The 57,671-nt window shown below is 46.1% G+C and carries 53 protein-coding genes (2 of these 53 cut by a window edge); 4 read left to right on the forward strand and 49 right to left on the reverse strand.

Annotation, left to right across the window (positions count from 1 at the left end; all coding sequences use genetic code 11):
• From ACI3E1_RS05510 to ACI3E1_RS05535, 6 genes are all read right to left on the reverse strand, one after another.
• On the reverse strand, nucleotides 1-605 hold the beginning of the coding sequence (locus ACI3E1_RS05510; protein WP_405024659.1) for an AAA family ATPase. 2,464 nt of this gene lie to the left of the window's left edge; 605 of the gene's 3,069 nt are visible here — the first part of the coding sequence; the start codon lies at nucleotides 603-605; its stop codon lies beyond the left edge, outside the window.
• The gene (locus tag ACI3E1_RS05515) at nucleotides 595-1,713 is read right to left on the reverse strand and encodes an exonuclease SbcCD subunit D (protein ID WP_405024660.1); all 1,119 of its coding nucleotides are present in this window, start codon (nucleotides 1,711-1,713) and stop codon (nucleotides 595-597) included. Before ACI3E1_RS05515 ends, ACI3E1_RS05510 begins: the two co-directional genes overlap by 11 nt.
• Before the next feature lie 95 nt (nucleotides 1,714-1,808).
• Entirely contained in the window at nucleotides 1,809-2,495 is a 687-nt protein-coding gene (locus tag ACI3E1_RS05520) for a 2,3-diphosphoglycerate-dependent phosphoglycerate mutase (protein WP_405024661.1), read from the reverse strand.
• Between the two features lie 79 nt (nucleotides 2,496-2,574).
• A complete protein-coding gene (locus ACI3E1_RS05525) occupies nucleotides 2,575-3,759 on the reverse strand; it encodes a MalY/PatB family protein (protein ID WP_405024662.1) in 1,185 nt (394 codons plus the stop codon).
• Between the two features lie 9 nt (nucleotides 3,760-3,768).
• The gene (locus tag ACI3E1_RS05530) at nucleotides 3,769-4,833 is read right to left on the reverse strand and encodes an AI-2E family transporter (protein WP_405024663.1); all 1,065 of its coding nucleotides are present in this window, start codon (nucleotides 4,831-4,833) and stop codon (nucleotides 3,769-3,771) included.
• Nucleotides 4,834-5,015: 182 nt separating this feature from the next.
• A complete protein-coding gene (locus ACI3E1_RS05535) occupies nucleotides 5,016-6,059 on the reverse strand; it encodes an aldose epimerase family protein (protein ID WP_405024664.1) in 1,044 nt (347 codons plus the stop codon).
• Nucleotides 6,060-6,337: 278 nt separating this feature from the next.
• Here ACI3E1_RS05535 and ACI3E1_RS05540 point away from each other — a divergent pair, with 278 nt between their 5' ends.
• Entirely contained in the window at nucleotides 6,338-6,643 is a 306-nt protein-coding gene (locus ACI3E1_RS05540) for a hypothetical protein (protein ID WP_405024665.1), read from the forward strand.
• A gap of 163 nt (nucleotides 6,644-6,806) precedes the next feature.
• Here ACI3E1_RS05540 and ACI3E1_RS05545 read toward each other — a convergent pair whose 3' ends face one another.
• The 37 genes from ACI3E1_RS05545 to ACI3E1_RS05725 all read right to left on the reverse strand — a co-directional run bounded on the left by ACI3E1_RS05545 (nucleotide 6,807) and on the right by ACI3E1_RS05725 (nucleotide 48,522).
• Complete coding sequence (locus ACI3E1_RS05545) at nucleotides 6,807-7,298, reverse strand: nucleoside 2-deoxyribosyltransferase (protein WP_405024666.1); 492 nt, start codon at nucleotides 7,296-7,298, stop codon at nucleotides 6,807-6,809.
• 80 nt (nucleotides 7,299-7,378) lie between these two features.
• Nucleotides 7,379-7,954 (reverse strand): TIGR01440 family protein, encoded by a 576-nt coding sequence (locus tag ACI3E1_RS05550; protein WP_405024667.1) that lies wholly within the window; start codon nucleotides 7,952-7,954, stop codon nucleotides 7,379-7,381.
• 17 nt (nucleotides 7,955-7,971) lie between these two features.
• On the reverse strand, nucleotides 7,972-9,297 hold the full coding sequence (locus tag ACI3E1_RS05555) for an APC family permease (RefSeq protein WP_405024668.1): 1,326 nt from the start codon (nucleotides 9,295-9,297) through the stop codon (nucleotides 7,972-7,974).
• Nucleotides 9,298-9,368: 71 nt separating this feature from the next.
• Nucleotides 9,369-10,490, reverse strand: coding sequence for a hypothetical protein (locus ACI3E1_RS05560; RefSeq protein WP_405024669.1), 1,122 nt, complete (start codon nucleotides 10,488-10,490; stop codon nucleotides 9,369-9,371).
• On the reverse strand, nucleotides 10,490-11,503 hold the full coding sequence (locus ACI3E1_RS05565) for a lipoate--protein ligase (RefSeq protein ID WP_405024751.1): 1,014 nt from the start codon (nucleotides 11,501-11,503) through the stop codon (nucleotides 10,490-10,492). Before ACI3E1_RS05565 ends, ACI3E1_RS05560 begins: the two co-directional genes overlap by 1 nt.
• Before the next feature lie 119 nt (nucleotides 11,504-11,622).
• Nucleotides 11,623-13,026 carry a dihydrolipoyl dehydrogenase gene (gene lpdA / locus ACI3E1_RS05570; protein WP_405024670.1) on the reverse strand — a complete coding sequence of 468 codons (1,404 nt, stop codon included), beginning with the start codon at nucleotides 13,024-13,026 and terminating at the stop codon, nucleotides 11,623-11,625.
• A gap of 3 nt (nucleotides 13,027-13,029) precedes the next feature.
• Entirely contained in the window at nucleotides 13,030-14,352 is a 1,323-nt protein-coding gene (locus ACI3E1_RS05575) for a dihydrolipoamide acetyltransferase family protein (RefSeq protein WP_405024671.1), read from the reverse strand.
• A gap of 17 nt (nucleotides 14,353-14,369) precedes the next feature.
• Nucleotides 14,370-15,347, reverse strand: coding sequence for an alpha-ketoacid dehydrogenase subunit beta (locus ACI3E1_RS05580; protein WP_405024672.1), 978 nt, complete (start codon nucleotides 15,345-15,347; stop codon nucleotides 14,370-14,372).
• A gap of 2 nt (nucleotides 15,348-15,349) precedes the next feature.
• Nucleotides 15,350-16,441 (reverse strand): pyruvate dehydrogenase (acetyl-transferring) E1 component subunit alpha, encoded by a 1,092-nt coding sequence (pdhA, locus tag ACI3E1_RS05585; protein ID WP_405024673.1) that lies wholly within the window; start codon nucleotides 16,439-16,441, stop codon nucleotides 15,350-15,352.
• A 280-nt stretch (nucleotides 16,442-16,721) separates the two neighbouring features.
• Nucleotides 16,722-17,258: a universal stress protein gene (locus ACI3E1_RS05590; protein WP_405024674.1), complete on the reverse strand. Its 537-nt coding sequence runs from the start codon at nucleotides 17,256-17,258 to the stop codon at nucleotides 16,722-16,724.
• Nucleotides 17,259-17,361: 103 nt separating this feature from the next.
• Nucleotides 17,362-18,291, reverse strand: a complete 930-nt coding sequence (locus ACI3E1_RS05595; RefSeq protein ID WP_405024675.1) for a CPBP family intramembrane glutamic endopeptidase — start codon at nucleotides 18,289-18,291, stop codon at nucleotides 17,362-17,364.
• Between the two features lie 137 nt (nucleotides 18,292-18,428).
• Nucleotides 18,429-19,163 carry a deoxynucleoside kinase gene (locus tag ACI3E1_RS05600; protein WP_405024676.1) on the reverse strand — a complete coding sequence of 245 codons (735 nt, stop codon included), beginning with the start codon at nucleotides 19,161-19,163 and terminating at the stop codon, nucleotides 18,429-18,431.
• Between the two features lie 90 nt (nucleotides 19,164-19,253).
• Nucleotides 19,254-19,757, reverse strand: coding sequence for an ECF transporter S component (locus ACI3E1_RS05605; RefSeq protein WP_405024677.1), 504 nt, complete (start codon nucleotides 19,755-19,757; stop codon nucleotides 19,254-19,256).
• A 41-nt stretch (nucleotides 19,758-19,798) separates the two neighbouring features.
• Nucleotides 19,799-21,127: an APC family permease gene (locus ACI3E1_RS05610; RefSeq protein ID WP_405024752.1), complete on the reverse strand. Its 1,329-nt coding sequence runs from the start codon at nucleotides 21,125-21,127 to the stop codon at nucleotides 19,799-19,801.
• A gap of 85 nt (nucleotides 21,128-21,212) precedes the next feature.
• Entirely contained in the window at nucleotides 21,213-22,241 is a 1,029-nt protein-coding gene (gene tdcB, locus ACI3E1_RS05615) for a bifunctional threonine ammonia-lyase/L-serine ammonia-lyase TdcB (RefSeq protein ID WP_405024678.1), read from the reverse strand.
• Between the two features lie 24 nt (nucleotides 22,242-22,265).
• Entirely contained in the window at nucleotides 22,266-23,375 is a 1,110-nt protein-coding gene (locus ACI3E1_RS05620; protein ID WP_405024753.1) for an alanine dehydrogenase, read from the reverse strand.
• A gap of 369 nt (nucleotides 23,376-23,744) precedes the next feature.
• Nucleotides 23,745-24,122: a PTS glucitol/sorbitol transporter subunit IIA gene (locus ACI3E1_RS05625; protein ID WP_405024679.1), complete on the reverse strand. Its 378-nt coding sequence runs from the start codon at nucleotides 24,120-24,122 to the stop codon at nucleotides 23,745-23,747.
• Nucleotide 24,123: 1 nt separating this feature from the next.
• A complete protein-coding gene (locus ACI3E1_RS05630; protein WP_405024680.1) occupies nucleotides 24,124-25,134 on the reverse strand; it encodes a PTS glucitol/sorbitol transporter subunit IIB in 1,011 nt (336 codons plus the stop codon).
• Nucleotides 25,135-25,145: 11 nt separating this feature from the next.
• Nucleotides 25,146-25,697, reverse strand: a complete 552-nt coding sequence (locus ACI3E1_RS05635; RefSeq protein WP_405024681.1) for a PTS glucitol/sorbitol transporter subunit IIC — start codon at nucleotides 25,695-25,697, stop codon at nucleotides 25,146-25,148.
• A gap of 15 nt (nucleotides 25,698-25,712) precedes the next feature.
• Nucleotides 25,713-26,231, reverse strand: a complete 519-nt coding sequence (locus ACI3E1_RS05640; RefSeq protein ID WP_405024682.1) for a transcriptional regulator GutM — start codon at nucleotides 26,229-26,231, stop codon at nucleotides 25,713-25,715.
• Nucleotides 26,232-28,004, reverse strand: a complete 1,773-nt coding sequence (locus ACI3E1_RS05645; RefSeq protein ID WP_405024683.1) for a PRD domain-containing protein — start codon at nucleotides 28,002-28,004, stop codon at nucleotides 26,232-26,234.
• Between the two features lie 71 nt (nucleotides 28,005-28,075).
• Complete coding sequence (locus ACI3E1_RS05650) at nucleotides 28,076-28,879, reverse strand: SDR family oxidoreductase (protein ID WP_405024684.1); 804 nt, start codon at nucleotides 28,877-28,879, stop codon at nucleotides 28,076-28,078.
• Between the two features lie 359 nt (nucleotides 28,880-29,238).
• Nucleotides 29,239-29,643 carry a hypothetical protein gene (locus ACI3E1_RS05655; protein WP_405024685.1) on the reverse strand — a complete coding sequence of 135 codons (405 nt, stop codon included), beginning with the start codon at nucleotides 29,641-29,643 and terminating at the stop codon, nucleotides 29,239-29,241.
• A 25-nt stretch (nucleotides 29,644-29,668) separates the two neighbouring features.
• A complete protein-coding gene (locus tag ACI3E1_RS05660; protein WP_405024686.1) occupies nucleotides 29,669-30,358 on the reverse strand; it encodes a hypothetical protein in 690 nt (229 codons plus the stop codon).
• Between the two features lie 165 nt (nucleotides 30,359-30,523).
• Nucleotides 30,524-31,522: a UDP-glucose 4-epimerase GalE gene (gene galE / locus ACI3E1_RS05665; protein WP_405024687.1), complete on the reverse strand. Its 999-nt coding sequence runs from the start codon at nucleotides 31,520-31,522 to the stop codon at nucleotides 30,524-30,526.
• Nucleotides 31,523-31,624: 102 nt separating this feature from the next.
• A complete protein-coding gene (locus ACI3E1_RS05670) occupies nucleotides 31,625-33,631 on the reverse strand; it encodes a KUP/HAK/KT family potassium transporter (protein WP_405024688.1) in 2,007 nt (668 codons plus the stop codon).
• A gap of 154 nt (nucleotides 33,632-33,785) precedes the next feature.
• Entirely contained in the window at nucleotides 33,786-35,102 is a 1,317-nt protein-coding gene (locus tag ACI3E1_RS05675) for an aminopeptidase C (RefSeq protein WP_405024689.1), read from the reverse strand.
• 284 nt (nucleotides 35,103-35,386) lie between these two features.
• Entirely contained in the window at nucleotides 35,387-36,055 is a 669-nt protein-coding gene (gene pgmB / locus ACI3E1_RS05680; protein WP_405024754.1) for a beta-phosphoglucomutase, read from the reverse strand.
• 27 nt (nucleotides 36,056-36,082) lie between these two features.
• A complete protein-coding gene (locus tag ACI3E1_RS05685) occupies nucleotides 36,083-38,356 on the reverse strand; it encodes a glycoside hydrolase family 65 protein (RefSeq protein WP_405024690.1) in 2,274 nt (757 codons plus the stop codon).
• Between the two features lie 91 nt (nucleotides 38,357-38,447).
• Complete coding sequence (locus ACI3E1_RS05690) at nucleotides 38,448-39,443, reverse strand: aldose epimerase family protein (RefSeq protein WP_405024691.1); 996 nt, start codon at nucleotides 39,441-39,443, stop codon at nucleotides 38,448-38,450.
• 92 nt (nucleotides 39,444-39,535) lie between these two features.
• Complete coding sequence (locus ACI3E1_RS05695; RefSeq protein ID WP_405024692.1) at nucleotides 39,536-40,894, reverse strand: SLC45 family MFS transporter; 1,359 nt, start codon at nucleotides 40,892-40,894, stop codon at nucleotides 39,536-39,538.
• A gap of 228 nt (nucleotides 40,895-41,122) precedes the next feature.
• Complete coding sequence (locus tag ACI3E1_RS05700) at nucleotides 41,123-42,139, reverse strand: LacI family DNA-binding transcriptional regulator (protein WP_405024693.1); 1,017 nt, start codon at nucleotides 42,137-42,139, stop codon at nucleotides 41,123-41,125.
• Between the two features lie 29 nt (nucleotides 42,140-42,168).
• Nucleotides 42,169-44,835 carry a YfhO family protein gene (locus ACI3E1_RS05705; protein ID WP_405024694.1) on the reverse strand — a complete coding sequence of 889 codons (2,667 nt, stop codon included), beginning with the start codon at nucleotides 44,833-44,835 and terminating at the stop codon, nucleotides 42,169-42,171.
• 171 nt (nucleotides 44,836-45,006) lie between these two features.
• Nucleotides 45,007-45,498 carry a hypothetical protein gene (locus ACI3E1_RS05710; protein ID WP_405024695.1) on the reverse strand — a complete coding sequence of 164 codons (492 nt, stop codon included), beginning with the start codon at nucleotides 45,496-45,498 and terminating at the stop codon, nucleotides 45,007-45,009.
• A 78-nt stretch (nucleotides 45,499-45,576) separates the two neighbouring features.
• A complete protein-coding gene (rlmH, locus tag ACI3E1_RS05715; protein ID WP_405024696.1) occupies nucleotides 45,577-46,056 on the reverse strand; it encodes a 23S rRNA (pseudouridine(1915)-N(3))-methyltransferase RlmH in 480 nt (159 codons plus the stop codon).
• A gap of 312 nt (nucleotides 46,057-46,368) precedes the next feature.
• Complete coding sequence (locus tag ACI3E1_RS05720) at nucleotides 46,369-47,580, reverse strand: S1C family serine protease (RefSeq protein ID WP_405024697.1); 1,212 nt, start codon at nucleotides 47,578-47,580, stop codon at nucleotides 46,369-46,371.
• Between the two features lie 144 nt (nucleotides 47,581-47,724).
• The gene (locus ACI3E1_RS05725) at nucleotides 47,725-48,522 is read right to left on the reverse strand and encodes an MBL fold metallo-hydrolase (RefSeq protein ID WP_405024755.1); all 798 of its coding nucleotides are present in this window, start codon (nucleotides 48,520-48,522) and stop codon (nucleotides 47,725-47,727) included.
• Nucleotides 48,523-49,022: 500 nt separating this feature from the next.
• Between ACI3E1_RS05725 and ACI3E1_RS05730 the strand changes: the two genes are divergently transcribed.
• The gene (locus tag ACI3E1_RS05730) at nucleotides 49,023-49,406 is read left to right on the forward strand and encodes a hypothetical protein (protein ID WP_405024698.1); all 384 of its coding nucleotides are present in this window, start codon (nucleotides 49,023-49,025) and stop codon (nucleotides 49,404-49,406) included.
• A 97-nt stretch (nucleotides 49,407-49,503) separates the two neighbouring features.
• On the opposite strand, the gene ACI3E1_RS05735 is transcribed toward ACI3E1_RS05730, so the two are convergent.
• The 3 genes from ACI3E1_RS05735 to glpK are packed head-to-tail and all read right to left on the reverse strand — an operon-like array spanning nucleotide 49,504 to nucleotide 53,626.
• Nucleotides 49,504-51,318 (reverse strand): FAD-dependent oxidoreductase, encoded by a 1,815-nt coding sequence (locus ACI3E1_RS05735; protein WP_405024699.1) that lies wholly within the window; start codon nucleotides 51,316-51,318, stop codon nucleotides 49,504-49,506.
• 56 nt (nucleotides 51,319-51,374) lie between these two features.
• Entirely contained in the window at nucleotides 51,375-52,100 is a 726-nt protein-coding gene (locus tag ACI3E1_RS05740; protein WP_405024700.1) for an MIP/aquaporin family protein, read from the reverse strand.
• A 2-nt stretch (nucleotides 52,101-52,102) separates the two neighbouring features.
• Entirely contained in the window at nucleotides 52,103-53,626 is a 1,524-nt protein-coding gene (gene glpK / locus ACI3E1_RS05745; protein WP_405024701.1) for a glycerol kinase GlpK, read from the reverse strand.
• 343 nt (nucleotides 53,627-53,969) lie between these two features.
• Between glpK and ACI3E1_RS05750 the strand changes: the two genes are divergently transcribed.
• Both ACI3E1_RS05750 and ACI3E1_RS05755 read left to right on the forward strand, forming a co-directional pair.
• Entirely contained in the window at nucleotides 53,970-54,761 is a 792-nt protein-coding gene (locus ACI3E1_RS05750; protein ID WP_405024702.1) for a glycerophosphodiester phosphodiesterase family protein, read from the forward strand.
• Entirely contained in the window at nucleotides 54,733-56,046 is a 1,314-nt protein-coding gene (locus tag ACI3E1_RS05755; protein WP_405024703.1) for an MFS transporter, read from the forward strand. The genes ACI3E1_RS05750 and ACI3E1_RS05755 overlap by 29 nt, the downstream gene beginning before the upstream one ends.
• Before the next feature lie 73 nt (nucleotides 56,047-56,119).
• On the opposite strand, the gene ACI3E1_RS05760 is transcribed toward ACI3E1_RS05755, so the two are convergent.
• The 3 genes in view from ACI3E1_RS05760 to jag are tightly spaced (at most 12 nt apart) and all read right to left on the reverse strand, a layout consistent with a single transcriptional unit that may run on beyond the window.
• Nucleotides 56,120-56,704 (reverse strand): uracil-DNA glycosylase family protein, encoded by a 585-nt coding sequence (locus ACI3E1_RS05760; protein ID WP_405024704.1) that lies wholly within the window; start codon nucleotides 56,702-56,704, stop codon nucleotides 56,120-56,122.
• Between the two features lies 1 nt (nucleotide 56,705).
• Nucleotides 56,706-57,083, reverse strand: coding sequence for a DUF302 domain-containing protein (locus ACI3E1_RS05765; RefSeq protein WP_405024705.1), 378 nt, complete (start codon nucleotides 57,081-57,083; stop codon nucleotides 56,706-56,708).
• A 12-nt stretch (nucleotides 57,084-57,095) separates the two neighbouring features.
• Nucleotides 57,096-57,671, reverse strand: the 3' portion of a protein-coding gene (gene jag, locus ACI3E1_RS05770; RefSeq protein ID WP_405024706.1) for an RNA-binding cell elongation regulator Jag/EloR. The gene runs 195 nt beyond the window's last position; the window shows 576 of its 771 coding nt (coding positions 196-771); the start codon falls outside the window, past its right edge; it ends in the stop codon at nucleotides 57,096-57,098.

Below are 57,671 nucleotides of genomic sequence, written 5' to 3' on the forward strand. Positions count from 1 at the left end.
CGTTCCCGTTCTTCTTGCAGCTGCTGGTTAGCAAGCCGCTCCTGCCGGTACTGGTCGTTGATTGCCGTACTCCACTGGGCGTACATCTCCGTTTGAAACAACGACTGCAGGATCTGACCCTTTTCATCGCTCGAGGCAAGTAAAAAACGCCGAAACTCTCCCTGTGGAAGCAACACAATCTGGGTAAACTGGACCGCAGTGAGGTGCAGTAACTCCTGAATAAACTGTTTAATCGTGGTAATTTTTTCTAGGGTTTGCTTGACCCCGTTTTGATCGTGGTAACAAAGTAACTGTTTACCACTCCAGTTCCCCGATTTCGTACGGTGAATTTCCCGGGAAATATTGTACTGCGTCCCCTTTTCACTAAAGGTGAACCGAACCTTCATCGGACCATCCGGGGCAAACGCCGCCATCATTTGCTTGGGCGTACGTTCTCCCGGGAGTTCCCCATACAACGCATACACAAGTGCATCGAAGAGGGTCGTTTTCCCGCTCCCCGTCTTTCCGGTAATTAAAAAGAGTTCCTGCCCACTAAACGCCGTAAAGTCAATTTTCTCGTGAGAGTACGGGCCAAAATTATCAAGGACAAGCCGCTCAGGGCGCATCGTGCATCGCCTCCACCTTACCAAGAATTTCTGTCGCAATTTCCTGCTGAAGAGTACTTAACGGTTCGCCAGCGACGTCCTCATAATAGGCGGTCAAAACGTCCAGGGGCGCCATCCGTTTAACTCCTTTAATTTCTCGGGATGCTGACGTCACTCCGTTTACCCTGGTCATTTCAATAATTCGGGGATAAAACTGCCGGAGCTGATTCATTGCATCCGGAATAATTCCCTTATCTGTCAGCTGTACTGCCACAAACGTATTTGGATCAAGGTGCGGGTGCGCCGGCCCAACCAACGTAGTAAATTTATCCCGTAACACTATCACGTCGTGCAACGGAGTCAGCGGGAGAAATTCCTGCGTCCCTGCGGTAGTGTCCACCAACCAGCACCCCTTTTGGTCGTGAACCTCACTTACCGAAAACTTTAATGGTGTCCCGCTATATTTAATCCGGGAATGTTGCAGAGCAGTGTGTGTGTGTAAGTGGCCGAGCGCTACGTAATCAAAACACTCCAATCGCGACAGGCTAACCGGGCCTAAGCCGCCAACTTCTAAGGGAGTTTCTGATTCAGTGCGCATACTCCCCCCTGCAAAAAGATGGGCAACTAATACGTGGCGCATGGCTGAGTTAAAGTTATCCTGCATCCGCATCACTAGCTGACCAACCGCTTCGTCCATGGTTCTCACCGGTTGGTCTAAAAAGTTGCGGGCGGCCTGCAGGCCAAAGAACGGCAGTAAAAAGAACTGGGTGTCCCCTAAAGTAACGGGCGTCAGGCACTCATCAAGCGTCGTGCGTAAAACAAACCCCTGATCGGCGTACCATGGTGCCCCCGTAGCAAGGCGAGGGGCCGAATCATGGTTCCCACTTATCACTAATAGTGGCAGGTGATCTTCCCGGTTTAACCGCGCAAACATTTGGTTGCCAAGTTGCACGCTTTTTTCACTCGCAATGCCACGGTCATAAATATCACCCGCAACGACTACTGCATCAACGTGGTGGTAAAGCGCAAGCTGTTCAATTTGATTAAAGGCATCCGCCTGTTCCGCGGCAAGTGAATAGCCATGAAGTTGTTTTCCAATATGCCAATCAGCCGTATGCAAAAACCGCACCGTACTTCTCCCCCATCATGATTGATCATCCATATCGTACCATAAAAAAGAAGCCGGCTTACATGCCGACTTCCCGTTTCTTAATCACCTAATAATTAAAGCTTTTCCTTAGAAACAATGTTCAGCTTCTTGTCCATTTCGTAAACAATCGGCTGACCCGTAGCAATTTCCAGGTTAATGATGTCTTCGTCAGAAATTCCTTCGATGTACTTTGTTAAAGCCCGAAGGGAGTTCCCGTGAGCAGCAACAATCACGTTCTTGCCGGCAATCAGATCCGGAGCAATGTGATCTTCCCAGAATGGCATAACCCGCTCAAGGGTAACCTTTAAGTTTTCCCCACCAGGAATGATGTGCGGATCAAGGTTAGCGTACCGCCGATCCTGTGCCGCCGACCGTTCATCATTTTCGTCCAAAAGCGGTGGCAGAACATCGTATGACCGCCGCCAAATGTGAACCTGTTCAGCACCAAACTTTTCAGCAGCCTCTGCCTTATTCTGACCTTGCAGGTCGCCGTAATGACGTTCGTTTAGGCGCCATGACTTCATTTCTGGAACCCAGAGCTGGTTTGATTCTTCCAGGGCGTAATGTAACGTCTTGATGGCCCGCGTCAGAACTGATGTGTAGGCCTGATCAAATTCAATACCCGCCTTTTTAATCTTCCGGCCGGCTTCCTTGGCCTCTTCAACACCCTTATCACTTAACTGAACATCCGTCCAGCCGGTGAACAGGTTCTTTAAGTTCCATTCACTCTGCCCGTGACGAATAAAGACTAACTTTGCCATTAATAATGACCTCTTTCTTAATGAAATTACGGTTTCATTTTACACTGAAAAAAAACATTCTTGCAAGTCAATCAGTCAATCATTCTTCGTAAGTATCTAATGCGGCCGTCAACTGCTTCATGGCCCGCTTAACATTTGCCGGCGTAGTCGCCAAATTCATCCGGATGAAGCCGTCACCGCCTACGCCAAACCATTTTCCAAAATCAACGGCAATCTGTGCTTGCCGAATCATAAAGCGCTCAAGATTTACGGGATCCACTGTTGGGCGCATATCAATCCATAGAAGGTACGTCCCTTCAAGTTCGCCAACCCTTACCCGGTAATCCGCAAGTTCATCCTTCACAGTAGCGTAGTTTTCCCGAATCGTATTTAATAGTCCGTCCAGCCAATCGGCGCCGTCTTCGTACGCTGCCTGAGCTGCGACCTGGCCAAGAAGACTTCCCTTACTTGCGTGGAGCTGATCAACGTAAGCATCGTACCGCTCCCGAAGTTGCGGGTTCGGAATAACCACGTGGCTGTTCTGCAAAGCCGCCATGTTAAACGTTTTAGACGGCGAGTCTAGCATGACAACGTTGTCCCGGTAAAAACCATCCTGAACGCTTAAAACAGACGTAAACTTATCCGCTTCTACCAGTAAATCATGGTGAATTTCATCGGCCACCACAATAACGTTCTGCATCCGGCAAATATCAAGGAGCTGCGTAAGCTCTTCTTCACGCCAAACCCGACCAACGGGGTTGTGCGGACTGCATAGTAAAAGCAACTTAACGTTTCGAATGTTCATTTCATGCTGCATCGCAATCGGGTCCATCGTGTAGTGCATCCCGTTTCGCTGAAGCTCACTTACTACCAGTTGCCGGTTATTCTTTTCAACCACGTTCATGAACGGATAGTAGACCGGTTCCATCACCATTACGGCATCACCCGGCATCGTGAGCGTTTGGACAAGGGTACTAATGGATTCCACTACGCTTCCCCCGAAACGAAACCATTCCGGGTGCAATTCCGTTCCGTACCGTTTCCGTTGCCAGTTAGCATATGCCTCAAAGTAGCCATCACTCGGGATGGAATAACCATACGCCCCGTGCTGAATTCGTTGCTCAAGGGCGGTCGTGGCTGCAGGTGGAACCTTAAATTCAGTATCAGCAACCCACATTGGTAGTAAATCATTATTACCAAACTTTTCTACCATTCCGTCCCATTTAACGGCATGCGTATTTTTGCGTTCAACTGCAAACCGTTCAACAAAATCCTTTGCTTTCATTTTACTCACCTAACCTTCATGACCATTCTGCCGCCGGGCGCGCCGTCGTTTATACGCCTCGTGCTTTTTACTAATTGGCTTAACTTCAAGAATGTCGAGAATAAACGTAAAGACGGGGATCCCGACAATCAACCCCCAAATACCAAAGAGGTGTTCCGCAACAAACAATACCATAAACGTAAAGAAAATTGGTAATTCGGTCTTGCTGGCCATTAAGTGTGGGTTTAATACATACGACTCCAAGGCGTGCACACAAATCAGCATAATGATAATGTAGAAGACGTAGTTAATCCCGCCAACCGAAAAACCGATCAAACACAATGGAAACGCAGAAATAATGACTCCCGCAACCGGAATCATACTCAGGATAAAAATCATTAGGGACAGGCTTAGCAGCTGGGGCATCCGCATGATTCCCAAACAAATCGTCGTAATCATCGTATTGCAGACTGCAATCATCAGTTGAGCCTCCAAAACTACCCCAAACGTATTAACAAACTTTGCTCCAAAATAATATATATCCCGGAAAATCCACGAGTAGTATCCACCATGCAAAAAACTCTTTGCAAAGACCGCAAGCTCATCCCGCTCAATCGAAAAGAAGAAGCTTAACAGGAGTGCCATCACAAACATGAAACCAAACGTTCCAATTCCTTCAAGGTATTTCATGATAATCCCAAAGCTCCCCTGAATTTGATGAAGGATGCTTGCATTCCCCAAATAATGATTGATCATATGGATTAGCTGCACCGTTTCGTCCGTTGGGGGATTTTTATAAAAGTGGATTAGATGCCGAACAAGGTGTTCAACCTGTCGGATAACTTTGGGCAGATAAACTGTAACGGCGAAGTATAACCCGGCAATGATTCCCCCGTACAGGGTCACCACGATAATCTTATCTGAAATTCGAGCATACCGCTGAACAAAGCCAATTAACCGTGAAATCATGTACGTAAAGATGAACGTTAATAAAATAACATTAATTAATTTATGCGCCATAAATAGTCCAGCAATCAATGCCATCAAGACGACAAACCGTCGCAACCGGACGTTTCGGACAAACTTCTCCCACATAGCCGTTTCCTTTCATCAACGTTTTACCCCTATTCTACAATTTATCGGGCTAAATGTCTGCCGTGATTCCATTAAATGCTAGCGGTACGCCAAAATAAAGAAACGAGTGCAATATAAATAACAAGGAGGCTGCGCCTTGTACCGCACCCTCCTGGCCTTATCCTGTTACCTTAAACCAACCATTACGCCTCTTTGTAACTAAACTTAATCCGGTATGTCTTCTTAGCTCCTCGCGGAAGCACAATATCACCAAAGTTTTCCTGGTTAATGGCATCCGGTAACGTCTGGGCTTCCAGGGCAACTCCTTCCCCTGGAACCGCTGGCTTACCATTGTCCCGGGGGTACCGGTTGCCTTCTTGTGATCCACCCATCGTGTACATAATCAGAGCATTCCGGTCAGAATCAATCGTGATTTGCCGCCCACTTTCTGTATCCCGAAGGACAGCAACCGGTTGACTTCCCTTTCCCGGCTCATTCACAACAAACGCATCATCGAACCCTTCTTGATTTAGCGTTTTGGTGATTGCCTCTTTAATGTTTGTTGGCGCCCGGAAATCACGGGGCGTTCCGGCTACTTCCCGAACGCGACCAGTTGGTAAGTTATGTTCATCTAAATCAAGGTAACTCGAGCTATTAATTTGCAACTCATGCGTTTCAAGATCCTGATGATCACTCAAGTTAAAGTACACGTGACATGTTGGGTTAAAGAGCGTATCAACCTTCCCGTTCAGGGCACTGTACGCAATCGTTACTTGATTATTATTATTCAACGTAAAGATAATCGTTGCTAACATGTTTCCCGGAAATCCGTCCATTTCGCTGCTAATCGTCCGCTGAAAAATTATACTGACTTCGTTCTTCCGGGTAGTTGTCGTGTAGTTCCAATTAAGGGTATTAAATCCATGTCCCCCGCCATGGAGTGTATTTCCATTTTCATTAGCCGGGAGGGTTACCTCTTGACCATTGATCGTACACCGGGCATGGGCAATCCGGCCAGCAACTCGTCCAATTGATTGACAAGTACACAGGCCATTAAGGTAGTCGGTAACATTATCGTAACTCAATAATAGGTTCTGGGTCCCCCCACCAACCGTTGGAACGGTAAAACTATGCCAGGTTGCCCCCAATGTAAGGCACGAAATCGCCACTCCGTTATCGTTAACTGCCGTAATTTTCATAACGTCTTCACCATTATAGGTGTCAAACTTGTACGTACTAATTTTCATACGGAACCCTCCAATTAATGTAATCGTTCTCATAATCATTTTACAGCGACTCAAAAATGAAATAAAGACTATAATCAATAAAATAAATATCCTTACAATTAAGGGTTAATAAGGATTAGTTACCTTATTTTATACAATTATCATTATATCCGCGTGACAAATGCGCTTTTAATAATGATTTATTCTGATTTAATTATTATTTTCCAAAAAACACTTGACGATGATCTGAAACCGTTTTATGGTATAAGCGTTCACTACTTAATAGGGGGATTTTTTAAATGAACGACATTCTCATTGAACAGACCGAAGCACGCGTTGATCATAGTAAACAGTGGCGGCTGACCGACCGAACAACCAGCCGTTCGATTACCGTAACTTTTGACCGCAATCTGGAGACAACGATGAAAGTGCACCGGACATTTTCGTTCAACCGGTTTGAATCCGAACAGCTTAATCGCCTATGCCCGCTTGTAGCCGAGCTTGACACTAACTACGCCCTTAACCTTGACTGCGAAACAGTCGGCGTGGCATTCATGCCGCTTTCAAGCAAACAGGCCAAGCAATTAATGACCCCGACTGAATAAGCCACGCCATTACTCCTTGTGAAATAATAAAAAGATACCAACATCAAAGACGGGGATAACGAATACAAAAGACCAATGCTAAAGCTTTCAATCATCCCCTTCGCCCAGTTGTTCTATATAAAAAAGAAGGGGGGACCCTGTGTCCCGCCTTCTTTTTTAAGGATTAAATTACCGTTCCGTGGTACGTTCCACTTACCACGTGCCGAAAATCAAACGTTGCCAGTTCAGATAATGGGATAATCCGGCTCACCCCGTAAGCAATCATCAGGTTTAACGTTGTCTTCTGGTCCTCATCCGGGATAACCAATACGGTTTGCTTATGGCATGCCCGCAGGTACCCCATCTCAAATGCCATCCCATCGTCCGGACACTGAGGGGTAAACAGCATAATGCCCAAATCAGCCCCCATAATTCCCTCAATGTCAGCGGTATAAGTTCGCGCTTGCCACTCAACCTCCTTCATTGCTTCGGGATGCTTAGTAACGTCAATCCCGTTATACGCAAAGTCAAGCGGATAATGCGATAACTCTCGTGAAACGGTTGGATTTGCCTCAATCGCAGCGAGTCCCGCTTTCATGTGGGCCTGCTGCTGTTCGTTAAACCAACAACACCCGATATATGCCCGGACGGGTGCACCCGGTAATTCATTTGCCAATTATTTATCCTCCAACTAAATTATGTTGTTATTGTACATGAGCACATGAACAATAACAACATAATCATCATAATTAATACCTATTTCCAAGTATCAACCTTATTCTGAGCGGTAAAAGTATACCGTGCCCGCTGACCACCGATCAACTTTGGGCGGGAGTATAATCCAGTAACCGTTGCTGCACCGACCGTGTGATGAGACAAGCGAACTGGCACCTGAACAAACCGGATGTGCATCCCAATCGCCGTTCCGCCAATGTCAATGCCACCATCCGCAATGATGTGCTCCACCTCAACCGGATCATTCATTCGCTCGTAAGCAGCGACCTGGGTCCCCCCACCGGCATGCATCGTCGGACACACCGAAACAATTTCAAAACCATGCCGCACCGCTGCGTCTCGCTCCATTAGTAATGCCCGGTTAATGTGCTCACATCCCTGAATAGCCAAGTCAATGTGACGGGGACGCAAGTACGCCATTACCGTTTCGTAAACGGTTACCCCAACCGCCAACGCGGAATCGGTTCCCATCCACTCACCACGAATCATACTCGTACTACATCCCACGACAAATAAGGAGCCTGCCTGGAGGGTAAACTTCTCGTTGTTAAAATAATCGTCCAGCACCCGCTGCAAATCAGCCCGAACATCCATCATTTTTCCCCCTTTGATACTCACTGCTTTACTCGCCGGGACCACCAATAAACTGGAATTCCAACAGACGTTGCTAAAATCCCCAATACCGTTATCTGTGTTTGAGTAAAGAGCGTCATCCCAAGAATGAAACAGCCCCCTGCAATCGCAACCAATGGAATCATCGGGTATCCGGGAACACGGTATGGTCGAGCCAACATTGGTTGGGTCCGGCGTAACCTAATTACGCTACAAAACGCTAACAGATAAAAGATCCAAATGACAAATATCAACATATTTGTCACCGCGTTAAATGAGCCAGATAGGGCAAGCAGCGCAGCAATCACCAGCTGAATCACTCCAGCAAACCACGGCACTCCTCCACGGTTAAGCCGGGCAAACCAACTGCTTCCAGGCAACCGCCGTTCCTGACCTAAAACATAGGGAACCCGCATCCCCGTCATAACATACCCATTCAACGCACCATACACCGAAATCAGAATACCTACCGTCACAATTCGACCACCCAAAGAGCCAAATAATCGTTCCGCTGTCAAGGCCGCAACATTCAGGTTCCCCGTTACTAGACTAAATGGAAGAACCAGCAGAAAAACCAAATTAACCATAACATACACTGCCGTAACGAGGGTTAATCCCCAACCAATCGCCCGCGGGAGATCCCGCCCCGGCCGCTTCATCTCACCGGCGATGTTGCCGACGTTGATCCATCCATCATAGGCAAACATTGTCGCTAATAAACCGTTCGCCAACGCAGTGGCCAATGAATGATGACCGGCGTGGGCCGGCGTCCCAAGCTGGGCAAAGGATAAATCCCGCCCGTGTGTCAAACCAACCACTACGATTAATGCCAGGGGGACTAATTTAACAATTAACGTGACCGTTTGAACAATCCCACCGGCCCTCACGCTAACCAAGTTAATCGCCAGAACAATCACTGCAGTTACTATCGCCCCGGGAACAATCCACCGTGACGACCATCCCATTAAATTATCAAGTTGGGTGCTAAAAACAATAGCTATCGCCGCAATGTTTGCCGGAAAATAGATGAATGATTGGGCCCAGCCCGCTAAAAATCCCCAGAAACGACCATACGCATGCTCAATATACTTCATCAGACCGCCCGTTTCCGGGAATGCAGCAGCCAACTCAGCACAGGTTAACCCCGCGCAGACAGTAATAATTCCCGCCAAGAGCCAAACCCCGAGGGCTAAGAGGGGGGAGTGCGTAGCTGCCGTCACAGCGCCAGCCTTAAAAAAGACCCCGGCACCAATAACCGTTCCCGCAACGGTTGCGAGGGCGGCCATTCCACCAATTGATTGTTGCATGTCACGTTTAATTTCTGGCATTCTCTTTCTCCGTTCACTAATTCTTTCCCGTAGTTTACCCCTTTATTTGCTACAAAACAACTAATTTTTCATCATGAAAGGTATTGGTCAAGAACAAACTGCACTGCAGCTGCCACCCGTTCGCCTGCTTCCTTATTTGGATGCAAACGATCGCCTAGATCATATTCCCGGCGTAACCGCCCCGTCTGCGGATCAGCAAGAAGCGTAAAAACATCCACGGTATGCGGCTGGTTACGTAACCATTCATTAACCCGGGACTGAATGTGCCATAACTGCCGTTGCTCGGCCAGTGAGACCCGCCGTCGGTCAATTACAAACGGTGGTAGTGTGCTCATTATTAGCCACGTGGCGTGCTGTTGGGCGAGTATTTGAATCCGCTTTAATCCCGCAATTAACGCTTGGCTAGTTGGCACTTGATTTCCAGCAATCGCCTGTAGCATTAGGTCATTCGCTCCAATTGAACACCACATTACCGGTGGCCAAGCGGTTAACCGGCGAAGCTGATGCAATAGGCTCTCTCCGAATGTTCGGGGCACTTTCCCAAGAGGAAGAGCGTCAGCAAGTAACTGCCGTCCCGCAGTCGCAGCGTTAGTCACCACGACTGGACGATGCATGTAGTGGGTAATTAATGCATCCGTAATTGTCCCCACTTCAATCACAGAATCGCCAACCCCCATCACGGTTGTTGCCCGGAAAGCCCCCTTAACCGCCAGTCCCGTAAGACAATACCAGTTTTTTCGTCCTGTTCGGGATGAGAGCGATGGGATCACCTTCCTTCGCGCTATTGCGGCATTCACTAAGCCAGGCAAAATCGTGAAATTATAATCAACGTACGTTTGCGCTCGGGTTGCAACCAGCTGAACGTATATTGGTTCACCGGCCGTGACCGGATAAGTCATGTCGTCCAACCAACTAACCGTGTGCGGGGGAAGAACAATTTGCTGGTTCCCACATTGGGTAACGGCAATGCACTCATGTTGAAACCGTGCATCCCGCGCAACCCACACGTGATTAAAAACAACCGCCTGCGAACCAAACCGGTTACTCAACTCCAAGCTAAACGCCGTTCCCGTTAATTGCGGGGTTACCTTAATCACCTGAACGAGTTGGTCACTTTGAAATGGTAACGCAGTAAAATCACTGCTTGTTTTCTGCCAAGCAACCTGCCACCCGTCTGTTTGCTTCGCCCCCATTAGCCAACCAATAGCCGGACAATTTCTTGGGGGTCAATCCCCACAAAATACTTGGTGAGATCAAATTTACCCAGGACGGTCCGCATCGCCTCCATTGTGTACGGCTGATTACGAAGTGCATCTTCAATTTCAGTTACTTCCGCCGTCCCAAAGAAGTCCCCGTATATCTTTACGTCCTTAATTTGGCCCGCCTTTACAAAGAACCGCGCATCAATCGTTCCTCCGGTAAAATGGCGCCGTTTTTTATCCGTAAACTCAGGTGATTTCCCGTAAACCCAATCCCAGTTATAATACAAGTCATCACCAATCTTTTGAATTGCCTTGCGGTCTTCATCCGTAAGGTGATATTCATTTTTTTGCGCTTCCGCTAACGTATCCACGCCCCAAATTTGCTTAATTAACTCATCACGGAACTGCTCCATTGTGAGGTTCTGGTACTCCGGCTTCAGATATGGTTTAATGTTCGTTACCCGACTACGAACCGACTTAATTCCCTTGGATTTAATTTTATCCTCCGGTACATGAAGGGCGTCGGCTACCGCTGATGTATCAACATCATACATTAACGTTCCGTGACAAAACGTCCGGCCGTCCCGGGTATACATCGCATTACCAGAAAACTTCTTACCATCAACCACAATATCATTCCGCCCCGTAACAGTTGCGCCCGTTACGCCCATCCGGTGAAGCGCATCAACGACCGGTTGAACCAGCTTCTTAAAATCACCAAACTGCGCATCATTGGCGGGAACAATAAAACTGAAACACATATTCCCGCGATCTTGATACATGGCTCCCCCACCAGATAATCGCCGGGTTACGGTAATATTATGTTCCTCACAATATTGCTTATTAATTTCTTCAAGGGTATTTTGATTGCGGCCTACAATAATACACGGGTCCTCAATATAAAACAGCATAAACGGAGGGGTCATCCGATCACTGTTCATCAAGTACTGTTCAGTTGCAAGGTTGGTTCGAATATCGTTGGTATCCATTGCTAAGTATTGCATCATTGTTAGTTCCTCCATTCCTAAAGGGGAGCCCAGGATCATCCTGAGCTCCCCGGTTACTGTTCTAATGCTTCGGTGCGGTGCGCCCTTAATCAGGTTTTTTTATGGTTCGCACCTTCTTAAATATTTGTCGGGTAACCCGTTGCTACGTCCGCTGCATCCTGCACGGATTCGCTAACACTTGGATGTGGGTGAATCGTCAGGGCAATGTCATCCACCGTGGCCCCAGACTCAATCGCCAGTGTCATTTCACTAATGATTTCACTGACATGAACCCCAACCATTTGGGCACCGACAATTATGCCGCTTCCCTTGATGTAGACGAGCCGCATGAACCCATTTTGAGCGTCCATTGCAACTGCCCGACCATTGGCAGCTAACGGGAACTTCGCTTGCTTAACGTCTAAGCCCTGTTCCCGGGCCTGATCGGCCGTCAATCCAGTGGTTGCAATCGACGTATCCGTGTAACAAACCGCCGGCATTGCATGATAATCAACCGTCGTTTTCTTCCCGGCGATTGCTTCAGCCGCAACTTTGCCTTCATAGCTAGCTTTGTGAGCAAGCGCAAAGCCCTTAACAACGTCCCCAATCGCATAAATGTTTGGAATCGTTGTCCGCCCCTGGTTATCAACAGGGATTAGGCCCCGGTCATCTAACTGAATACCAACCTGTTCAATTCCCATATCAGCCGTATTTGGCTTCCGCCCAACACATACAATGCAGTAGTCCGCCTTCAATTCCCGTTCCTCACCGTCGATTTCGGCTGTCACGGTAACGCTGGCGTCATCTTGATCAGCATCTTTTGCCAGAGCGTTCGTATAAATGTCAACTCCCTGCTTGCTGAAATGGTGCTCAACCACCTTAACAAGGTCCTTTTCATAGTTTGCAAGAATACTATCCGAACCCTCAAGAATCGTTACGTGAGCCCCTAAGTTAGCGTATGCGGAGGCTAGTTCACTTCCAATGTAACCCCCACCAACAACAACCAATTCCTTCGGCACTTCTGGAAGACTCAGGGCGCCAGTTGAATCAATAACCCGTCCCTCAAACTTAAAGTGCGGGATTTCAATTGGATGACTTCCGGTTGCGATAATCAAGTTATTAAACGTGTACGTTTGCGCCTTGTCATCCGTAATTACCCGGAGACTGTGGTTATCTTTCAAGTAAGCATTGCCCCAAATTACGTCGATGTTGTGCTTCTTAAAAAGCATTCCAACACCACCGGTCATTTTATCAACCACAGACTGCTTCCATTCTTGGGTTTTTGAAAAATCCAATTCAGCAGCCGTCACCCGTAATCCCATATCCTGTGAGTGCATGGCACTTTGATAACGGTGAGCAGCTTCAATAAGTGCCTTAGATGGAATACACCCAACGTTTAAGCAAACACCACCTAAAAATTCACGTTCAATAACCGTGACTTTTTGGCCCATTTCGGCGGCCCGAATAGCAGCGACATAGCCGCCGGGGCCCGCTCCGATAACAACTGTATCTAAGTCAATTGCAAAATCACCAACAACCATTATCTATCCCTCCATTAACAGCAGTGCCGGGTCACTCAGTAACTCCTTCAGCCGGTTCATTGCTCGTTGACCCGTTCCACCATCAATAATCCGGTGATCAAAGGCCATCGAGAGTTTCAGTACCCGGGCAATTTGGATCTGATCATCCACTACAACCGGTTCCTTAACAATCTTTCCCATCCCAAGGATTGCAACGTTCGGCGGTGCAATCAGTGGTGAGAAGAAGCCACCACCAAGAGAGCCAATATTTGTAATTGACATTCCTGTGTGGGCCATGTCACCTGACGTCAGTTTGCCATCCCGGGCCTTCGTGGCATTATCGGCAATGTCCCGTGCAAGGGCAAACAAACTCTTCTTATCCGCATCCTTAACGTTTGGTACGAATAACCCCTTGTCAGTATCCGTTGCGATTCCAACGTTAACGTAGTCGTGATAAACAATTTCGTTAGTTGTCAGATCAAGGGACGCATTTAATACCGGGAATTCCTTCATTACAATTGCCAACGCCTTCGTAATGTAGGCCATAAATGTCAGGTGAATTCCTCGGTCAGCGGCCATCTCCTTGTATTTCTTCCGGTGATCCCACAGTTTATCAACCACTACATCATCGTACAAGTGGAAATGTGGAATCTGGGACCAGCTGGCTGCCATTGTCTTAGCGGTTGCTTTCCGAACACCGGACATCTTTTCCCGGTGATCAGGCCAGTCAGCATCAGTTGCAATCGGCTGTGGTGCAGGTGATGCCGAAACTGTAGCTACCGGAGCACTTTCAGCAGCTTTAGCAGCTCCCGGTTGTGGAACCCCACCATTCTGCAAGAAGTTTTCCACGTCGCTCTTTAGAACCTGACCATGATTTCCGGTTCCCTTAATCTGGGCAATATCAACGTCATGCTCGCGTGCAAAGGCCCGAACAGCGGGCATTGCCAAAACCGGTAAACTGTGGTCCTGGGCTACAAATGCCGCCGGCTTCACTGCTGGTTGTTCGGCAGCCGGTGCCGCAGGTGCGGACGATGCTGACTCTTCTACGGCCGGTGCCGCGGATGACGCATCGTCTTCTTCTGGAGCGGCATCTTCTGGAACATCCCCATCAATTTCAATTTCAACCAACGGGTCACCAACACTGGCAGTATCTCCTTCAGGAACCAAAATCTTACTAATAATCCCACTCACTGGTGACGGAATTTCCTCAACAGATTTATCGTTTTCGATTTGAACTAGGTCACCATCTTCTTCGACCTTGTCGCCTGGCTGAACATGCCACTCGCCGATTGTTCCTTCGGCGATTCCCTCCCCAATATCAGGGAGCTTAAATTCATACTTACTCATATCGTTCCTCCTCAGTTCTAGAAATTCACCGTTTCTTTAACCTGGGCAACAATATCCCGGGTATTTGGAATCCACGCACCCTCTGCTTCACCGAACGGGTACGGAGTATCTGGCGCCGTAACCTGAGCAATCGGGGCTGATAATGACAGAATTCCCTTTTCAGCAATTAACCCAGCGACCTGATTACTAATTCCTGCACGTCGCTGAGCTTCCTGAACTAATACAGCCCGGCCTGTTTTCTTAACTGATGCAAGGATTGTTTCTTCATCCAATGGTGCAACCGTCCGCAGGTCTACAACTTCGGCGTTAATCCCGTCCTTCGCAAGCTGGTCAGCTGCTTTTAAGGCTTCCCGCACCATTGCACCGTACGCGATAATGGAAACGTCCGTTCCTTCGCGCTTAACGGCTGCCTTGTCCAGCGGAACAGTGTACTCTTCGTCCGGAACATCCTGTTTGAATGACCGGTACAACTTCATGTGTTCCAAGAAAACAACCGGATCATCCGACCGTACGGAAGAAATTAACAATCCCTTCGCATCGTATGGATCACTTGGAATAACCACCCGTAATCCCGGACACTGAGCAACTAATCCTTCCAAACTGTCGGAGTGCAGTTCTGGTGTGTGCACCCCTCCACCAAACGGTGACCGGATGGTAATTGGCATCTTCCGCGTTCCCCCCATCCGGAACTGTTCCCGGGAAATTTGACCAGCGATTTCGTCCATTGTTTCATAAACAAACCCAAAGAACTGGATCTCTGGAACTGGCCGGAATCCTTGAAGAGCCAAGCCACAGGCCAAACCGCCAATTCCTGATTCGGCTAACGGTGTATCAAAAACACGCTCCTCACCATGCGTTGCCTGTAACCCTTCAGTGGCCCGGAACACACCGCCGTTTTTCCCAACGTCTTCACCGAAAACTAAAATCTTATCATCCCGCGCCATTTCCTGGTCAAGCGCCTGAGTGATCGCCTTAATCATCGTTGTCTTCGTCATTGTTACTTGGCCTCCTTTGCTTTGAATTTGTCCGCTTCTGCCTGAACGCTAGCAGGAACATCATTGTATTCATTCTCAAAGAATTCGCTGATCTTCTGCGCCGGAGTAGCTTCAACCTTTTCCATCGCAGCATCAATCTGTTGGTTGACCGCGTCACTCCAAGCGGCCTCCTGCTTATCATCCCATAGTTTCTTGCTTTCAAGGAACTTCCGCATCCGAATAACCGGATCCTTCTTATGCCACTCATCCTCTTCAGACTTTGAGCGGTACCGCTTCGGGTCATCTCCAGATAACGTATGCGGTCCATACCGGTACGTTAACGTTTCAATCAATACCGGCCCGTTCCCAGCTGCTGACCAATCCCGGGCAGCCTTTGTCACGGCGTAAACAGCCAGGGCATCCATTCCGTCAACCTGAACACCAGGAATTCCGACAGCAACGGCCTTCTGCGCTAATGTCTTCGCAGCTGTCTGTTTCTTCCGCGGAACGGAAATTGCGTACCCGTTATTTTGAACAATGAAAACTGCTGGCGCCTTAAATGCTCCCGCAAAGTTCATTCCTTCGTAGTAGTCCCCTTGTGAGGTCCCACCATCACCGGTGTAGGTGTAAGCAACGTTTGCCTTCCCATTCTTCTTAATTCCCAAAGCAACCCCGGCCGTCTGGACGTATTGGGCTCCAATGATAATTTGCGGTGGCATTGCGTTAAGGCCTTCCGGATACTCATTTCCAACAACGTGCCCCCGCGACCACAAAAAGGCCTTCTCAAGCGGTAGACCGTGCTGAATTAACTGCGGTACATCCCGGTATGCCGGGAGCAAGAAATCTTCCTTTTCCATCGCAAAGTTCGATCCCATTTGACTAGCTTCTTCTCCTGAAGTCGGCGCAAAGAAGCCTAATCGTCCTTGCCGGTTAAGTTTAGTGGAACGGTCATTTAAAATTCGCGACCACAACATTTGCTTATATAATTCAACCAACTGCTCGTCAGTTAAGTCGGGCATTAAATCTGGATTAACTACTTTTCCCTCTTTGTCTAACACCTGGTAGGTCTTAATCTCTGGGGAAACGTTGAGTTTATCAAAATCAAGTTTTGCCATCTGACTGCCTCCTCGTCTATGTGAAACTCCTTTTATTGAGTAACCGTTTACATCCTAATTATAGCGTGCTTCTTCGTGTTCGTAAATTTTGTGAATTTTCTTCATTTCTATTTTCAATAAAAAGACACAATTATAGGGATTTTCATAGCATAAAAAGATGATTTAACCATAATTTGTGATAATTAGCACATCTTCCTTTTAAGTCTTACTAATTTAATTACATAAATTAAAGGAGCCACAACCTAGATTGTAGCTCCTCCATCAATATCTGCTTTTACGTTTACCGCCGCTTGTGCTCAATGTCCAAGTCATCCTCTAACTCATCAACCTGCTGGCGAACCTGCTGGTAATCAGCATTGGTTGTCCGCGCCATCAACACATCGCACCGCGCTGCTCGCACCACGTACGAAGCCACCGATCCAACAACAATCCGCTGAATAAGCGTCTTCCCACTCGTTCCAACAATAATCAGGTCATTTTGGTATTCTGGTTGAAAATCCTTCACAATAACGTTCTTAGGATTCCCAAACCGCAAATGAACATGAACTTTATCGGCATCAAGGCCCCGCTTCTCCACAATAATCCGTTTAAGTTTTGTCATGAAGTCCTCGTTGCGGTGCTCAATCTCGTATACCTTTTCCCCGTCAAGGGCAATCCCTGCCCCGCCGTATTCCAAGGCATTCAAGTCCAACACCCGCAAAACGTCCAGGACGGCCCCTGTCCGTTTTACCGTCTCAATCGCTGTGTTGAGGGCAACAAAGGAGTTGTCCGAACCATCAATACAAACCAAAATCCGGTCATACGTTTGTTCTTCCATCACGACTCACCATCTTTCTTTTACCTACTTTTAGGATAACGTTTTCACAATGATACTTCAAGGGATGGTCGGCGATTTCCCCCAATAAATTCAAAAAAATCGATTACTTTACCTGAATTCCTCCGATAATCGCCGCAAGGGCGTAAGCATACATTATAATCACGGGCAGTCGACTTAAAGCAGCCAGTAAGTTACCACGCTGAATCCGCTCCCCTCGCCACCAGGAGATTGCCCGCCGGCCGTAACGAACAATTATCCAAATTAGCGCTATACCGCTCAATAACGTAAAAGCCACCATAAAGAACGGAATGTGCAACCGCTCAATTAGCTGTAAACCAATACTTAGCCCCAAGTTGTTGAAAATATGGGCCGCAATTGACCACTTAATTCCGTAACGAAAGGCAATGTAACCCAACAGCAGTCCCATTAAAAACGCAAACGGGGTTTGAATAATATTCCCATGAGCGCACGCAAACAATACGGCTGATACTACGATTGCTAGCTTTGCTCCAAGCGGTTGGAGCCGCCGCATCACAAATCCACGGAAAACAAGTTCCTCGCAAACCGGGGCACACAATCCCGCATACAGCAGCATACTTACCGACCGCATTCCCAGCTGGCTAGCCTCTTTTATCTGATCCATTGCAGATAAGCCTAGCTGGTTCAATATGGCTTCAATTCCTACTCCATAGATTCCAATAATTAATTGAATCGCAATGCTGGCTGCAATGATCACCACCCCTGCCCGCAACGTCATTTGCGTTTCGTGTGCATGAAGGTACTGGTGGCGGAGTTGATGATTCGATCCCAAAATCAAAATTCCAACCCCCACTCCCACAGCAATCATGTACGCCCAACCGTTGCTGAGTACCGCAGACAATACCGCCCGCATCGAAAAAGCTTGCCCGCGAAGCAGCATTATTATTGTCGTGATAAGGAACACCCCGATGTTCAACGCAAAAATATAAACAATTGCGCCCCAGCCAGCCTTACTCATAGTTCGACGTACTTGTCGTTCTCTTTCGCCCATCATAATTCTCCTCCTAATTATAGTAAGTTTATTATACTGGACTGCAATAATTTCGCAAGAAAAACATTATTAATCCTCCACCCAAATAAAACGTCCCCAGCACCCCTTAATTAGCGCTGAGGACGAATAATAAACTATTACTACAAAGTCTGCTGGTGCTTCTTCCGGAGATTTACCATCGTTGCTTCATCGAGATTCCCAAGGTCAACTAGTTTTTGCTCAATGGCTTCCAAAACAGTTACCCGATCTTGTGAACTAGCCATGAAGTCGTACCGGTCACCATCAATAATCAATAACGGGGAAGCATCATACGTCTTCCGCCACTCATCATACTGACGAAGAAGACGGTGGTAATAATCAACTAGCGACGGATCCTGCTCAATCTGTTCGTAATCCCGGCCACGCTTCCGGATCCGGGTCATCATCGTCTCATATGAAACCTTGATGTTAACCATCAAATCCGGGGATTTTTTATGTGCCGCCATCGGGAGTTCCTCCATCATGTTATTAAGAAGGCTCTTATAAATATCGTATTCAACTTTCGTAGCGTTCCCCATCTCAGTGTTCATTTTCATGAAGATTTCATCCTCATAAATCGACCGGTCGAGAATATTATTATCCTCCCGCATCGCCTGCTTAATCATCTTAAAGCGCCGGTTAAGAAAGAACGTCTGAAGTAAGTAAGCATACGGATTAGTCGCTTCCTTGTCACCTGCTGCCCGTTTCTTCGCAGCAATTTCATTTCCCTTATAAAATAACGGAAGTACCGGATTATCTTCGACCGGCTCGTAAAAAGCCGTTGATCCTAACTCCGCGGATAATAACTTGGTTAGGCTTGTCTTCCCCGAACCAATAATCCCTGATAACGTAATCAAAATGACTGAAGCATCCTTTCTATTGTGGTTTGTGCCTTCCCATTCTACCACATGTTGGGGGAGCGAACGAGCAGAATTTACAAAACAAACTCATGATTCTGGCCGTCTCCTAAACTTAACGTCCTTTAAGACACGAACTAATACCACAGCAATAATTGAACCGGCAATTCCCTGCACAACGTTAGTAAAAATCCCGAGGACCCCTGCTGTTATTCCGTATAAAACGATATCAGCGATGAAATATCCCAATACCATAATCACCGCTCCGCTAAGGTTAGCCAATAATAAGCACCAATAATGTTGCTTATTATATAATTTTCCAACGAGATATCCTTCTAATCCGTGGACTACTAATGAAAACAACATAAACTGACCGTACCCTGATATCAGATCGAGCAAAAATCCCGAACAACCTCCGACTAATAACCCCGCTTCCGGTCCAACAAGAGCAGCAATTAACATTATCCCCGCATCGCATAAATTAATATATCCATGCGTAAAAGGCACAGGGATAAGAATTATTCGACTTATTGCAACGTTTAGTGCTGTGAAAATTGCTAAAAAAATTATTTTTCTTATCTTATTGCGCTTCATAGGCCAACCTCCACATAATAAACAACACCCTTAAAGTTAACCTAAAAAGAATATTTATTCTTTAGATATAAATAAAACGGTATTCCGATTAAAGTTGCTACAATTCCTATCAGGGTAGTTACCATCTGGGTAAATAAGGTCATTACAAGAATGAATAATCCACCTAAAATTGCAATTATTGGAATAACCGGATACCCAGGAACCTTATACGGTCGTTTTAAATTAGGCATCGTTCGCCGTAGTTTAATCACACCAATAAATGCCATTACGTAGAAAAACCAAATGACAAAAATCAACATATTAGTGACGGCATCAAATGAACCCGATAAAATCATAATCCCTGCAATCACGTATTGCACTACACCCGATGCCCAAGGTACTCCGGCAGTATTTAACTTAGCAAAAAAGTCAGCAAATGGTAGTTTCTTTTCCTTTCCCATAATATATGGAATACGCATCCCGGTCATCGTATAGCCATTCAACGTTCCGTAAACCGAAATTAAAATGCCAATTGTGACAACCTTGCCACCCATTCCACCAAAAATCTTAGTCGCTGCCGCTGCAGACACATTAAGGTTTCCCATCACTACACTAATCGGGAGAACAAAAAGAAAGACAGCATTAATTAACAAATATGCAGCCATGACAATGCCAAGGCCACCAGCGATAGCTCGTGGAAGATCCTTGCCAGGATTCTTCATTTCGCCAGCAATGTTACCAACATGAATCCACCCGTCATACGCAAACATCGTTGCAAGTAACCCATTTGCAATCGCAGTTGCTAACCCCTTATGAGCACCGGGAACAATTGGAAACAACGAAAACCCCGTATGCCCACTGTGCATAAATCCAAATACAATAATTAATACCAGCGGAATAAGTTTAATAATTAACGTTATGGTTTGAATTGTTCCACCAACTTTGGCGCTAACAAAGTTAAGAAGAAAAACTGAAGCAGCCGTAATAAATGCGATTGGAATAATGTAAACCGCCGATATTCCCAATAAGTTGACGCACTGCGTCCCAAAAACAATCGCTAACGCCGCTACGTTCGCCGGAAAGTAAATAATCGCTTGTGCCCAGCCAGCTAAGAAACCCCAAAAGCTACCATATGAGTGTTCAATATAACGCGTCAATCCGCCCGTTTCAGGAAATGCCGCCGCTAACTCTGCACACGTCAATCCAGCACAAATAGTAATGAACCCCGCGAGAAGCCACACAAACATCGCTAAACTTGATGAACCTGTATATTCTGTAACAGCACCCGCCTTAAAAAAAACTCCCGAACCAATTACAGTACCAGCAACGGTTGCAAGCGCTGCTACACTACCAATTGACTTTTTCATCCCACTTTGTGTCTTACCAGCCATCATTATTAACCTTCCTTCTTAAAAAGGAGTACTAACCGATTAATTAGTACTCCTTCATCCCGTACATTTCCAATAGACAAGTTGTTTAAAACTTAACTTTACTATTTGGGTTCGAGAAGAAATCAATAACCTGTTCTTCACGTTCAAGGTCAACGTTTCCTCCTGAAACCAAACCAACAACCTTCTTTCCTTTGATGAATTTATCATCAATTTTATGCGCTTCGAGCGCAGCAGTTGGCAATGCCCCAGCACCTTCTGCAAGGATTTTTGTCCGCACTAACAAATCTTTCATTGCACGCGCAATTTCCTCTTCACTGACGATTACCATTTCATCAACTAGATTCTGACAAATTGGGAATGTTATTGTACCTGGCATTGCAACATCCGTTCCATCAGCGATGGTAAAGTCATCATGATGATATGTCCGACTACCTTTGTCAATCGAACGGGCCATTCCGTGAACATTCTCCGACTGAACTCCTACCACGTGAACATCCGGATTAAACGATTTTATAGCAGTTGCAATCCCCGACATTAATCCGCCACCACCAACAGGAACAATCACTGTATCGACATCCCACAGATCATCTAAGATTTCTAATCCAATCGTTCCCTGACCAGCGATTACAAGGCGGTCGTTAAAGGGATCGGCAACGGTTAGTCCTTCCTTTTTTGCACGTTCAAACATCCACTCATGCGCATCATCAAAGGTTGCACCATGAATATCAACGTGTCCACCGTATCCTGCTGTAGCGTCCCGCTTTAATTGCGGCGCCTCTTCCGGCATTACAATATACGTTTCAATTCCCAACATTGAGCCAGAAAGTGCAATCCCTTGAGCGTGATTACCAGCTGAGGCTGCAATTACCCCACGCTTTGCTTGCTCTGATGATAAATGCTGCATAAAATTATTAGCACCACGGAACTTAAACGACCCAGTTAATTGCATATTTTCAAGCTTAAGGTATACCTCTCCACCAGTTACCTCTTCGCCCAAAAACCACGAGCGTAACAAGGGCGTCCGCCGGGCATACTTACTAATGTGTGCCCGTGCATCCATGATGTCTTTAATATTACAGTACTTTGCGGTTTTTTCAACCAAAGAATTACTCATTTCAAATCCCCCCAAATTTGATCTTTATAATTCTGTGTATGGCAAATTCAATGAATCCGCTAACCCTTTATTAGTTACATCACCCTTGTATACATTCACGCCTGAACGTAGTGATCCATCCTCACGGATTGCTGCATCAATTCCCTTATCCGCAATCTCCAACAGATATGGCAAATTACCTTGAGCGAGTGCCATGGTAGATGTCCGGGGAACAGCACCCGGTTGGTTAGGAACACCATAATGCACAACACCATATTTTACGTATACCGGATCATCAATCGTCGTTGCATGCATGGTTTCAACTGACCCCCCCTGGTCAATCGACATATCAACAATCACCGATCCCTTTTTCATTGATTTAACCATGTATTCCTTTACCAGCTTTGGTGGCCGAGCCCCCGGAATAAGGATAGTCGAAACAAAGATATCTGCTTCTTTAATCTCCCTAGCAAGATTTTCCTCGTTTGATTTAACCACCCGAACATCCTTACCGGCATACATGTTCTGCAGTTCCTTAATCCGGTCATCATTTAATTCAATAATTACAACAGATGCTCCTAATCCAAGGGCAACTTGAGCGGCGCCTTCAGCCGCATTACCACCGCCAAAGATTACTACCCGACCGGCAGGAATATGAATATCGCCTTCGTCTAACCCAGTAATAAGAATCCCTTCACCTTGGTGTTGTGCTTCTAGATAATACGCTCCCATAATCACAGAACGTTGTCCGGTCATCCTACTGATTGGCGCTAATAATTCAAGTTTTCCGTTATGCACAACGGTTTCTGCCCCAATAGCGGTCATCTTAGCATCCATCATCGCCTTTACAGTTTGTGGAGCTGACGCTAAATGCTGGAATCCCCAGACAATTTTTCCTTCCTTGAAGTATTTGTACTCTTCTTCAACTGGTTCTTTAGCCTTAATCATCAAATTACCCTGATTCCATGCCTCTGCATGGCTCACAATCTTGGCGCCAGCTTCTTCATACTCCTGGTTAGAAAAACCCGATCCAATACCAGCATCTTTTTCTACTAAGACAGTGTTCCCAGAGTTTACCATTTTTTTCACATTCTCGGGGGTAGCAGCAACACGAGCCTCTCCCTCTTTTTGCTCCTTAATGACCGAAATAGTCATACTCATAGTAATCACTCCCGCATAATCAATTACTTTTAGGCTGCAAATTTGTCTGGATCCAAAAGTCGTCTACATGCCTACAACCCCAGTATATATACATATACATATACGTGCAAGCGTTTTCCGGAAAATAAATCAATCAGCAAAAAAATTTTATTAACGAGCGATTTAGTGTACTAATAATGTTGATTGAATTTACAAAATGTAAATCTAAATCGCCTATTTTTATATGTGAAATAATTATCAAATAATACTGAAATAGGCCTTCCATAAAAGTACAATACAAAAAAGACACATTTCGTAAAAAACAAAATGTGTCTTGACTGCATAACTAATATCTGCATACACTAGCTTGCACACCATTAATTCTTAATTACTTACTATTTGAACAACGGTTCCCTTACTTATTATGGGGAAATCCTTTTTTTCTACATATAATGATCCTGGTAAATCAGCTTTCTTCTCACCAGTAAACCTAACGGCAATATGCCCTAGTCTATTTAAGTTATCACTAACCTCATTACCAACTGCTGTAATAACATAGCTTTGATTATCGATTTGCAGTCTCATTCCTGTCGTTATTGGCATGCTTGTTGGAGAAACACGAATTAAAAAACACGACGGCTTTAATGCGCTAGGAGCATTTTCACCAAAGAAAATCAACATATTAATTGAACTAAAATCCAGAGCTTCTTCCCCAATAGACACAACTTGAGTTTTAAAAATCACTTTTTGCATATTTATCATCCTACTTAGCTGAATAAAGCCCAAAACTAGCCAACCAAGCAACAAGCACTCGTGGCACCCCATTTATAAACCTAGAATACAAAACCGAAGTGACCCCAACTTCAACAGTCTTTGCATCTGCCTCCATTAGCCCTAAGCCAACCGGGATAAAGTCGCATCCATTTTGTGTATTAATGGCAAAAAGTGCTGGTAAAGCATATTGTGGCGGAACATGTCCTTTCCCAATCTCAACCCCAATAAGTGTTCCGATAACCTGACCAATTACGGCTCCCGGTCCCAGTAATGGTGATAAGAATGGCAACGAACAAACAAATCCTAAAATCATTAATCCCCATACACTGCCTGCTAGCGGCGTCATAATTCGAGCAAACCACTTGCCAATTCCTGAGCCCATAATAATTCCAATTAATAACGATACAAATGCCATAAAAGGTATAATCGTATTTATTACTGTTTGAACGGCATCTTTGGCTGCCTGATTAAAGACAGCGACAAATCGTCCAACACCAATACCGAGTTTAGCAATAAAGCCACTACTACTCTGTTGAGTAATTGTCTTACTCGTATCAAATGATCCACTTTCCTCTTCAGTTGAAGACAAGGCTACTTGACCACCAGAATTATTACTCATTACCGTATCGTCTTCATCTGCCACGCTAATTTCTTCTACACCCACATTTGAAACGTATAATTCTGGTGTGATGAACTGTGCTAACGGTCCAGATTTCCCTGTAGGTAACACATTAATCGTCTTAATCCCCTTCTTAGGATATATTCCGCAGCGAAGGGTTCCCCCGCAATCAACAATTGCAACAGCAATTTCATCGTCGGGAATTGACGTTTTAAAACCATCAATTTCCTTCATTCCTGTAACCTTTGAAATTTTATCAACAATTGCGGGTTTACTTCCACCCGTTATATATACAATCTTATTTTTCTTTCCTTCCGCTTTAATTACCAACGGACCGCCATATCCACCTGATCCATGAATAACCTTAACTGCCTTATTCATTACTGACCCTCCTAAGCTTTTACATCGATCGTTTTTGAAAGACTAATTCCCGTTGTTTTACATACATACGCAGTTGTATAATCAGTAATCCAACCACCAATAAAGTTCATGACCAAACCAACTAGCAAATAGCGAATTGCTAAGTCCATTGTATTTAAACCTAAATGTTGTACTCCTTGAGCAATGCCTAGCCAAATAAATAATTCCGCCGGATTGATATGTGGAAACACCCCATTACTAGTGTGGCAAAACTGTGCACACGCAGCGTAATAACTCGGTTTATAAAACTCAGGTAAAAATTTGCCCATCGTGTGAGCCATTGGATTTCCCAACATAAAACACGCAAGGAAAGGTAATGCTAAATATCTCATAAAAGGATTTCTTGATGATATTTGTGCGAATTTATTCATCCGCTTTTCACCAACAAGTGCAATAATTGAATTCATTAATACAAGAAGTAGTAATACTACTGGAACAATCGATCCCATCCACTGGATTAATTGCTTTCCTCCTGTTTTGAAAAGCCCCATAAAGCCTGACGCAATATCTACTATTACTTTCATTACATATATCCCCCTCTATTTATTATTCGCTTCTCCAAAGCGACCAATATAGCTTCCTATTGTGCCTATCCATCGCATAACGGCATTTTTAACCGAAATAAATACGGGTAAAGCAAAAAAATTAATATTTACTTGCGATTCATTTTCAGGTAAATTACCTGTCCTGAAATTAACAAAATTGCGATATGCATTTAATAAGCATCCTCGAATTAACGGGTTAAATTGCTTTAGATCCTTATATGAAGACACTAATTCAGGTAACGATTGACCCTTCAAGGAATCTATTGATTGAAAACGCGCAAAGGACGTCACGCCCTTTAGCAACTCTGCACGGTTTATGTTTGCGCTTTCATCAATATTCAATAAAATAATACTTCCAGCTTGTAACCGTTTAGGATTCTTCCCAATGAGCACTTTACCCTGCCGATTCATTTTACGAAACATATTAATAAAACGTTTCAATTGCATAAATCCCAATATAGCTTGAATAAAGAATGCCCCTGCTAAAAATATTCCTAACCAAATAACACTCATTTATATCCCCTCTATTATCTGAACAAACGGTTTACTCGGATCGTAATTTAATAGGTTATTATATAGAACTTTATTATGAGCAACAGAAGTGATTAAATCATATATTCGCGAAACAGTGCTAACCAGCTCATCATTAAGCTGTTCTGGCATCCCAATAACAAAAATTAAACGCACAGGCATCTCTTTATACTTAAAGGGGCGCTTAATTATTCCTATCCCTAAAACTACCTTACTTGTTTGAAAAGCATCGACGGCGTGCGGGACTGCAATCCCGTTGGGAAATAAATTATCGACCGCCGAACCCCTATTTACCCAATTTTTTCTGAAATCATCAGATAGTTGTCCTTCCACAATTAGCTCCTGGATTGTTTCATCCACAGCATTATAGTATTCGTCAGCTTCGATTTTCATGACACTTATATGACACAAGTGAATATTATCCATGTATTCAACCATCGAAGTATCGATAACGGACGCCAATACGTTCCCCCTAAACACCATATTAATATCAACAAGAACGCCATTAGAGCATTCAAAAGGACGCTCAGAAAACACCAATAAATATCGCTTTTTACTATTTTGGAAGTCATCCGGCGTAAAATATTCATCTACATCTATCGTACCAAGGACTTTCTTTACCTTTTCACATATAAATTCGCGTAATGCAGTCCGAATCTTTCCAACGTATGCTATTCGCACCCCCTGTAACCCACTTCTTTTTTCCTCTAATAACATTTGAAAATAAACCACTAAATACGCCAATTCATTTATAGAAACTTCCATTCCACAAAGTTCCGTAACCCCCAATGCAATTTTTCTACCCAATTCATACGCCACAGGATATTTACGGATAACGTTATGCGGTAAAATTTGGTCAATATCAATATGTGCTCGTACTCTACCAATAAGGAATAATAAATGCCACTTAATTCGGTTATATACGTTTTGAAAAATCAAATTGCAACCACTTAATTCGGCTTTTACCCATTTATTCATCCGCAAAAAATTAGCATTCATTTCCTCCTGCACTAACGCCGAGTCCAACAATTGATTTGATTCAATCATAAGCGGCATAAGCAAAAAATCCTGCTCAGCGTTAGTAAGGTTCGGCAAAAGATCATTCACATTATCTATAATCTTTTGTGATTTTTGCGTGTTCCATATTGGTTGCCAGCCATTATTGCTTCCCTCCAAACTAAATCCAAAACTATGCGCTTTTATCAAAGTCTTCAAATTAAGCTTTATCCAGCGCTTAATATTTGCTGATAATCCTAATAAATTAAGAACAGATTCAAAGCTTTCAGGAATTACATCATCGATATCTATTACGTTAATAGCACAATCTCGTAATGCAAAAAGTATATTTAATTGATTAGCTGCTGTAAGTTTTATTCCCCGTCCTGGTTTAACATTGCACTGTACATTTAACGCGGTCAACCTCTCCTTTAAGCGCACAATATCTCTACGAACTGTTTTTACACTGATATTAATAGCATTCGCTAATTCGTCATATGAACACCACGAATGTCTAGATATCAAATACTCTAAAATGAAAGCTTGACGTTGACATGGATCGTTAAGATCCAGTTCTCTTTTTAAACCCTTCGTTTCAACGGTCCAAAATCGAGCATAATCTAATATTACTAGACTGTATTTCTCGGACCTCCGTTTGATAACCGCAATGCCTTGTAAAATATCATTTAATTCCTTAATACGTTTCTCACACGTTCTCGAGGAACGCCCTTCATACCACGCAATCTCTTCAATAGACATGGCCCCATTTTCAATAAGTAACTTTAATAACTTAAAGAGGTCGCTTCTCAATTTAATCACGCCCTAGCGATCTATCCACGCGACTTTCCGCCGGCAACATTAATGGTTACACCAGTAATATAACTTGAGCGATCTGATAGAAGATAAGATACTAAGTCAGCAACCTCCATTAACTTACCGCTTCTTCCCATTGGAATTGTCGAAGTATTATTATAGCCGGCTCTTAATTCATCAACTGTTTTATTACGCGTGTATGCTAATGCTTTTTCATAACTCAGAGTCCGTAACCCTGTAGCTTCCATAATTCCTGGAGCAACTCCAACAACACGAATATCTAAATTCCCTAATTCCTTAGCCCACGAACGCGTAAATCCATTAATTGCACCTTTAGTTGCTGAATAAACACTCTGACCTTGAGAGCCTTCCAGTCCCGCCTCCGACGACATATTCACTACAACACCCGCTGTCTTCTTACCAACCATTTCTTTTACAACTGCTTGACTTACCAAATAGACACTTTTAACGTTAACGCTAAACATCTTATCGAAATCATCCTCATGAATAACGTATTTACTATTTGGTTTTTTATCATCTGCCAATAACCGCGGAAGATTGATGCCCGCATTATTCACCAGACCATCAATTTTTCCAAATTCATCAATGGTCTTATTTACCAAAGCTTGCACATCCTCATGCTTAGTCACATCTGTTTTCACAAAACGCAATCGTCCATCTTCAAACGCTGGCGCATTTAAATCAGCATTAATGACATACGCCTCTTGACTTAAAAGTTCGCGCACAATTGCCTCCCCAATTCCACACGAACCCCCGGTAACAATGTACACGCGATTATGAATATCCATCCAATTTTTCATTTGCTACATCCCCTTTTCTATGAATTTATTATGCTATGTATCCGTTTTCTTATGCAATCACCTTTTTTTCATCCTACTTTGAAAAAAAGGGCATAACATAATAAAAACAGAAGACCGTGACATAAATCACAGTCTTCCTGCCGCTTAATCAAACCGTTTCCAATATGTTAACCAATGGATAAACACCACACCTATCTATTAGTGTAGCTACACTATATTGATATTACTAAATTTATGTCACACTTAATTACTTGCTCTACACTAGTAGAGAGAATGTTCGCAAACTTTTAAACTCATACTTTGCAATTTACTCAGTTTACTTCTTCATATTCGCTTTTTTACTTTGGTACATCTTTATTTTAGAAATCGTATTTCTCAATCCTTTGTTCTTCCAAAACAAAGTCCTTAAAGTACGGCAACTTAAACGCTACGTAGGCGTATGCCTTATCCCTAATAATCTGCTGCTTAATTAGTCGTTTCCGGTACGTTGACCAGTAATTAGAAGGCTTCCCTGTTTGCCGCGCAATCTCTGCCATTTTAACCTGTCCGCCTTCACTTTCACTCATGGCCATTGCACGCAAAAATTCCTTATCGCCCGCAGTTAGTTGCTGGTAAACCAGCGCGTATGCTTTTCTCGCCAACGTGTCCTGATACTCATTAACCACTTGGTTGACTACATTAGCACTAATTTCATCCCCTGGTGCCGTACTTTTCCAAACCAGGTATCCTAATAGTTGAAAAGCATAAGCATATCCTCGCGTCATCAATGTTAACCGGGTAGCTATTTCATCAGAAATTTGCCGCCCCCCCCTGCGCGAAGTTTGTTCGAAATGCCCGTTCAATTGATTTTCCGTGCAAAAACGGAAGTTCCAGCTGATTACTCCGGAGTAGAAACGTCAACACTTTGTTATGCTGTAGTTCAGAAATATTTTCCGGCAAGCCAGTCATCACCAGCGCAACCCCAAAACGTTGCCGAATAAGCTGCTGATAAATCATTGCTAAATCCCGAATTTGCGGGGTTGACGAAACTTCGTCAATCGCAATCAATACCTTTTTATGGTGCGCCTTCAGCTGCTTAAATATTTCCATTAATAGCCCAATTTGTGTAGCGTTTCCGGCAGCTAATTTAAAATCAAAATGCCTTGTTTTGACCTTATCAATCTTACTGAAAAAGCTCTTTAATTTCAGCTCCGGCTGCATTTGTAAATTTTCAATTAGGTTATCAACAATCAATTGATTATTTAACAGATCCACGACAACCCAATCATCATGCCGCTCAATCTGACCAATAATCCCAGTTAAAACGGACGTCTTACCTGATCCCCGGACGCCACAAATCATCGTTGTCTGATATGGTGTGTCAATTTCAGCACCCGCATTGGTTAATTCATCAACGTAATCCGTAATTATCCGTTCCCGATCCAAAAACAACTGCGGAACCTTCCCAAAATTAGGGTTAAATGGCGACCGCTCTTTCATCTCGCTCACCTCCACTTGTGCCCTTATTATAATTTGTTTTTGCATTTTTTGCATTTTATTTTGCTTTTGCATTTTTTGCATAATTTAAGTCGCATTTAAGTTGTAACACAAAAACGGCCGCTAGTTCCCTAGCGACCGTTCCTATTACTTTTTTATCAAGCAATCCTACTTCTGGTCATCGTAACCATTCGGATGCGTTGAGTGCCATGCCCATGCCGTTTCAATGATCTTGTGAACATCGTCATACTCCGGCTTCCATCCAAGAGTCTTACGTGCCTTGTCCGAAGCGGCAACCAGTGAGTCGGGATCTCCGCCTCGCCGGCCAGCAATTTCAGCCGGAATTTCTTTCCCCGTTACTTCCCGGGCCGCCTTCAGCATCTCTAAGTTAGAGAACCCAGTGGCTGACCCCAAGTTAAAGGCGTCAGAATCGTGACCTTCTCGCAGGTACTTAACGGCCAACATGTGCGCTGCGGCCAAGTCAAACGGGTGAACGTAATCCCGAATGTTTGTGCCATCCGGCGTATCGTAATCATCCCCGTAAACCTGGAGCTTATCACGCTTTCCTTCAGCCACCTGCAAAATAATTGGCATCAGGTGAGTTTCAGGATTGTGATCTTCCCCAATAGAACCATCCGGCTTAGCCCCAGCCACGTTGAAGTACCGCAAAGCAACGTACTTGATACCGTATGCTTCGTCAGCCCACTTCATGATCTTTTCCATAATTAACTTACTCTCACCGTACGGATTAATCGGCTCTTGCGGATCCGTTTCCTTAATTGGCATGTGGTCCGGAATCCCATAGGTTGCAGCGGATGATGAAAAGACAAGCCGTTTAACACCTACTTCTTTCATCACTTCGAGCAACTTAATTAATCCAGTAACATTGTTGTCGAAGTACTTTAACGGCTTGCCCATTGATTCACCAACCAGTGAGTAGGCGGCAAAATGAATAACGGCATCCACGTCCGGATTTTCCTTGAAGACGCGCCGCATAAAGTCCTTATCAGCTACATCGCCTTCATAAAACTTTGCCTTCGGGTTAACGGCAGCCCGGTGTCCCGTTACTAGATTGTCGACCACTACAGGTTCCTCGCCGTAATCTAGTAGCCAGTCAACCATGTGAGAACCGATGTAGCCGGCCCCCCCTAATACCATAATCGCCATAACGATTCCTCCTTTATTAAGTAAACATTAGGTAAACATTAACTAAATATTCCACCGATAGTATACCACAAATTACTACCGGTGGAACAAATAACTCCTTATTTACTTTTCAGCGGAATTCTTAACTTCCCGCAAGTGAATGGTAGTATCCTGCCGTTGCTTTAAGAAAAGCGGCACCTTTTCAACCCGGACATCACTGAATTCCAGCCCAAACCACTGCACTAGGTTAGTAAGGTGATTTTGCAGAAAAATCCGCGCCGAAATCAAGAACCGTTTCCAATTTGGAATCATGACGTTTGCGGGCAATAATTCCCGAATCAAGATAAAGCAAAAGTCTCCCACACGCCGCCCTGGCGTGGTTGTGTACGTCTGCGGCTGTTCATCAATCATGCCCTTATCCATCAGGTCATGCACTACCTTCCGGATGTAGAGGTTTACCCGCGGCCGCATCTTAAACCCAACATATAGCTGCAAGTTAACCACGTTCCGGGTGCCCATCATATCGACGGTGTAATAGTTGGTAAACGGCTTATCCGTTTGATTAACCGTTACAAACCAATATACCCGGGCCCGCTTGGGGTGCTTATCCAAAATCGAGTAAAGTGTTTCCCGGTCAATTGAGTAATCGTCCTTCACCCGGGAAATCATCACAAGATTATCCGTATACCGCTGGACCGAATTATCATTTGCCAACTTAACCAATTGATCGAGGTAATCCTTAAGCGAGACCTTCTGTGACACGTTCCGGATTGGTTTCCGCACCTGACTTCCGTAATACCAAATAACCATAACGAAAATAATCATCCCCATGATGAATAGGGTGACGTACCCGCCATGAATGAACTTGCTCATACTTGCGATAAAGAACATTGTTTCAATAACAACGTAGAGGCCGCAGAAAAGAATCGCGCCACCCTTTTTAATCGTATCCTCGAGGTAATTAAACAGCAACATGGTCGTCATTAACATCGTGACCGTAATGGCCAATCCGTACGCCGCTTCCATGTGCTCCGAAGTCCGGAAGAACAACAAAACCGAGCAGGTGATAATGCACAGCAGCCAGTTAATATCTTTAATATAAATCTGACCACGGGACATACTTGGATGTTCAACAAACATCCGCGGTAGTAGCTTAAGTCCTTCCGCCTCTTCAACGAGGGTGAACGACCCAGTAATCAACGCCTGGGAAGCAATGATGGCAGCCAATGTCGCAATAATGACCCCGAACATGTAAAACTTCCCCGGTAACATTGTATAAAACGGGTTAATTGCTCCGGACATGTGATGGAACTCACTCATATGCCGAATTAGATAAGCTCCCTGACCAAAATAATTCAAAATTAAGGCTAGGAAAACAAACGGCCAAGTGATGTAAATGTTCCGCCGGCCAACGTGCCCCATATCAGAATACAAGGCCTCCGCTCCAGTCGTTGCCAGGAAGATACTCCCGAGAATAAAGAGCCCGTCTTTATTTACCGGTGAGAATAACACTCGCAAACCATAAACCGGTGAAAGTGCCTTAAGAATTCCAAGGTTACCAGACATGTTGTAAATTCCAAAGAATGCCAAGAAACCAAACCAAACCAGCATAATTGGTCCGAACGCCTGGCCAATGAAACTTGTTCCAAAGCGCTGAATTAAAAACAGTACCAATAGAATCGTAAGTGTGATGATCACCACGTCGTTTTGGTCGTGTACGGGAACCGCATGGTGAAACGCCACGCCCTTTAGTCCCTCAATCGCACTGGTGACCGTCACAGCCGGGGTTAATGTCCCGTCGGCTAACAAAGCTGCTCCCCCAATCAACGCTGGGAGAATCAACCATTTCGCCTTATTTTTAACAAGGGCGTATAAGGCAAAGATTCCCCCTTCACCATTATTATCCGCCCGGAGAGCAACCAATACGTACTTGATCGTCGTAATCAGCATTAACGTCCAAAAGATTAATGATAAGCATCCGACTACGTAATCAGGGGTTAAATACTTCATTCCCCCGGCGTTCCCAATTAACGCGTTCATTACGTATAGCGGAGATGTTCCGATATCGCCGTATACAACCCCGATGGTGATTAATGCCCCCACCAGGATTCCCTTGCGGTGTTTCGTCATTTTTGCCACCTCATTGATTTTTCTACCTAATACGGTTCATCATACACTTTATTCTCCCGAACGACCATTAATTTCGTATTACAAAACGACAAATTTCCCGGGAAATAACAAAGAGGATGAAACTAACGTCCCATCCTCAAGTTAATTTGAAAACTTATGCCAGTGAATCCCACGGCTTGAGGTCAACTCGCTGCTGGTCAAGCAGCTTCCGTTGTTCATCCGTCAAATACTTCTTATTGATGATAACCTCATACATGTACTTGTCAAACCACTCATCAGTCATGATGAAGTAACCATCCTTACCAACCTTTTCGCCCCAACTATTTTCGATCTTCCATTTCGTTGGTTGACCGTCAACCAGGTCAACCCCAGTAAACGTCATAGCGTGAGAACACGTTCCTTCACCAGAAGCTAGTCGGTCCGCCTTGCTCATCTCCAGGTCAACCCCAAATAATTCGTCTTCCTTAAAGTAATCTGGGTCCAAAATCCCTTTTTGCCGGTCAATCTTATTAAGAACGTCACACCCTAACCAGGCCGTTTCGCCCGCCTGCAGCTGTTTAATCGTCGCATCCTTTAATGCCTGCGTATCAACCGTTAAGAATTCAATCTTCTTGCCATTAAAGATGTAGTCTTGACTTGGCAAGCCGTACAACTTACCCTGCTCATGATCTGGAGCATCCGTCAAGCACACGTAGTCATCAAAGTGCCAATCCACATATTTCTGATAGAACGACTGCGGCGTTAAGTCACGGTCAATATGGTAGTTGCGTTCATCGTCCCGGTACTCAAAGTCAAACTTTACCGGCGGCTGGCCGAAGACATCAACGAGAATCCGGTAAATCTCGTTTAGAAAGTGCATCTTTGTTTCGCGTAACTTTGCCTTATCAGCCCCGTCCGCCACAAGGTTCCGTAACGTCATAGCATCCTTTCGGAGTTTTAAGTTCAACGTTGGGTTAAGCTCCGCCGTCTTATCACTCGTTAGGGTTTCTGGCATTACATACTGCGGCACTAATCCGTACTTTTCAATTAAGGCTGGACCATTTGCCCACTGGCCGCCATCGCCGTTCCCCCACTTTAACAGAAACTGTACTTCACGGCTATCGAGTGGCAAATCGGCTGTTGCAAGAACATCCTCGTAAAACTTATTACTCTTCTCCAACCGGTCATAAAACGACAGGTAATTTTGCGAGAACTGAAAGTCCTTCATCTTGTACTTCTTGGCAAACTCATGCCGGAGTGTGTTTAATGTTGCAAACAACCAGCACCGACCGCTCTTTTTTTGATTAGCAACTTTTCCTGTCTCCACCTCAACGGAAAACGTTGGGTCGAGATGCCGCTTTGCTGCGTAATTTTCACTTGTGCTAGTCACACCGTTCTTTTGGACCGCCCGCGCAACCACGGCTGCAGCCGGACGCTGGTCAAAGTCTTGCTGGAACCGGCGAAGGTCCTCTAGTGTAATGTCCCTTGTCATTTGATCCGCCTCTTCTTTTGTTTGGTTAAGTATATTCTAATTCTTTTCTTATTTAAAGACAATGCTTCCTTAGCCCACTAACTTGCGTCATGATGTACTTATTCACTGAACATCCACATAATCCGCCGCCAAAACAACCAACTAAACGAAAATTCACCAGCCGACGACTTCATGCCTCGTCCAGTTTACTCCTTCCATCACGCCCCTTTTCTTTGTTCTGACATAAAAACCGCTGGCATCCCTACCAACGGCTTCAACGAAATAATTGTTAGTTATGGAATTTTCTACTTGTGCGCCTGCTCGTACGTTTTTTCGAACAGGTCGTAACTAAAGTCGGCCGTAGTTGGAACAACCTTGTCCGCCTTAGCAAGCTCATGAGCATCACCAACAGCTACGGCCACCATGCCAGCATCCTTAATGGACTGCACCCCGGCAACGGCGTCCTCCACCCCAACACATTCACTCGGGTCAAGGTTAATGGCAGCCGCCCCAGCTAGGAAAATGTCCGGAGCCGGTTTGCCATGCGCAACCTTCGCCGGATCAGCGATCGCATCAAAAGCATTCATCAACCCCAGTTTCTCTAGAATTGCTGGGGCATTTTTGGAAGCTGATGCGAGGGCCATCAATATCTGATGCTCTTTTAACTGGGCAATTAAGTCGTTAATTCCCGGCAGGATGTCATCCCGCGTCAGCTTCTCAATTGCTTTCAGGTAGTAGCCGTTCTTCTCAGCCGCCATCGCTTGCACCTGTTCGGTCGTATAATCGGTCTTCACCCCGCCGAATTCCAGAATCCGGTTAAGGGAGTCAATCCGGCTAACCCCCTTGAGCTCCGTTTCAAACGAAGCCGGAAGCTCTAGGTTCAACTTTTCCTTTGCCAGCTGACTCCATGCTGCAAAGTGGAACTTCGCCGTATCCGTAATGACCCCGTCCAGGTCAAATACGCATCCCTTCATCATCATTATCATTCCCTTCGTCCCTAACTATTTGCTTAACTTTACGTCTTTGCCATCAACCTTGATTGCCAGGTCATCACCGGACAGTAATTCAATCTTCGTTCCCGTCTTATCAACAGCAACGTTTAACAGCCGCCCCCGGAAGTTCAGCCGGAAGTGGTAACCGTTCCATGCTTCCGGAACAAACGGCTTAAACTGCAGCTGACCGTCAACTACCCGCATCCCAGCGAATCCCTGTACGATCGCCAGCCAACCACCAGACATGGCCGTAATGTGCAGCCCATCAACCGTATCGTTATTGTAGTTGTCCAGGTCCAGCCGGGCTGTCCGTTCGTACAACTCAACGGATTTTTTCTGATACCGCAGGTCAGCTGCCATGATGGCGTAAATTGATGCGGACAGACTGGATTCATGGACTGTCAGCGGCTCGTAGAAGTCAAAGTTCCGCTTCTTTTGCTCGGCCGTAAACTCGTCCATGAAGTACCACATTGCCTGGAGGACATCAGCCTGTTTAATGTACGGTGACCGTAAAATGTGGTCCCATGACCAGTGCTGGTTGATCGGCAATTCGTCCGCCGGAATTTCATTAATTGGGTTGTTGTGGTCGTCCAACGTAATATCCTTGTCAAGGAAGCCATCGTGTTGAACAAAGATACCAAGTTCCTTGTCCTCTGGGAGGTACATCTTATCAACAATATCCTGCCACTTAGCCTTTTCGTCCGCCGAAACGTTTAGCTTAGCGGCCTGATTAGCAGCGACTTTATCAAGAATTTCCAACGTGTACTTTAATTCCCACTGGGCCATGAAATTGGTGTACCAGTTGTTGTCAACGTTGTTTTCGTACTCGTCAGCCCCGGTAACCCCGTGGATCATGTACTGGCCGTTCCTCTTAGAGAAGTGAACCCGGTCAGCCCAAAAACGGGCAATTTCAACGAGGACCTTGCTTCCTTCGTTCAGAACATAGCTCTCGTCACCAGTCATCTTTGTGTAATTGTAAATGGCATAGGCAATGTCACTGTTCCGATGAATTTCTTCAAACGTGATTTCCCACTCGTTGTGGCACTCAACCCCGTTGAACGTCACCATCGGGTAAAGCGCCCCCTTTAAGCCCTGTTCCTGAGCATTATGGTACGCCCCGTCAAGTTGGTTGTACCGGTACATTAACAAGTTTCGCGGCACTTCCTTCTTGGCCGTTCCCAGGTAAACCGGGAGGCAGAAGGCTTCAGTATCCCAGTAGGTTGCCCCACCGTACTTTTCGCCGGTAAAGCCCTTTGGCCCAATGTTCAGCCGCGCATCGTTCCCGTAGTAGGTTGAGAACAGCTGGAAAAGGTTGAACCGAATTCCCTGCTGGGCCGCATCGTCGCCGTCAATCGTAATGTCAGACTTCTTCCACCGGGCAGTCCATCCGTCTTCCTGCGCCTTTACTAAGTCAGCGTACGAACTTTCCTGAACCCGACTTAACAGCTTATCAGCGGCAGCATCGAGGGCTTCTCGTGTATCGTAGTCCCGGGACGTAACCACAACAACCCGCTTTTCAAACGTTACCGGGCTGTTCGGCGATAACGTACCGCCAAACCGGTTGGCCACGTGCTTGTCCGTCTCTTCTGCTTCGGCTGGCTGAAGATCCGTGACGTGCGCCATTGCCATTTCAGTGGTAAACTGCGGCGTTCCAAAGTTGTTTGGTGCTGTTTCTCCCACCAGCTTACCGTGGTCGGCAACAACCTGCTTGTCCAACACCGTCCAGAACTGCTCGCCGTAATTGGAATCTTCGTTATAAACATCGGCATTAATAAAGGATGTCACTTCAACCTGAACGTTGTCGTTGCTAAGGTTGGTGAACGTCAGTTTGTTAGCGTATAGTTCCTTAAAGGCCACACTAACAAAGCGTTCGGACTCAACCTTGATCCGATGACCGTTCTTTTCAACGATAAATGACCGGTCAAGCACTCCCCGCTTCATGTCAAGGCACAGCTCAAAGTCACTAAACTTATCCTTGGCCAGGTCAACAGATTCACCATCAATCCTGATGTCAACACTGACAAAGTCGATGGCGTTCGGCACCTTCCCGAAATACTTCGGGTAGCCGTTCTTCCACCAACCAACCCGCGTCTTATCCGGGTACCATACCCCGCCAAGGTAAATCCCCTGGTGAGTGTCACCGGAGTATTGTTCTTCAAACATTCCCCGCATTCCCATGTACTCGTTTCCGATACTGGTCATGCTTTCCTGAAGCCGTTTGTCTTCCGGGTTAAACTCGTGGGTAATAACCTTCCACGGATCAATTTCAAAAATTCTTTTCATGTGATTCGTCCCTCCTGTAAGTTTAGAGTAACCGATTTCATCAACGCTTTATATTATATATGCAATCGGTTGCACTGACAAGATGCTAATCCTATTCTGCATCAACTATTTGGAATGCCATCCGCATCGTTTTGTGCTCACCAGCCCGCAACCGAATTTCACCAAATTCTGGATGATGGAGTGCATCCGGAAGGGTTTGCGGTTCCGTTGCTAATGAATTGTAAATTCCTGCTGCATCGTCATTCCCATTTTTAGGATCAGCAGTAAAAATAACTAATCCGTTCCGGTCACTGAAGACCTGAACTTTTAAATTTCGCTTATGTTCCGTTATTTCAGCAATCGGCGTTGTCATGCTGGGTTCAACGTTAAACCCATCATCATACCCCTGTTGATTTTGTTCCTGCCGAAGGTTACCAACCGCCGCACTAAGCGACCGCGTTGTAGTAAAATCAAACGCTCCCCTAACTGGTTCTAATTCACCGGTTGGCAGCTTAGCACTGTCCACCACCATGTGCCGCAAAGCGTTTAACCGAAGATCAGTGTCTTGCAGGCCTTCCGGCAACTGCCAATAGATATGAAGGGTGGGATCATAAACAGTATCACCCTGTGCCGTCACGTCATACGTCAAGGTTAACCGGTCATCGTCAGTTAATAAATAATTGATGCTAACAACAGCATCTCCCGGAAACCCATCCGTGGTCGCCTTCATCCGCAATGACAACGTCACTTCATTGTCTGCCGTCTGATATCCTTCAAAAAGTTGAGTGCTCGTCCCGTGATCACCACCATGAAGTGTATTAGGACCTTCATTAGTTGGAACGCTTACTGTCTGCCCGCTAATCATAAACTGGCCGTTCTCAATTCGACCGGCAACCCGGCCGATTTGCTTACAAACCTGATACGGGTTTTTAACGTAATCCTCAACAGAATCAAAGTTAACCACCATATTTTCACGGTGACCATCACGGACCACCGAAAATTCCTGCACAATTCCACCTAAAGTTAGAACCACAACTTGTGTTTTCTTAGCATTCGTTAGTACAAAGCGTTCGACCGCCTTACCATCATATGTGCCCCATTTCATCATTAAATTCCTCCCTTGAATACCGAAAAAGGGAATTTCCGAAAACAATTCCGGCAATTCCCTCTCTCACCATTAAACTAATAACCTTAGCTTACTTATTCTTCAGGAGCGGCTTCTGCACTAGTTTCCTTAATCGTGTAAACCGCAACTGCCCCGAGCAGCATAACTACCCCAGACAGTAAGAACATCGTTGCCTGGTTATGTCCCAGCATCGGGAACAGGATAAAGCTAGCCAACGAAGCGATAATCTGCGGTAAGCAAATTGATCCGTTGAATAATCCCAGGTACGTTCCCATGTGCTTTCCTGATAATGCGTTTGTCACAATGGTCAACGGGTACGTGTTCATGGCAGCCCATGCAACCCCAGCCAACGTGTATGAAACAATCAAAAGCATCTTTGAATGGATAAAGAAGACTGATGCGAACCCAATTGCTCCGAGGACTAGACTTCCTGCGTAACCAATCCGGTGCCACGTGTTTGGTAATTTAGCCAAAACGTATGACCAAACAACAGCAGCAATTGACTGAACGGCGGCTAAAATTCCGTACCAGTTACCGGCAGCCTGGAACCCTTGGGATGAAACAACGGTTGTGTGCCAAACATTCAACGCAATGGCCCCGTTAGAGTACGTCCACAGGTACTGGAATGCAAACCAGCAGAAGAACTGAACAAGCGTGACCGTCCAGAATGCCTTCGGGGCCTTTTGCAGCAGGGTAAACATCCCAACCTTATCCTTGTTGTCTTCCTCACTGATTTGATGGTATTGAGCATACGTCTTCGGGTCGTATTCGTGCACCCGCATTACCGTAAAGAGACTCGTGATAATTAAAATTGCGGCCCCAATGTAGAACGAGAGCTTAACGGACATCGGCACAACACCCTTAGCCGCAGTATTGTGAACCCCCAACCACGTCAATACAAACGGGAAAATGGCAGCCAGCACAGCCCCAGTGTTTGATAAGAAACTCTGAATTCCGTAAGCGTAACTTTTCTGCTTATCATTAACCATGTCCCCAATCATCATCTTAAATGGTTGCATCGCAACGTTTGATGATAAGTCCATGAACGCCACGGTAACAGCAGCAAAAATCATTGCGGCCATAGAAGCGTATCCCAAACCAAGACTCCCTGAGTTTGGAAGCAAGCACATAACAACAACGGCAACAATCGCCCCTAATAACAGGTATGGCAACCGCCGGCCGCCAAGCTTAGGTGCCCAAGTCCGGTCAGAAAAGTACCCTACTAACGGCTGAACGATTAACCCAGCTAGCGGTGGAAGAATAAAGAACCATCCCAGGTTATTAGGGTTCGCCCCAATAGTCTGGAAAATCCGGCTCATCTGCGAACTTTGTAACGTGAAGGCCATTTGGACCCCAAGAAACCCGAAGTTAATCATCCAAATTGTACTTGGATTTAGGTTCGGAAGCCCCGCCTTCTGCTGTCCATTATTCATGAAAGCATCCTCCTTTAAAATCAAAACCAATATAATTGCAAAACGCTTACACCCATATTATAAGCGCTTTCTCAAACATCCGCAACCGGTTGCATTTACTTTTTACGTATTATCTTAGCGTTCTACCACATATTCTATTTAAATAAATAACAACCGGTTGCGTAAAAACATATTAAAAACGGGCCACCCGGCATTCACGCCAAATAGCCTGTTCCTTATAAAATTAACCTAACCCCGTGAAGAGTTTCGCTCCACAATCTTATGCGGAACTATTACCATCGAGCTGTTTAATCCTAATTTTTGTTTTTCTTTTTCTGGACTATCCATTACCAGCACGGCTGCTTCGTTCCCGAGAAACCGGGGGAAAATCTCAACTGAAGTCATCGTTGGGTTAGCCGTCTCTGCAAAAACAGAGTTGTTAAACCCAATCATCCCGTACTCGCGACTATCCCGGCGCAACGACTTCAGCATATTTTGAACGTGTAGCCCGGTAATATCATCGCACACCACAAACGCATCGACTTGTGGATTCTGGTTAAGGAAATGCGCAAACGTCGTCTGATCGTGCGCGCGGTCTGTTCCAAGTTGAACCGCAACCGGCTCGCATCCCGCTGCCCGCATCGCTCGCTGATAGCCAAGGTAGCGATCGTTTTGCACAAACTCCTGTAAATTAGTCGAAACGTAGGCAAGGTGCCGGTACCCCTTACGCATCAGAAAGGCCGTTGCATCGCTTCCAGCCGTAATATTGTCGTTATTCACGTACATCACGTGATCATGGCTTTGTGGCGGGGTTCCAATCACAACGTACCGGACGCCTGATTGCGCACTCACGTAATCCCGCACCGGATCGTTCGCCTGGGAATACGCAAAGATAAACTTCGTAATGCTCCCCTGTTTAATCATAATTTCGATGTTATGAATCAATTTATCAACAGTTGGCGCCGTTGCCACAGATACTAAATATGACCGGGAACTGCAAAACGCCTCGACTCCCTGAATCACCTGTACGAAAAACGGATCGTTTCCAACTGAGCTTTCACGGGGCGGAAAAATCACCCCAACAATATTCGCTTCACGGTTTGCCAAGTTTTGCGCCGCGAAGTTAGGCGAGTAATCTAATTCCTTCATCGCCGCCCAAATTCTTTCCTTTGTTGCCGCACTGATTAACCTGCTGTTATGCAAGGCCCGGGAGGCAGTTGACGGCGACACTCCCGCTAACCGTGCAACATCCTTAATGGTTACCATTTGCTGTCCCCCCAACTTAACGTCTTGTCCTATTCTAGCATACTGGTAGATTGCTTACGCTTTCTTGAAAAACGATGGTACCGACAGTAGGTCCACCCAGCAAGAGAACTCCATGCCAAAAGCGAAATCAATAATCCCACGTTAAGTAACGGTGGCCAAAACGATAACACAAGACGGTGTTTCCCCGGGGTAACCTTTAAGGCAACAAACGTCCCCAGGGCCTGGTGTACCGGCACTCGCTTGCCATCAACGTAAGCATGCCAGCCTTCGTTATACGGGATTGTTGTCATGATAACTGATTTATGGGCGGTAGTCGTGATTATTCCCCGCAGGTGAAGGCCCTTCACTGTCGCATCCTGAAGCCCATTATGCTGAAGACCCTGAAGCCGCCGTTCCGCCTTTTTTACGTTAAGCCGGTAAATTTGTACGGAATCCAACGGGACGTTTTGGTTCCCCTGCGGCTGAATCGAAATAACCACTTTATGCCCTTTCTGGCTAGCCCCCACACACTGTAGAAGTGGTTCCGTTAAGTTTCCAACTGCCGGAATTTGAACACCATTAATTAAAACGGTAGCTGTTCCTAACAGATTACTTCCCAGTTGAACGTAGTACGGATCATTTGTCTTTAAACGAAGCGTAATATTGTACGCTGCGCCTCCACTACTGTTATCCCCGTCAGGGGTAAGCAAACCATTTTTACCGCCCACCAATAAACTTTGCTGGAGAACGCCAGCATAACGAACGGGGATAAACAACCCATCAACTGGTTTGTTATCTAACCGTTGCATCACCGTCTCAATGTTCGTCGTTGCCGTCGCCTGATTCGGGCTAAACGGCTGCATGATTTGCTGACTAGCGGCAAACGCCATCGGGAGAACGTACGGGTTTTCATACCGCTCAACCATGCCGTTTTTCGCAACTATTCGGTATTGCTTAAAGTCTGGCCGGTAACTATCAGCCGGAAGAGTTTGGGTTATCAAGTTATGGAACTGGTTCGCTGGTGCCAAGTAGTATTTAACCCCCAACAACGAATCTGTCACAATGTTTCCTTCCTGATAAACAACCTTTCCCGTGTAAGTCGGCTGCCCTAAATCATTCATAAAGTTAGTAACTGTTGCCCGTTGTGTTGAACTAAAATCAGAAACAGTTTTATAACCAAACTGGAAACTATTATTTTCCGAGCCATCATCGAAAGTCGTTTCTAAGCGGTATGGCTGATCATTATCAGTATAAAATGAACTGTTTTCTCCCATTATCTTAACAAACCGTTGGTACGTCTTAACTGGTTCCCACCCAAAGAACCTGAGTGTCATGTATGCGTTCGCGCCAACCTGTACAATTGTTACCAGCAGCAATACTCTCAAAAGAGTCTTACGTTGCGCAGGAACAACGAACCGCATCAACAAGATTAACACAAGTGAACTCCCAACGAAGAATGCCGTTGTGATCATTTTGGGTTTATCCAAAAAGTCAAATTGCCGCAAGTTAAGCCAAACAATCCCCACGATTGCCCCAACAATGCCAAACCCTGTACCAATCTGCCACCCTTGAATATCACGGACGTGCATCAGTGCCCGGGCTGCCAAAAAGAGGAGCCAAAAACTAACTAGATAACTGAACCGGTAGGAATAGAATACGGGAGGCTGGAAAAGATGCCATGCTAAATCAAGCGGTGCATAACATACGGAAAACAGCATGAATGCCAAAATACACCCTGATGCAATCCGTTCCCGAATAGGGATTTGCTTCATTAGGAAGTACGCTACTACAAGGACAAGCAATAATGTTGGGATAAATAAATTTGGAATCCCCGCCTGAATTTGCGCGTCATTTAACGCCCCCATCATGAACTTACTAATCATGTGCCATGGAGTATAATCAAAATTTAACGGCAACTGCGTCACCATAAACTGTCCCTTACTTTGCGCAATATCCGCCTGCGTTGGTAACAGTAAAAAGGCTGTTAGGGCCCCGCTAAGAAGGCCACCGCCAACGTAGCGTAGTACTGCGTGACCAAATTCTTGCCAGCTAACCCACCGCTGAATTGCCAACCAACAGAAGTATAGTACTGAGAAAAGAACCACCATGTAACCCATGTAAAAATTAACGAAAAACAGAGCCGCTAAAGCCAAAGAGAACGGTAATACCTTATGGTCGTCATAGATCCGTTCAAGTCCCCATAAGACGAATGGCAAGGCAATCAGAACATCAACCCACATTAGGTTCAATTCATTGGCAAGCGTCCAGCCCATCAGCGCGTATCCCAGCGTAAGCATAATCCGCCACGGAGCATCAACGTGGTGTTGCCGGTCAAGCCACGCTCCGAGCGCCATTGCTGCACACCCCTGCTTCAAGAGCATGACAATCATAATTCCAAGCGGCAATAAACGGTTGTTAAAAAATAGTAGTACCAGGTTAAACGGACTTAGTAGGTAGTAAGCCCACATGCCAATCGTTTCGCCGCCGAGTCCTTTTCCAAAGAAATACAAGAACTGCGTTGGGTGCAAAAACGTTGTCCGGAAAAATGCATAAAACTTAACGTATTGTTCCTGCATATCATACGTTAATAACGTATTGGGGCCGAACGGCGTCATCCGTAATGCGATCATACAAGTCAACATCACTACCACCGGCAAAATAAAATCAACGATTCGCGCTCGGTGGCGCCTTAAGAACTGCGTTATCTTTTCCCTCATTATGGCTTCCTCATTCATAGATTCCATGATTTTAAGTGCAAAAATCACGGTTATAGCTAAGTACAATTCATTTCACAGGACAAATTGTTAAAGAAACATGCTTTCCCGTTTCGTTATAAAAAGATTAACAACCCCAGGTTCTCCCGAGATTGTTAATCTTTTTCTCTTCGTTTACCTAACCCGTTCGTACCGATTAACCACCGCACGTTTATTCCCTGAATACCCGAACCGGGCAAGCGGATTATCGCTGGCGTTCGCCCACGTGACGTAAGCCGCTTCGTTTTCCCACTCGTTAATCATCAGGTACTGGTAATTATGATCATCCTGTTCAAAAACCGCAGCTCCCTGTAACCCCACTGGTCGCTTAGCCGGATCATCCCACGTTGTTACAAGCGAATCAAACACCTTTCGTTCATCGTTATCAAGCGTTAAGTATCGAAATTCGATGTACCCCTGCCAATCCTGAAAATCGAGGGTTCGTAGTAACTGAAAATGGAGGTCCGTTGCAAAGACACTGTCTTTCCCGGACTGATCAACCAGTGCATACTTGGCGTGATCGTCCGCTTCCCGCAGCATAATCATCTTCCGGTCCGGGTGCGTCGTCCGAATATCCGTTAGGGTCTGCTTTGGTCCCAGCGCAATATTAAGCTTCCGTAGTGTCATTTTAACCGCTTCCTTTATTTTACTCGCTTTTATTATAACATTAATTCAAAAAAACGTTTCCACTATTCGGAGAAACAACTATTTATGATACGGCGCCCCGGCATTAATCATAAAGGCCCGATAAATCTGTTCTGCTAAAACCAGCCGCATCAGCTGGTGCGGAAGGGTAAACTTACCAAACGAAATAGCCGCATCCGCTCGCTTCATTACCGCAGGACCCAATCCTAGCGAACCGCCAATTACAAAGGTAATGTCACTATGCCCATACGTCGTAAGGTCAGCTAGTTCACGGGCGAACTCCGGCGAAGTTCGCTCCTCACCCTCAATTGCCAACGCATAAACGTACTCGCGCGCCTTAATCTTCGCAAGGATTCGCGTCCCTTCAACCTTCTTTACGTGTTCCATTTCCGCTGCGCTAAGGCTTTCCGGAGCCTGCTCATCAGCCACCGTAACCACCTGAAACTTACAAAACCGCGAAAGCCGTTTCGCGTACTCCGCAACTCCCTGCTTAAGATACTTTTCTTTTAATTTTCCCACAACCACGACCTTAATATTCATGCTTTTACTCCTTTTCCACAAGTTATCCCCCATTTTTACTAATTATGCACCCCATACGAACGCATGTTTTGCACAAAATTATCCACTAAATCCCCAATTTCGGCTGTTTTTCGCTTTCAAGGAGGAGGCCTTAACACTACTTTTCCACATCATCCACAACCATTGGGGATAAATAACTGTGGTTTGCCCCATAATCCCCAGTTTATCCACAAAATTCTGGGGATAAGTCTTAAAAACTGTGCTTCATTGGGGCATGTATCCCCCTTCTAAGTCAATTCAGCTTACTTTTTTATCCCCACACTGGGGATAACCCTAGTTGTGATTATCACTTTCAAGGGTTAATTTCACCGTCACCGTTTCGCGCTGCCCATGGTGGTAGTACGTAACCGGAACCCGCGTTCCTAATTTGTGCTGATCCAGCACTTCCTGGAGGGTCGCAATGTCACTAGTTTTGGCATTTCCAATCTTAGTAATCACATCGCCGGATTTAATCCCTACTCCCTTTAATGGCGAATTATCCATAATTTTCATAACCACCACTCCTTTAGTGACATCATCCGGTAATTTAAGGGTCGCCTGTTGCTGGTTAATCGGAATACTGCTCAAATTAGCTGCTTCAATTCCCAAAGCTGGTCTGATTACCTTCCCGTGTGTGGTTAATTGGTTAATAATCGTCACCACTTCGTTACTCGGAATCGCAAAGCCCATTCCTTCCACCGGGGTGGCACTTCCGTTCCCCGTACTAGCCAGCTTCATAGAATTAATTCCCACAACTTGACCAGCCACGTTAATTAACGGACCTCCTGAATTTCCAGGGTTAATGGCCGCATCAGTTTGAATAACGGTCGCCTGGGCGGGTTGGCCGTTATCTTCATTTTTAACGGTCATAGTCCGTTTTTTCGCTGAAATGATTCCCTCCGTAAGCGAGGTGGCATACTTCGACCCGAGCGGCGACCCAATTGCTAGCGCCGGTTGCCCGACCTTAATGGCGTTTGAATCCGCAAACGTTGCTACCTGATGAACGTCTCGTCCGTTAATCTTTAAAACGGCTAAATCCGTCACGCCATCGGCCCCTACTACCTTTGCCGGAAGCTTCTTCCCGTTACTTAAAATTACGTTCACCTGCTTGGCGCCGTGAATTACGTGGTTATTAGTGACGATAAAAGCAGTCCCGTTGGCTTTCTTATAAATTACCCCAGAGCCTTCACTTTCCGTAGTCTCCTGAGCGCCGCCCAAAAGGGCCTGCAAGGTATCACTATTTCCCGAAGAATATGCCGTTACCGATACAACAGCTCCCTTTACCTTATTAAATGCGCGGGTAGTTTGCGTCGAAATGTTAACTTTCATCCGGGCCGTACGGGTCGTTCCTACCGCATTATCCGGCGTAACAGCTGAATTACTAAAGTGCTGGTAGGCAGCAACCCCTCCCACGACCAGGCCGCTTCCCAAAAGTCCACCGACTAAGCCCGTTACAAAAATTTGCCGGACCGTTAACTTAACTGGTTCATCGTGCTTACTGGTCATTCGTAATCCTCCCTAAATAGTTTCCACCATTATAAATGGAAAATTTCCCAAAATGCACCCCATTTCACCGGGCTTAATAATATTATGAGGTTTTGTTCCTTACAAATAAAAACGGTGGGCCTATCCATTACGTTTATTGTTTTTTCAAATCACTGTTAATGGGGTAGCCTGATCAGGATCCGTATCCAACAGCGCGAAGTCCTGGTCAACCCCAAAATCATGCTGCTTCATCATCGTTGCCACAGTTAGGTGTGCAAGTTCCTTAACGTTATTTTCCTTACTGCGGTGGCCCAAATAAATATGCTTTGTCCGATTTCCTATCACACTCATGAGGGCTATTGCCCCATCTGCATTTGATAGGTGTCCCGTATCACTTAGGATCCGCTGCTTCAGCGCCCACGGGTAGGTCCCCATCCGAAGCATTTCCGGATCATGATTACATTCAATTAAGTAACCATCCGCATCCCGAATTACCCCTGCAACCCGTTCAGAAACATATCCTGTATCCGTTACAATCGCAAAGCCGTGATCCCGGTGATGAACCTCATAAAACTGCGGAGCCGCCGCATCATGCGAAACTCCAAAGCTTTCCACATCAAGATCGCCTAACCCCAGCGTTGTTCCCATTTCAAAGGCATGCTTTTGCTCTTCTGGAACGGTGCCAATCTTAGTGGCCATTGCTCCCCACGTTGCGGTATTTGCATATACGTCTACCCCGTAACGTCGCGCAAGCACCCCCACGCCCCGGCAGTGATCCGTATGTTCGTGGGTCACAAAGATTCCATCTAGGTCATGGGGATCCCGATTAATCGATGCAAGAAGGGCCTCAATCCTCTTGCCTGATAATCCCGCATCAATTAATATCCGCTCACGGGGAGTCTCAACATAAGTAGCGTTTCCCGCACTCCCGCTTGCAAGAACACTAACTTTTAACTCGTCCATCGCTTCCACGTAATCACCCCGCTTATCAATCCGTTCATAATCATAGCACGCTTTTCCCCCGCACAACCACGAATAAACCCGTATTCATTCGTGCCAAATAATTACAGTTCATTACTATTCCTTTTACCCCATTAACGTATTTCCTCAAACATTAGCAAACGATTACAATCGCACTAGAATACGGGGTTTAAGCTTGACGATAATGTTTTAATTAGATACACTTACGGTGTAACCTGTTAGATTACATGTACATCGTTTTCAATACAGCCCTTCCCAAGGGTCAGTATTATTTCTTTTATCTACAAGTAAAGCGAAACGCAGCTGTAACGGTTGCGTTTTTCTTTGCTTTTCTTCATAAAAGTCTGCATTACGTTTTCGACTGTGTTATTTAGTTATAAACACGACGGGTTCGTGGAATCCACCAGAATGAGGCTCCCGTAACTGTTGCTCTCATTTTTATGCCGATGATAGTTACCATTACGTGAATTGTATCCCACGAAATGGATTCCGCCGCCACCAAGATTTCAACGAGCGAAAGCCACGCCGTCATGGTGCTGAATGCCGCGTTAGTCATTACCAGCGTTGCTATTTTATTTACCTACCATTTTTACCTCGCCCGGCTAGTTCAAACCATTACCGCTTTTATGAAGCCATGTCCCGGCTTAAATCCCCACTCGGAATGGGGCGGCTTCACGATTTATGCTATCTTTACATACGACGGCTTGGAATCAATTGGTGGGGTAGAGGGTCCCCGTGACAAATCAAAAAAGCCCCCGAAAGAAGGGGGCGCCATGAAAAAACAAACAACCTCCCAATTCACCACAACGAGAACGGTTAAAGTGGAGCTCCTCTTTAGAAACCCTCGTCCTGCTTGGCGGCGGTAGTCTAGGATTAAAGCCATTGCGGAAACGAAACTAATTTTTGTACAAAAGAACGCGTGACAAGTAGTCACGCGCTCTTTTATTATCTTAAACTAACTAGCTATTCGTGCTTGCTAGCCCCGCTCACCGCATCAGTCGATTCACTTGTTTCCTGATTACCAGCATGAGCTTCAGCCTTCAAGTGTTTCAAATCTGATTCATCCAAAATTTCCTGAAGTTCTTCCCGATAGTTTGCCTCGTCGGCATCACTCCATTCCAGGTAGTCCTTCATATAGGCAATCACCGGATCAATTAATCCGTCAAGACTGCTCCGCATAAACAGAACGTGATACGTCCGCCGAAGCAGATAGTCAACTGGCGTTAAGACCATCTCATTGTCTAAGGAGTACCGTAACGTAATTGTTTCGGCCAAACTTAATCCCGGTGCTGCCTCTAATTCGTCCGCTAAGGCATAAACCTGCGGAGCGTTTGATCCAAATTCACGGGCAATCCGGAGGGCATCATCGTGGCTCAGACCGTGCTGCTCGCCCTCCTTAGCAAACGCTTCGAGCGCCTCATCAACATGGTTAGAGTCAAAGTCACCCCCGGAAACCCGTAATTCCTTGGAGTCAACGAGTGTAAATTGTTCACCAAACCGCTTATCAAGAACATCCTGAATCATGTCCATGGCACCAGCGGCCATTAAACGGTAGTCGGTCAACTTCCCGCCGGCCAGGGTAATAAGCCCATCATCTGCCATCGTTAGGGAACTTCCACGGGAAACCGCTGATGGTGCGGAAGCATCCGGTGCCTTACTTGCTCCTGATACGGCATCTGGTTCGTCCTCATCTTCTTCACCTGCTGGCGCCCCTAACAGTGGCCGTAACCCAGCCCAACTCGATTCAATATCATCAATCGTTAAGTGGGCTGTTGGGTACTTCTTGTTGATAATCCCCAGCAAGTATTTCACGTCGCTCATTTCTACGTGCGGTTCTTCGTAATCCCCCTTGTAGTCGGTGTCCGTTGTTCCAAAGTAGGTCTTTCCTTCCCGCGGGATAGTGAAAATCATCCGGCCATCATCCGTTCCGGAACCGAAATATGTCGGTTGCGGAACCTGCAAGCGGGACTGGTCAACCACAAAGTGAACTCCCTTTGTCGGCCGCATCTGTGGGGCATCATGGAGATCGTGATCGATACCCTTAACCTTGTCAGACCATGGCCCAGCCGCATTAAGAATAACCTTCGCCTTAATTTCAAAACGGAACCCGTCAATCATGTCCTGCGCGGAAACACCGTTAACGGTACCATCCTCATCATGGAGAATCTCATTTGCCTTAACCCGGGACAACATGATTCCTCCCTTATCGGCAGCTGCCTTAATGTTTTCCACTACCAGCCGCGAGTCATTGTTCTGATAATCCAAGTAAACCCCGGCACCGACCAACTTATCAGCATTCAGCTGTGGCTCCCGCTTAAGCACCTCATCCTTGGTCAACGTGTAGTTGGCAAACCGCTTTAAGTGTTCATTTTCATTAATTCCAGCAAGGTGATCGTACAAATCCATAGCCACCTTGCACTCAAACATTGTGAACGTTGTCCCCGGCTCATCATAAATCGGCAGGATCATCGGGTCCGGGTACGTACAGTGCGGCGCAATGTGCTGTACTACTGCCCGTTCCTTAACGGTATCGGAAACCACCTGCACGTCAAACGTCTTCAGGTACCGGATCCCCCCGTGAACTAACCGTGTTGACCGCGAAGACGTTCCACCACCAAAGTCTTGCATTTCAACCAGACCAACCTTCATACCGGTTGCAGCAGCCTGAAGCGCAACCCCGGCACCGGTAATCCCCCCACCGATGATCAATAGGTCCAGCTCCTCACCATTTGCCAACCGCTGAATGTCCTTCTTCCGTGTCTTACTTGAAAATGCCATTGAAAAGACCCCTCTTCTATTCCTTTTAAATTAAATCCACTTTTCCTCAAACAATACTACTTTACAAAGTTCATCGCCTGCAAAATAAACTGTAACCCCGCAGCGATGATTCCGCCTGCTAGCGGGCCAAGCATCGGGACCCACGCATACTCCCAGTGGGCACTCGACTTTCCCGGAATCGGTAAGATAGTGTACGCTAGCCGCGGCGCCCAATCACGCGCTGGATTTAACGCGAATCCGGTGGTAGAACCAAGGCTCAGCCCGATTACCATAATCAAAAGTCCAACAATCGCTGGCTTTAATCCGGTCGTAAATGTTCCCAGGTTTAACAGCGCAAAGATGAACACACCCGTAGCGATTACTTCACTAAGAAAATTAAACACTGGATTCTTGATTGCCGGCATTGTCGCGAAGATGTTCACAACGTTGCCCTCTTCTGCTCCGTGGGAAGCCTTAAAGTGCGGGTAATACTGAATAATGACTAACACCGCGCCCATGAAGGCACCGAGAAACTGCCCTGCAAGGTACGGCAATACCTGACTCCACGGGAAGTAACCAAATAAAGCAAAGCCGATGGTTACCGCCGGATTTAAGTGTCCCTGCGAACCGAGCATCCCAGCCACATACACCCCAAAGGTAACTGCCATCCCCCAGGACAAACAGATAAATGTCCAGTTTTGCTTGGTAGCGTAAGTTTGCTTAAGATTGGTAGCTGCACAGCAACCTACTCCCAAAACAATCAGAACTAACGTTCCAAAAAATTCACCGATAAATCCGCTCATGGCTATTCTCCTTTACCGTCTTTTTGAGGCACAAATGCCAGCGTCGCCTGAACGGCGTTTTTCCACCCAGCATACAGGCGGTCCCGTTCAGCATCGCCCATCTGCGGTTCAAACCGGGTCCCCGCAGCGTTTAACGTCTTAAGTTCATCCATGTCCTTCCAAAAACCAACTTCCAATCCAGCTAAGAAGGCAACTCCCAAGGCCGTGGTTTCAAGGTCAGCAGCACGGACAATCGGAACATTCAAAATGTCTGCCTGGAACTGCATCAAGGCGTTATTCCGGGCGGCTCCCCCGTCAACCCGCAGTGCTGGAATGGCAATTCCAGAATCCTTCACCATCGTATCAACCAGGTCGCGGGTTTGGTAAGCCAACGACTGCAGCGTCGCCTTTACAAAGTCAGCCCGCGTAGTCCCCCGGGTCAATCCGAAAATAGCCCCCCGGGCATCAGAGTTCCAATATGGTGCTCCCAAGCCAGTAAAGGCCGGCACAACGTATACTTCGTTATCATTATGGGAATCGTTAGCAAGATCTTCTGATTCCGCGGCATTGCTAATCATTTCCAGCCCGTCACGGAGCCACTGGATGGCAGACCCCGCCACAAAGACCGATCCTTCCAAAGCGTAATTGACCTTACCATTGATTCCATAGGCAATATCCGTCACCAAGTTGTTCTTGGAAAGCTGCGGTTTTTCTCCGATGTTCATCAGGGTAAAGGCCCCAGTTCCGTAGGTATTCTTCACCATCCCCTTATCAAAAGCCAGCTGACCGAACAAAGCCGCCTGCTGGTCCCCGGCTAACCCACAAATTGGAGCGTTGTAACCGTAGAAATGGTAATCCTTGGTGTATCCGTATACCTCAGAGTTACTCCGCACTTCCGGTAACATTTGTTCGGGGATGTTCAACATCTTAAGGATGTTCTTTTCCCATTCCAGGGTATGGATATTAAATAACATCGTCCGCCCGGCGTTCGTGTAGTCCGTAACATGAGCATCGCCACCTGTTAGTTTCCACACAATCCAGGTTTCAATTGTTCCAAAAAGAAGTTCCCCCTTCTCAGCTCGTTCCTGGGCACCCGGAACGTGATCTAAAATCCACCGGATCTTGGTAGCGGAGAAATACGGGTCAATTCGCAGTCCTGTCTTTTCGTAAATCTCATCGCTATGCCCGTCCGCAATCAGCTGGTTAGCAATTTCTTCGGTTTGCCGCGACTGCCAAACAATCGCGTGGTAAATCGGCAGCCCCGTCTTCTTATCCCAAATAATGGTCGTCTCCCGCTGATTAGTTACCCCAATCCCGGCAACCTGATCCGGGCGGATGCCTGACTTAATCAGGGCGTTGGCAATTGTGGATTGCACCGCATTCCAAATTTCGTTAGCATCGTGCTCCACCCATCCCGGCTGCGGGAAATACTGCTTAAATTCCCGTTGACTATCTGCGACTTTCTTACCGTCATGGTCAAACAAAATTGCCCGGGTACTCGTGGTCCCCTCATCAATCGCCAAAATGTACTTTTGCTGTTGATTCATCAACCTCGCCTCCTTATGATTGCTTTGTGATAACGCTTACACAAATCATTGTAACATCGGTTTTTTAGTTTGCAAATCCCCAAATTCACAAATCGTGTTGCTTTCACTAAAATGCTCCCCTCGCCCGATTAGTTCTGAACTAACCGGGGCTTCTCCGGAAAACTTCCGGATGACATTTACTATATTTATGATATTCTATACCTGTAAGCGATTTCGCTAAAAGCAGTGCTTGTTTCCATTAGGGAAATTTCGTGAAATCCGTTCACTTTCCGGGGCAGTGGGAAGTAACTTCATATGAAAGAAGGTGTGCATTTCGGTTTCTGTCACCCGGAATGCAGTATTGATGGCTAGTCCACGAAATATTTTAGCCCACCGGGGAATGTCAACTTTAGCCCCCGAAAACACTATGCCAGCGTTTGAATTGCTGACCAAATACGGGGTACGGTGGCTTGAAACCGATTTAGGCATTACCAAGGATGAACACGTCGTGGTGTTGCACGATGACTACCTTGACCGGACAACTTCGGGAAGCGGGCCGTTAACGGACATCATGTTCAATGACCTCCGGCAGCTGGACGCGGGAAGCTGGTTTGATTCTGAATTTACGGGAGTGAAAGTTCCAACGCTTGATGAGTTAATTGACTTTATAAACCGTAGTAAGGTTAACATCAACATCGAGCTTAAAGCGGTCATCGGCCCGAACGCCAACCGGCTGGCGGATTCTCTAGTCAAACAGTTTGCGGCCGCCCTAGACCGGTTAAACCCAGATTCGCGGGTAATTATTTCATCGTTTAATCCGCTTATGCTATTAAAGATGCAACAACTAAAACCCGCCCTGGAATACGCCGTTCTTTTTGAGGACCACACGTTCTATGACGACTGGACGCTGATTATGCAGGCAACCGGCGCGCAGATTATTCACCCGCAAAGTGAACACCTGACGCGCGGAACCGTCCAACAAATGAAGGACTACGGCTACGAAGTCAACGTCTGGACGGTTGACACCATTGACCGGGCCAACGAGCTGTTTAACTGGGGCGTTGACGGCATCTTCACTGATATTGCCCAGTCATTCCCACCGCACCACCAGAAAGGAGCGCCGCGCTATGGAAAATTCCTCACCACGTGGTTCTAATGCTGTACTAAACAAAATGGGCTTTAAGTCCGGCAACCAGCTGGCTGGTTTCTTGACGGTCGTTATTGCCGGCCAACTCGTGTACTCCTGCTTTGAAGCCTTTAAGGGAACGTTCTATGATCTTCTGTTAAAGGTGCTTGGGTTAAACAACACCCAGTTGGGGATCATCTTCAGTCTGATTGGTATTTCGGTCTTTTTCTACATCCCGGGCGGATGGTTAAACAACCGGTTCTCAATCCGGTCGCTGCTAATCTCGGGACTGTTAATCCGAATGACGACCGTCTTCATTATTATTTTCTTCCACCCCACGTTTAATGTTCTGCGAATCATTGCAATTATCTGGGGATTGACGGACGCCTTCTTCTGGCCAGCAGTTCTCAACGGAGTCGATTTGATGTCGGATAAGGGCCATAAGGGGTTGGCCTACGGGCTATTGGAATCCCTCCGGCGAGCGTTGGAAATGGGGATGAACCTCCTAATTGTTGGGGCGATGGCCCTCTTTGGGGGCATTTCCATTTTCAAAACCGGGATGTTGGTTTATAACCTGCTAATCATCCCGCTGGTTCTTTTCATCTTAAAGTTTGTGCCAAAAAACGGAATTGCTGCTGCGGAGGACGATTCCGGTGAAGGAAAGAAGTCCGGTGATGCGCTGAAAGGGCTCATTAAAGTGCTCACCATGCCCCGGGTATGGTTAGCCGGCATCACTGCCCTAACGATTTACTGGTCATATATTAACCTGATTTACACGGTTCCGTACCTGCAGGCGGTCTTTCACATTAGCCAAACGGAAGCATCGATCTTTGGCATCATCAACACCGGCGCTATGGGGGTCGTTGCCGGCGCCATTTCGGGGGTCATCTCCGACTACGTCTTTAAGTCAACGTCGCGGATGATGTTTGTTTCCCTTGGGCTTACCTTCTTAGCACTGATCGCCGTTCTCATCGTTCCAAAAAGCCACCAGTTCATGTGGCCGAGTATCATCCTACTAATGATCTTCGCGTTTGCTATCTTCCTGGCAAAAAGCATTATCCTGGCACCAGTAAGTGAAATCGAAGTCCCCGAAAAGTACTCCGGTTCCGCAATGAGTGTAGGATCATTTGCCTCGTACGCCCCAGTCTTCTGGGCATACGGATTAAACGGAATGATTATCGACCAGCATAACCCGATTACAGCTTATAAGATCATCTTCTTTATCAGCGTGCTGGTTGCCGGGGCCGGCGTCGTTGCCGCTTTCATTCTCATGATTGTGAACCGCAAGCATGACCAACAAAGGCAAAAAGCATAGGGCGGTAATAACATTTCCAAATAAAAAAGATAAAAAAATCCTGTGGCCCTCCTAAGCCACAGGATTTTTTATCTTATTTTAAAGCATCCTGCACCCGCTGCTTTAGTTCCGGTAAAACCTCCGCTTCAAACCACGGGTTTTTCTTCATCCACATTTGATTCCGCGGAGACGGGTGAACCAACGGAAAGTATTCCGGCAAGTAGTCCCGGAAATGCTTAACCGTGTTCGTCAACGTATCCTTGCTTTTCAAATCCAAATATTTCCGCAAGGCGTAATTCCCCACCAGCATCGTTAGTTGCAGATTCGGCATCGCCTTTAACAAGCGCGGATGCCATTTATCCGCAAACCCCTTCCGCGGGGGAAGATCGCCGCTCTTTCCCTTTCCCGGGAAATAAAAGTCACACGGAAGAACCGCAATTTTCCCGGAATGGTAAAAAGTATCATCCGACACACCCATCCACTCCCGGAGCCGCTTCCCGGACGCATCGTTCCAAATGATGTGAGTGTCCTGGGCCTTCTTTCCCGGCGCCTGCCCAATCACCAGAATAGTGGCGTTCGCGTCCACATAATATAGCGGATCAATGCCCTGCTTGGTGTACTCCGCGTTCTGCGGATCCGCCTTAATCGCTTCAAAAATAGCGTTTAATTCATCATTCATGTTACTTCACGCTTTCCACCATGTCCGCGTACATCGCTGTCATCTTTGCAATAATTTGCCGGCCGCGTTCTTGGAGCCGATCAACCCCGGCAAAGTCGCGCGGTGCCCGGTATACCAGTTTAGTCTGTTTCCCCATCCCGATTAACAAAACCTTAATGGGGAGCTCAAACGTAATCTCATCGTTTTCCTGCATCAAAAGCGTCCCTACCTTAGGATTTCCGAAAATAATTAGGCGGGTCGGGTTAATCTGCAAATCAACGGCCGTTGCCTCCGCCTGCTGGTCAATGTCATCAAACACCTTAAACCCGTGTTCTGCAATCTTCGCTAAAACCCCCGCGTATACCTCATCAAACTTATGGTTAACAATAATTGTTTCCATTCCATCCGCCCCTTACATTAGATCTACATCATCACGGTGTGCCGGCCGTACGACCACACCCCGTCGCGGGTCCCGCCCCCGGGAAATTGTTGTTACGTAATCATTCTTAGCTAACGCCTGGTGAATAACCTTCCGTTCGCCTGCTGGCATAGGATTCAGGTAAACCGGCCGGCCGCTTGCAATAACATCCTCCGCCGTTCGTTCTGCCAGATGTTCCAGCGTTGCCCGCCGCCGTTCCCGGTAATCAGCAACGTCAAGAACAATCCGCAGGTGGTGCCGGTAACGGGCATCCACGTAGTTCTGGGCTAATAGTTGCAAAGCATTGAGGACCTTACCGTGCTTTCCGATCAGTTTCCCTTCATCGGCTTCATCAGCAACAAACCGGTACGTAACCTGGCGGTGCCCAACGGTAACGTTTACTGTTGCAGGAACGCCCATCTGTGCGGTGACGGCAGCCAAATAGTTTCCCAAATCAGTAACCACCGCATCGCGGGCGGCTTCCTGAGAAGTTTGCCAGGATTGTTTGGAAGCTACCGACTCTTCTTGCAGTTGTGCTTCATCGGCGGCCTGCTGCTTCTCAGCAACCGA

Source organism: Ligilactobacillus sp. LYQ139 (assembly GCF_045033025.1).
GTDB lineage: Bacteria > Bacillota > Bacilli > Lactobacillales > Lactobacillaceae > Ligilactobacillus.

Coding starts and splice junctions, on each gene's coding strand:
- ACI3E1_RS05625 (WP_405024679.1), bottom strand. CDS start 24,122: ATGATAAATATGCAAAAAGTGATTTTTAAAACTCAAGTTGTGTCTATT.
- ACI3E1_RS05720 (WP_405024697.1), bottom strand. CDS start 47,580: ATGACCAGTAAGCACGATGAACCAGTTAAGTTAACGGTCCGGCAAATT.
- tdcB (WP_405024678.1), bottom strand. CDS start 22,241: ATGAGTAATTCTTTGGTTGAAAAAACCGCAAAGTACTGTAATATTAAA.
- ACI3E1_RS05610 (WP_405024752.1), bottom strand. CDS start 21,127: ATGGCTGGTAAGACACAAAGTGGGATGAAAAAGTCAATTGGTAGTGTA.
- ACI3E1_RS05765 (WP_405024705.1), bottom strand. CDS start 57,083: ATGGAAACAATTATTGTTAACCATAAGTTTGATGAGGTATACGCGGGG.
- ACI3E1_RS05635 (WP_405024681.1), bottom strand. CDS start 25,697: ATGAAAGTAATAGTAGATATTGCGTCAGGCTTTATGGGGCTTTTCAAA.
- glpK (WP_405024701.1), bottom strand. CDS start 53,626: ATGAATCAACAGCAAAAGTACATTTTGGCGATTGATGAGGGGACCACG.
- ACI3E1_RS05735 (WP_405024699.1), bottom strand. CDS start 51,318: ATGGCATTTTCAAGTAAGACACGGAAGAAGGACATTCAGCGGTTGGCA.
- ACI3E1_RS05535 (WP_405024664.1), bottom strand. CDS start 6,059: ATGAAAATTAGTACGTACAAGTTTGACACCTATAATGGTGAAGACGTT.
- ACI3E1_RS05685 (WP_405024690.1), bottom strand. CDS start 38,356: ATGAAAAGAATTTTTGAAATTGATCCGTGGAAGGTTATTACCCACGAG.
- ACI3E1_RS05655 (WP_405024685.1), bottom strand. CDS start 29,643: ATGACGCGAGGATATGCTTATGCTTTTCAACTATTAGGATACCTGGTT.
- ACI3E1_RS05650 (WP_405024684.1), bottom strand. CDS start 28,879: ATGAAAAATTGGATGGATATTCATAATCGCGTGTACATTGTTACCGGG.
- ACI3E1_RS05575 (WP_405024671.1), bottom strand. CDS start 14,352: ATGAGTAAGTATGAATTTAAGCTCCCTGATATTGGGGAGGGAATCGCC.
- ACI3E1_RS05700 (WP_405024693.1), bottom strand. CDS start 42,139: ATGGTAACCATTAAGGATGTTGCACGGTTAGCGGGAGTGTCGCCGTCA.
- ACI3E1_RS05640 (WP_405024682.1), bottom strand. CDS start 26,231: ATGAGTGTTATTTGGTTAGGAATATTTTTAGCAGGGGCATTCTTTATT.
- galE (WP_405024687.1), bottom strand. CDS start 31,522: ATGGCGATTATGGTATTAGGGGGGGCCGGCTACATCGGTTCTCACATG.
- ACI3E1_RS05675 (WP_405024689.1), bottom strand. CDS start 35,102: ATGACAAGGGACATTACACTAGAGGACCTTCGCCGGTTCCAGCAAGAC.
- ACI3E1_RS05660 (WP_405024686.1), bottom strand. CDS start 30,358: ATGAAAGAGCGGTCGCCATTTAACCCTAATTTTGGGAAGGTTCCGCAG.
- pdhA (WP_405024673.1), bottom strand. CDS start 16,441: ATGGCAAAACTTGATTTTGATAAACTCAACGTTTCCCCAGAGATTAAG.
- ACI3E1_RS05595 (WP_405024675.1), bottom strand. CDS start 18,291: ATGATGGGCGAAAGAGAACGACAAGTACGTCGAACTATGAGTAAGGCT.
- ACI3E1_RS05730 (WP_405024698.1), top strand. CDS start 49,023: ATGGATTCCGCCGCCACCAAGATTTCAACGAGCGAAAGCCACGCCGTC.
- ACI3E1_RS05695 (WP_405024692.1), bottom strand. CDS start 40,894: ATGAATAATGGACAGCAGAAGGCGGGGCTTCCGAACCTAAATCCAAGT.
- pgmB (WP_405024754.1), bottom strand. CDS start 36,055: ATGAAGGGATGCGTATTTGACCTGGACGGGGTCATTACGGATACGGCG.
- ACI3E1_RS05565 (WP_405024751.1), bottom strand. CDS start 11,503: ATGCAATACTTAGCAATGGATACCAACGATATTCGAACCAACCTTGCA.
- ACI3E1_RS05555 (WP_405024668.1), bottom strand. CDS start 9,297: ATGCCAGAAATTAAACGTGACATGCAACAATCAATTGGTGGAATGGCC.
- ACI3E1_RS05645 (WP_405024683.1), bottom strand. CDS start 28,004: ATGTCTATTGAAGAGATTGCGTGGTATGAAGGGCGTTCCTCGAGAACG.
- ACI3E1_RS05525 (WP_405024662.1), bottom strand. CDS start 3,759: ATGAAAGCAAAGGATTTTGTTGAACGGTTTGCAGTTGAACGCAAAAAT.
- ACI3E1_RS05725 (WP_405024755.1), bottom strand. CDS start 48,522: ATGGACGAGTTAAAAGTTAGTGTTCTTGCAAGCGGGAGTGCGGGAAAC.
- ACI3E1_RS05710 (WP_405024695.1), bottom strand. CDS start 45,498: ATGACACTACGGAAGCTTAATATTGCGCTGGGACCAAAGCAGACCCTA.
- ACI3E1_RS05560 (WP_405024669.1), bottom strand. CDS start 10,490: ATGGGGGCGAAGCAAACAGACGGGTGGCAGGTTGCTTGGCAGAAAACA.
- ACI3E1_RS05520 (WP_405024661.1), bottom strand. CDS start 2,495: ATGGCAAAGTTAGTCTTTATTCGTCACGGGCAGAGTGAATGGAACTTA.
- ACI3E1_RS05740 (WP_405024700.1), bottom strand. CDS start 52,100: ATGAGCGGATTTATCGGTGAATTTTTTGGAACGTTAGTTCTGATTGTT.
- ACI3E1_RS05605 (WP_405024677.1), bottom strand. CDS start 19,757: ATGAAGCGCAATAAGATAAGAAAAATAATTTTTTTAGCAATTTTCACA.
- ACI3E1_RS05630 (WP_405024680.1), bottom strand. CDS start 25,134: ATGAATAAGGCAGTTAAGGTTATTCATGGATCAGGTGGATATGGCGGT.
- ACI3E1_RS05580 (WP_405024672.1), bottom strand. CDS start 15,347: ATGACGAAGACAACGATGATTAAGGCGATCACTCAGGCGCTTGACCAG.
- lpdA (WP_405024670.1), bottom strand. CDS start 13,026: ATGGTTGTTGGTGATTTTGCAATTGACTTAGATACAGTTGTTATCGGA.
- ACI3E1_RS05530 (WP_405024663.1), bottom strand. CDS start 4,833: ATGTGGGAGAAGTTTGTCCGAAACGTCCGGTTGCGACGGTTTGTCGTC.
- ACI3E1_RS05690 (WP_405024691.1), bottom strand. CDS start 39,443: ATGATGAAATGGGGCACATATGATGGTAAGGCGGTCGAACGCTTTGTA.
- ACI3E1_RS05755 (WP_405024703.1), top strand. CDS start 54,733: ATGGAAAATTCCTCACCACGTGGTTCTAATGCTGTACTAAACAAAATG.
- ACI3E1_RS05550 (WP_405024667.1), bottom strand. CDS start 7,954: ATGATGGATGTTCGGGCTGATTTGCAGCGGGTGCTGGACGATTATTTT.
- ACI3E1_RS05760 (WP_405024704.1), bottom strand. CDS start 56,704: ATGAATGATGAATTAAACGCTATTTTTGAAGCGATTAAGGCGGATCCG.
- rlmH (WP_405024696.1), bottom strand. CDS start 46,056: ATGAATATTAAGGTCGTGGTTGTGGGAAAATTAAAAGAAAAGTATCTT.
- ACI3E1_RS05620 (WP_405024753.1), bottom strand. CDS start 23,375: ATGACTATTTCGGTCATTAAGGAGCAAAAAGAGGGAGAGGCTCGTGTT.
- ACI3E1_RS05705 (WP_405024694.1), bottom strand. CDS start 44,835: ATGAGGGAAAAGATAACGCAGTTCTTAAGGCGCCACCGAGCGCGAATC.
- ACI3E1_RS05670 (WP_405024688.1), bottom strand. CDS start 33,631: ATGACGAAACACCGCAAGGGAATCCTGGTGGGGGCATTAATCACCATC.
- ACI3E1_RS05590 (WP_405024674.1), bottom strand. CDS start 17,258: ATGGAAGAACAAACGTATGACCGGATTTTGGTTTGTATTGATGGTTCG.
- ACI3E1_RS05750 (WP_405024702.1), top strand. CDS start 53,970: ATGGCTAGTCCACGAAATATTTTAGCCCACCGGGGAATGTCAACTTTA.
- ACI3E1_RS05540 (WP_405024665.1), top strand. CDS start 6,338: ATGAACGACATTCTCATTGAACAGACCGAAGCACGCGTTGATCATAGT.